General features: G+C 38.4%; 36 protein-coding genes. 23 read left to right on the top strand and 13 right to left on the bottom strand.

The genetic code is table 11. The features are described from left to right. Positions 1-204 precede the first annotated feature (204 nt). Both asd and AN395_RS02580 read left to right on the top strand, forming a co-directional pair. A complete protein-coding gene (asd, locus tag AN395_RS02575; protein ID WP_054981962.1) occupies positions 205-1,344 on the top strand; it encodes an aspartate-semialdehyde dehydrogenase in 1,140 nt (379 codons plus the stop codon). Between the two features lie 461 nt (positions 1,345-1,805). Beyond that, positions 1,806-2,921 carry a DUF748 domain-containing protein gene (locus AN395_RS02580; RefSeq protein ID WP_054981963.1) on the top strand — a complete coding sequence of 372 codons (1,116 nt, stop codon included), beginning with the start codon at positions 1,806-1,808 and terminating at the stop codon, positions 2,919-2,921. A gap of 66 nt (positions 2,922-2,987) precedes the next feature. Here the strand turns inward: AN395_RS02580 and AN395_RS02585 are convergent, their stop codons facing one another. Next, complete coding sequence (locus AN395_RS02585; protein ID WP_004586335.1) at positions 2,988-3,815, bottom strand: ion transporter; 828 nt, start codon at positions 3,813-3,815, stop codon at positions 2,988-2,990. 89 nt (positions 3,816-3,904) lie between these two features. Between AN395_RS02585 and AN395_RS02590 the strand changes: the two genes are divergently transcribed. The 6 genes from AN395_RS02590 (at position 3,905) to AN395_RS02615 (ending at position 12,271) form a co-directional block, all read left to right on the top strand. After that, positions 3,905-4,117, top strand: coding sequence for a hypothetical protein (locus AN395_RS02590; RefSeq protein ID WP_004586334.1), 213 nt, complete (start codon positions 3,905-3,907; stop codon positions 4,115-4,117). Positions 4,118-4,120: 3 nt separating this feature from the next. Beyond that, positions 4,121-4,402: a hypothetical protein gene (locus tag AN395_RS02595; RefSeq protein WP_054981964.1), complete on the top strand. Its 282-nt coding sequence runs from the start codon at positions 4,121-4,123 to the stop codon at positions 4,400-4,402. A gap of 59 nt (positions 4,403-4,461) precedes the next feature. After that, the gene (locus AN395_RS02600; protein ID WP_004586332.1) at positions 4,462-4,653 is read left to right on the top strand and encodes a YwbE family protein; all 192 of its coding nucleotides are present in this window, start codon (positions 4,462-4,464) and stop codon (positions 4,651-4,653) included. Then, positions 4,653-5,168, top strand: a complete 516-nt coding sequence (locus tag AN395_RS02605) for a DUF4240 domain-containing protein (protein WP_004586331.1) — start codon at positions 4,653-4,655, stop codon at positions 5,166-5,168. The genes AN395_RS02600 and AN395_RS02605 overlap by 1 nt, the downstream gene beginning before the upstream one ends. A gap of 190 nt (positions 5,169-5,358) precedes the next feature. After that, the gene (locus tag AN395_RS02610; RefSeq protein WP_054981965.1) at positions 5,359-11,658 is read left to right on the top strand and encodes a M4 family metallopeptidase; all 6,300 of its coding nucleotides are present in this window, start codon (positions 5,359-5,361) and stop codon (positions 11,656-11,658) included. Positions 11,659-11,803: 145 nt separating this feature from the next. Then, complete coding sequence (locus AN395_RS02615) at positions 11,804-12,271, top strand: hypothetical protein (RefSeq protein WP_054981966.1); 468 nt, start codon at positions 11,804-11,806, stop codon at positions 12,269-12,271. 1 nt (position 12,272) lies between these two features. On the opposite strand, the gene AN395_RS02620 is transcribed toward AN395_RS02615, so the two are convergent. From AN395_RS02620 to AN395_RS02630, 3 genes are all read right to left on the bottom strand, one after another. Next, on the bottom strand, positions 12,273-13,532 hold the full coding sequence (locus tag AN395_RS02620; RefSeq protein ID WP_054981967.1) for a Y-family DNA polymerase: 1,260 nt from the start codon (positions 13,530-13,532) through the stop codon (positions 12,273-12,275). Further along, a complete protein-coding gene (locus AN395_RS02625; protein WP_004586327.1) occupies positions 13,520-13,933 on the bottom strand; it encodes a S24 family peptidase in 414 nt (137 codons plus the stop codon). Before AN395_RS02625 ends, AN395_RS02620 begins: the two co-directional genes overlap by 13 nt. Before the next feature lie 81 nt (positions 13,934-14,014). Beyond that, positions 14,015-14,434, bottom strand: coding sequence for a MarR family winged helix-turn-helix transcriptional regulator (locus AN395_RS02630; RefSeq protein WP_004586326.1), 420 nt, complete (start codon positions 14,432-14,434; stop codon positions 14,015-14,017). A gap of 123 nt (positions 14,435-14,557) precedes the next feature. On the opposite strand from AN395_RS02630, the gene AN395_RS02635 reads away from it, so the two are divergent. From AN395_RS02635 to AN395_RS02645, 3 genes are all read left to right on the top strand, one after another. Next, positions 14,558-15,301: a siderophore-interacting protein gene (locus AN395_RS02635; RefSeq protein WP_054981968.1), complete on the top strand. Its 744-nt coding sequence runs from the start codon at positions 14,558-14,560 to the stop codon at positions 15,299-15,301. 140 nt (positions 15,302-15,441) lie between these two features. Then, on the top strand, positions 15,442-16,431 hold the full coding sequence (locus AN395_RS02640) for an LLM class flavin-dependent oxidoreductase (RefSeq protein WP_095206600.1): 990 nt from the start codon (positions 15,442-15,444) through the stop codon (positions 16,429-16,431). Between the two features lie 282 nt (positions 16,432-16,713). Then, positions 16,714-17,709, top strand: coding sequence for a patatin family protein (locus AN395_RS02645; protein WP_054981970.1), 996 nt, complete (start codon positions 16,714-16,716; stop codon positions 17,707-17,709). Positions 17,710-17,776: 67 nt separating this feature from the next. Here the strand turns inward: AN395_RS02645 and AN395_RS02650 are convergent, their stop codons facing one another. The 3 genes from AN395_RS02650 to AN395_RS02660 form a co-directional block, all read right to left on the bottom strand. Next, positions 17,777-18,640, bottom strand: a complete 864-nt coding sequence (locus AN395_RS02650) for a DMT family transporter (protein WP_054981971.1) — start codon at positions 18,638-18,640, stop codon at positions 17,777-17,779. A gap of 150 nt (positions 18,641-18,790) precedes the next feature. Further along, complete coding sequence (locus AN395_RS02655) at positions 18,791-19,501, bottom strand: AraC family transcriptional regulator (RefSeq protein WP_054981972.1); 711 nt, start codon at positions 19,499-19,501, stop codon at positions 18,791-18,793. A 75-nt stretch (positions 19,502-19,576) separates the two neighbouring features. Then, the gene (locus AN395_RS02660; protein ID WP_004586320.1) at positions 19,577-20,008 is read right to left on the bottom strand and encodes an Lrp/AsnC family transcriptional regulator; all 432 of its coding nucleotides are present in this window, start codon (positions 20,006-20,008) and stop codon (positions 19,577-19,579) included. Between the two features lie 167 nt (positions 20,009-20,175). Here AN395_RS02660 and AN395_RS02665 point away from each other — a divergent pair, with 167 nt between their 5' ends. The 5 genes from AN395_RS02665 to AN395_RS02685 all read left to right on the top strand — a co-directional run bounded on the left by AN395_RS02665 (position 20,176) and on the right by AN395_RS02685 (position 25,250). Further along, positions 20,176-21,258, top strand: coding sequence for an ornithine cyclodeaminase (locus tag AN395_RS02665; RefSeq protein WP_054981973.1), 1,083 nt, complete (start codon positions 20,176-20,178; stop codon positions 21,256-21,258). Next, on the top strand, positions 21,255-22,166 hold the full coding sequence (gene ctlX, locus AN395_RS02670) for a citrulline utilization hydrolase CtlX (protein ID WP_054981974.1): 912 nt from the start codon (positions 21,255-21,257) through the stop codon (positions 22,164-22,166). The genes AN395_RS02665 and ctlX overlap by 4 nt, the downstream gene beginning before the upstream one ends. A gap of 126 nt (positions 22,167-22,292) precedes the next feature. Then, complete coding sequence (locus AN395_RS02675) at positions 22,293-23,699, top strand: sodium:alanine symporter family protein (protein WP_054981975.1); 1,407 nt, start codon at positions 22,293-22,295, stop codon at positions 23,697-23,699. Between the two features lie 139 nt (positions 23,700-23,838). After that, positions 23,839-24,864 carry a patatin-like phospholipase family protein gene (locus AN395_RS02680; protein WP_054981976.1) on the top strand — a complete coding sequence of 342 codons (1,026 nt, stop codon included), beginning with the start codon at positions 23,839-23,841 and terminating at the stop codon, positions 24,862-24,864. A 182-nt stretch (positions 24,865-25,046) separates the two neighbouring features. Then, the gene (locus AN395_RS02685; RefSeq protein WP_054981977.1) at positions 25,047-25,250 is read left to right on the top strand and encodes a hypothetical protein; all 204 of its coding nucleotides are present in this window, start codon (positions 25,047-25,049) and stop codon (positions 25,248-25,250) included. Between the two features lie 25 nt (positions 25,251-25,275). Here the strand turns inward: AN395_RS02685 and AN395_RS02690 are convergent, their stop codons facing one another. Both AN395_RS02690 and AN395_RS02695 read right to left on the bottom strand, forming a co-directional pair. Continuing rightward, positions 25,276-25,989, bottom strand: coding sequence for a hypothetical protein (locus tag AN395_RS02690; protein WP_054981978.1), 714 nt, complete (start codon positions 25,987-25,989; stop codon positions 25,276-25,278). Between the two features lie 602 nt (positions 25,990-26,591). After that, positions 26,592-27,155: a YSC84-related protein gene (locus AN395_RS02695; protein ID WP_054981979.1), complete on the bottom strand. Its 564-nt coding sequence runs from the start codon at positions 27,153-27,155 to the stop codon at positions 26,592-26,594. Positions 27,156-27,292: 137 nt separating this feature from the next. Between AN395_RS02695 and AN395_RS02700 the strand changes: the two genes are divergently transcribed. Both AN395_RS02700 and AN395_RS02705 read left to right on the top strand, forming a co-directional pair. Next, positions 27,293-28,504 carry a tyrosine-type recombinase/integrase gene (locus AN395_RS02700; protein ID WP_054981980.1) on the top strand — a complete coding sequence of 404 codons (1,212 nt, stop codon included), beginning with the start codon at positions 27,293-27,295 and terminating at the stop codon, positions 28,502-28,504. After that, positions 28,504-29,703 (top strand): sodium:proton antiporter, encoded by a 1,200-nt coding sequence (locus tag AN395_RS02705; RefSeq protein ID WP_054981981.1) that lies wholly within the window; start codon positions 28,504-28,506, stop codon positions 29,701-29,703. Before AN395_RS02700 ends, AN395_RS02705 begins: the two co-directional genes overlap by 1 nt. Before the next feature lie 143 nt (positions 29,704-29,846). On the opposite strand, the gene AN395_RS02710 is transcribed toward AN395_RS02705, so the two are convergent. Continuing rightward, positions 29,847-32,894 (bottom strand): FAD-binding and (Fe-S)-binding domain-containing protein, encoded by a 3,048-nt coding sequence (locus tag AN395_RS02710; RefSeq protein ID WP_054981982.1) that lies wholly within the window; start codon positions 32,892-32,894, stop codon positions 29,847-29,849. A 650-nt stretch (positions 32,895-33,544) separates the two neighbouring features. Continuing rightward, entirely contained in the window at positions 33,545-35,920 is a 2,376-nt protein-coding gene (gene ppsA / locus AN395_RS02715; protein WP_054981983.1) for a phosphoenolpyruvate synthase, read from the bottom strand. A gap of 154 nt (positions 35,921-36,074) precedes the next feature. Between ppsA and AN395_RS02720 the strand changes: the two genes are divergently transcribed. Continuing rightward, on the top strand, positions 36,075-36,884 hold the full coding sequence (locus tag AN395_RS02720; RefSeq protein ID WP_004586305.1) for a pyruvate, water dikinase regulatory protein: 810 nt from the start codon (positions 36,075-36,077) through the stop codon (positions 36,882-36,884). Between the two features lie 59 nt (positions 36,885-36,943). On the opposite strand, the gene AN395_RS02725 is transcribed toward AN395_RS02720, so the two are convergent. Beyond that, the gene (locus AN395_RS02725) at positions 36,944-38,293 is read right to left on the bottom strand and encodes a class II 3-deoxy-7-phosphoheptulonate synthase (RefSeq protein WP_024032363.1); all 1,350 of its coding nucleotides are present in this window, start codon (positions 38,291-38,293) and stop codon (positions 36,944-36,946) included. 979 nt (positions 38,294-39,272) lie between these two features. Here AN395_RS02725 and AN395_RS02730 point away from each other — a divergent pair. Beyond that, positions 39,273-40,148, top strand: coding sequence for a DNA replication terminus site-binding protein (locus tag AN395_RS02730; RefSeq protein ID WP_054981984.1), 876 nt, complete (start codon positions 39,273-39,275; stop codon positions 40,146-40,148). Positions 40,149-40,210: 62 nt separating this feature from the next. Here AN395_RS02730 and AN395_RS02735 read toward each other — a convergent pair whose 3' ends face one another. Next, positions 40,211-41,425 (bottom strand): hypothetical protein, encoded by a 1,215-nt coding sequence (locus AN395_RS02735; RefSeq protein ID WP_004586302.1) that lies wholly within the window; start codon positions 41,423-41,425, stop codon positions 40,211-40,213. Between the two features lie 774 nt (positions 41,426-42,199). Between AN395_RS02735 and AN395_RS02740 the strand changes: the two genes are divergently transcribed. The 3 genes from AN395_RS02740 to AN395_RS02750 all read left to right on the top strand — a co-directional run bounded on the left by AN395_RS02740 (position 42,200) and on the right by AN395_RS02750 (position 47,996). Further along, positions 42,200-43,438, top strand: a complete 1,239-nt coding sequence (locus AN395_RS02740; RefSeq protein WP_054981985.1) for an AAA family ATPase — start codon at positions 42,200-42,202, stop codon at positions 43,436-43,438. Between the two features lie 15 nt (positions 43,439-43,453). Further along, positions 43,454-44,416 (top strand): hypothetical protein, encoded by a 963-nt coding sequence (locus tag AN395_RS02745; protein WP_029771890.1) that lies wholly within the window; start codon positions 43,454-43,456, stop codon positions 44,414-44,416. Positions 44,417-44,852: 436 nt separating this feature from the next. Further along, positions 44,853-47,996 carry a DEAD/DEAH box helicase gene (locus tag AN395_RS02750; RefSeq protein WP_054981986.1) on the top strand — a complete coding sequence of 1,048 codons (3,144 nt, stop codon included), beginning with the start codon at positions 44,853-44,855 and terminating at the stop codon, positions 47,994-47,996. Positions 47,997-48,284: the final 288 nt, after the last annotated feature.

Genomic DNA, 48,284 nt, shown 5'->3' on the forward strand with positions numbered 1-48,284 from the left:
TATCTAGTCATTCTAGTGTGCTAAATAAAGCGCTAAAGGCGTTATAAATTTTTGATGCAGAACAGCTACATATAAAAATTTATGGCTTGTTATCTCGCTATTAATTTGCCGCTATAAATGATTAATAACTTAATATGATTGGTTTTAATAAAAATTAATTCTCACGCAATGAATTTTAATTTTTAATGTATTAAGGCATCTTTTATGAATCAAACAGTGGAAAAAACAATGAAAAAAGTAGGATTAGTCGGTTGGCGTGGCATGGTTGGCTCTGTGTTATTAGAACGTATGCAGCAGCAAAGTGATTTTGCACATATCGACACCACCTTTTTCACCACCTCACAAGCTGGGCAAGTCGGCCCTGATATTGCTGGCGACGCAAAACCGTTATTAGATGCAAGTGATGTAAATGAACTTGCTAAAATGGATATTATTGTTACCTGTCAAGGTGGTGATTATACCAAAGCGGTTTACCCTAAATTACGCGAATCGGGTTGGGATGGTTACTGGATTGATGCAGCTTCTGCACTTCGTATGGTTGATGACAGCATTATTGTACTTGACCCTGTAAATAAAGATGTCATTGAACAAGGTTTAGAGCAAGGCGTAAAAACTTTTGTAGGCGGTAACTGTACCGTATCGTTAATGCTACTTGCTTTAGGTGGTTTGTTTGAGCAAGACCTAATTGAGTGGGTAAGCCCAATGACTTACCAAGCGGCCTCTGGTGCCGGCGCTCGTAATATGAAAGAGCTTATTGCACAAATGGGCGCTATTCATTCAAGTGTTGCCGAGCAACTAGATAATCCAAGTTCAGCTATTTTAGAAATTGATAAAATAGTGAGCGAAAAAATGGCTTCAAGCGATTTACCACAAGACCAATTTGGCGTGCCGCTAGCCGGTAGCTTAATTCCTTGGATTGACGTGCCAATGCCAAGTGGCCAGTCTAAAGAAGAGTGGAAAGCTCAGGTTGAAGCGAACAAAATTTTAGGCTCTTCTAAACAGCCTGTGCCAATTGATGGTTTATGTGTACGTATTGGTGCAATGCGTTGTCATAGCCAAGCAATGACCATTAAATTACGTGAAGACATTAGCGTAGAAAAAATTGAAGAAATTTTAGCTTCGCATAACGAGTGGGTTAAAGTTATCCCTAATGAGCGCGAAATTAGTGCAACTGACTTAACCCCAGTTAAAGTAACAGGTACTTTAAGTATTCCTGTTGGTCGTATTCGTAAATTAGCCATGGGTCCTAAATACATTAGCGCATTTACCGTGGGCGATCAGCTGTTATGGGGCGCTGCAGAGCCACTTCGTCGTATGCTTCGCATCATTGTAGACGGTGAATAATTTCTGCATTTAAAAGTATGTATTTAAAAGGGGTTAGCATATTGCTAACCCCTTTTTTAGTTAAGCGGCACTGCATACGCTACTTTATTTTTTCCTTCGTGCTTAGCTTTCGTTTTGCTATTTACAACGCTTGCTCAATGATGCTGTAACGCGCTGTATATAAATGCACTGTATATAAAGCGTATAAGTTTGTGCTTCATTAATACCTAGGAAAAACGTAATAAATATTAATATTGCCATCCCCTATGCTCTGTCGGAGCAGTTATAAAATTAATGAGTATATGAAAGGCTCAGTAAGCTTGCTTAACTCGGCTCATTGCATTTTTTGGTATAGCTTTTGCTCGTACTAATCTATTACACCTTTATTCGCTCGGTTTTCGCTGTTTTGTGAGTACTTAATTCACTTATGCAGGTATTTTTTACTTATGCCGAGATGCTAAGCCTTCACATAAGGATAGATAATGGCTTCTACTTTTAAAAATACACGCAAAAAATGGTTTTATGCTTTAGTGGTTACAGCCTTGGGGTTAATTTTACTCAGAGCTTTAGCCCCTTATGCGGTTCAATATTATGTAAATCAGCAGCTTGAACAAACTCAAGGCATAACAGGGCATGTGGGTGATGTTGATTTGTACTTATACCGAGGCGCTTACGCTGTTGATGAGGTAGAAATTTACGCGGTAGATGCCACGCAGATGCCTAAGCCGTTACTGTCTATTGATACACTTGATTTTTCGCTTGCGTGGTCTGCTTTATTAAACGGTAATTTTGTCACCAACATGGCTTTTACCCGCCCAGAAATTGTTATTTACGATAAAGACCCAACTACCGCTGAACAAAATCAACAGGTGAAAGATGAAACCACGTGGGTAGGCCTTGCTAATGATCTCGTGCCTTTTTCAATTGATACGCTACGTATAGACAATGGTAAAGTAACCTTAGTTAACGCCACCAGCGAAGGAGAGCAGCCTACTTACGTATCAAATATAAACGCTAACATTAACAATATTACCAATGCACAAAACCTCTCTAAAACTTTAGTTACGAGTTTAAAAGTAGAAGGGCAGCTAATGGGCGAAGCTAAGCTGTCTTTAAATGGTAAATTGGACCCCTTTAGTGATGAAGCTAATTTTGATTTTAATGTTGAAGTGCAGCGTTTTTCGGTTAAAAATCTCGAAACTGTTTTTAAAGTGTATACCCCATTTGACATTGAAGCCGGCGGAATAGATGGCGCAATGGAATTGGCCGCTAACAATAATAACTTAAATGGATATGTAAAAGCGGGTGTGCACGATTTAAGTGTTTTTTCGTGGCGCGAAGATATAGAAAAAGATGATGACGGTCTATTTACCGCTATTTTTGAAGGCAGTATTGATTTACTCAGCTCGCTATTAGAAAACGATGAGTCAAAGCTGGTGGCTGCTCGGGTGCCCATAGATGGGCAATTAGATAACGCTGATGTATCTACTTTTGAAGCCGTGGTTTCTGTATTAAAAAATGCGTTTTTTGAAGCTTTTAAAATGAAGGTTGATAATGTTATTTCGTTTGAAAGCACGCAAGAACAACAAGGTGAGTAACTAAAAGCCCTTTGTATTAACTCAATACAAAGGGCTTTTTAAGTTTTAGCAAGTAAAATAGATCAGCTATTTATTGGAGTTGGTAATATCTGAGGTTTTACTTAATAACGTTTTTAGCTCAGCTATTTGCGCTTGTAGTTCAACCACTTGTCCTTGCGTTGCAGGAAGTGAGTTATTATCCGCTTTTAGCTCACGGGCATTACGATGCTCCTCGCTCATTACTTCTAAAATGGCACCTACCATCATGTTTAAAAACACAAACGCAGTTAAAAAGATAAACGTGAGGTAGTAAATCCAGCTTAGCTCGTACACCGCCATGGTTTCGTACATAATGTCGGTCCAATCTTCAAAGGTAGCTATCCTAAATAGCGTTAACATTGAAATGGATACATCTTGCCAAAGTACCGGGTTAATATCGGCAAACATCATACTGCCCATGGCTGCGTAAATATAAAAAATAACAAACATAAGCAGTGCTATATAGCCCATTTGCGGAATGGCTTTAAGCAACGAATTTACAAGCAAACGCAGCTCTGGGATCATAGATACTAAACGCAGTACCCTAAATATACGCAGCAATCGGGCAAGTAACATAGTTGATCCTGCAGCTGGGTATAAGCTGCCAAGTACAATAATGGTATCGAATATATTCCAGCCCTTTGAAAAGAAGTCTTTTATTCCTTTACTTGCAATAAAGCGAATAATGAGTTCGATTAAAAAGAAAGCTGTGATCCCTACATCCATCCAATTTAGAATGAATTCTACAGTGGGGTGAAGAGAATATGTATGAGCACCTACGGTGAGGGCAGAAACAACAATGACAGCTATAACAAATGATTGAAATATCTTGCTTTTGTCTATACGCTGAAACAGCTTTTGTAACTGCGACATCATAATTATGGGTCCTATGCAAAGTCAGGTTTTTATGACGCTAATATACAATAATATTGTTGCTTTCGATAACGAAAGTGTAAGGAATTCTAATGTTAATCAGTCAAATAACTAAAAGCGCATTGCTGTTTGTGGGATTTTCGGTACTTGCTGGGTGCAGCTCCGACGCTCGCTTTCACGAAATTCAATCAGCACGTTTAGATGAATGTAATTATAAAGCCGATAAAGAATATTACGAGTGCCTTGAAAATCAAGATAAAAATTTTGAAGAGTATAAAAAACAGCAAAGTGAACAAACACAATAATTTATGACTAAAACACAAAAATTGCGTGATAAACAAATACGCCAAGCCCTCACCAACGCCTGTGAGCAAATAAAAACGACTCATTATGGTTTTGCTTATTTAACTCACACCATTGATTTAAAAAATGAAGCAAAGTCACTAAACATAAGCTGCTATTTTGAAGATGATATAGCCTATAACGACACCGAAGCGCATTTTTGTCGGTTAGTCGATATTATTCACGCTGAGCTTAGCAAAATAAGCTTACCGGTAGCGGCTAAGCAAATAGCGTTTTTAGTTGATTAACATTGGTTTGCCTAGCTATGGACGTTATAATTACCAAAATTATTTTTAGGATGTAAAGCATGGCTGTTCCATCGCGTTCGCAAATCACACCAGGTACAACCGTAAATATTGTATTAAAAGAAGATCAACGCAGCGGCACATTAACTCAAGGTGTAGTTGAGCGTTTATTAACTAAATCACCTAATCACCCGCATGGTATTAAAGTACGCCTAGAAGATGGTCAAGTCGGCCGAGTAAAAGAGATTTTATAATGACAGCGTTAACAGAGCAGGAATTTTGGGATTTAGTGACCACGCCTGAGTTAGGGCTCGACCCACAAAGCGTAAGCGACAACTTAAAAGCTAAATTGAGCGAGTTAACCGACGAGCAGCTCATTGCTTTTGATAAATTTTTTGGTATTCACATGCGCAAATGTTTTACCTGGGATTTATTTGGTGCCGCATTTGTTATGGCTGGCTGTAACGACGAATACGGTTTTAGCGAATTTAGGTGCTGGCTCATCTCCCGCGGGGAGACGGTATTTAATAACGCATTAAGCAATGCCGACTCACTAGCACAGTGCTCCCCTGTGTATTATTTAAATGAGCAACCTTACCCTTATATTGATGAATACGACTTAATAGCCGGTTTATTATTTGAAGAGCGTAACGACGACGAATTACCTTTTGTACCCTCAGGCGAGCAACCGGCAGGTAAACGCTTTAAAGACAAACCCAAGTTTTTAAAACAAAGCTATCCGCAATTATTTGCAAAATACTGGCAGTAATACTCAACGTTATTTACATTCAAGATGGTTGCATTTAACGCCACCATCTTGAATTTTCCTTTCACAGTTGTTCACAATCGTACCTATTTATTCACTTTTTTAAATGACTCTATGTTAATAGTTATGTTACATTAATGTGTTTTTAAATGAACAGACACTGAATAATAACAATATACGACATAGGAATGTTATGTATAAAACACTCTCATCAGGATTGATAGCGTTTTGCTTTTTAAATTCGCTAAGTGCACACGCGGCGGTTTCGCAACGAGTAAACAAATCATCTTTATCAGAAGTTAACTTACTTTTAAATCAAAGCGTAGGTTTAACTAATCAGGCATCCACCCATTCTTACTTTATTGAGTTAGATACGCCTCAAGCCTTAAATGCAAAACAAACTCGGTCATCAGCTAAAAAGATGCAGCAGTTTTTTGCAGGCGTGCCTATTTGGGGGCAGCAAATACGAGTGCAATCTAGCAATCAACACATAAGTGGTTTTTTTGCTAAAAATATCGATGCTGTATCTTTAAATAAAACGGCTAATAATCAGTTTGATGAATTTTCTGCGGTTAAATCTATTTTAGTAAACGCTAAACTTGATGAATCTACCGCTTATCAAGTATTAAACAGCCAACGTTATGTTTATATTGATAACGGAGTCGCACATTTTGTTCGCTTAATTGAATTAAATGTATTTGAAAATGGTGTTGAAAAAAAGCCAATAGGTTTAGTAAGCGAATCTGATTACAGTGTATTTAAACAGTGGAATAATATTAAAAGTGCCCAAGGTACAGGCCCTGGCGGTAATACAAAAATAGGGCAGTATGAATACGGCACTGACGTTGAAGCACTGGATGTGACACAGCGTGGTGAGATGTGTTTTTTAGAAAACGAGAAAGTTAAAACTGTCACCATGGAGTCGGGTTTTGAGCCAAGTGAAGCTTACTCTTTTGCCTGTGATAGGAATACCTACAAAGAAGTAAATGGCGCTTACTCCCCACTAAATGATGCCCATGCATTTGGTACTGCGGTATTTGATATGTATCAACAGTGGTACAACACGGCTCCGCTTACTTTTCAACTGTTGATGCGTGTTCACAGTGGTGATAACTGGGAAAATGCAACGTGGAATGGTCAGGCCATGACCTTTGGCGATGGCGCTGATAGGTTTTACCCGTTGGTTTCACTTGATATCGTATCTCATGAGGTAAGCCATGGTTTTACTAGTCAAAACTCTAATTTAATTTATGCAGAACAATCTGGTGGTATAAACGAATCTTTTTCTGATATGGCGGGTGAAACAGCCGAGTATTTTTTACGCGCAGAGACTGATTGGTTATCTGGCGCTGATATTTCAAAAACTAGCCCCGCACTTCGTTATTTTGAAACGCCATCACTAGATGGGCTTTCGATTGATCACGCAAGTGAATATTACTCAGGTATGGATGTTCACTTTAGTAGTGGTGTTTTTAATCGTGCTTTCTTCCTACTTTCGAACACTGATGGTTGGGACCCTAAAAAAGCGTTCGAGATAATGCTTTTTGCAAATCAAAACTATTGGGTTAACTCTAGTGATTTTATTGATGGAGGCTGTGGTGCTATAAATTCTGCTATTGATTTAAGGTATGAAGCTAACGATGTCATTGCAGCATTTAATGAAGTAGGCGTTACTTGCGATAACATTCAGTTTATAGATGCCGATGCCGATTTAATGGATGATAACTGGGAGCTGTTTTACGGATTAGATCCTAGTAATGCTGATGACGCTGGACTTGATTTAGACCAAGATGGTTTAACAAACCTTGAAGAATACTTAGCGAATACTTTCCCTAATGCAACGGATACCGACTCAGATGATCTATCAGATTATGATGAAGTTAATGTATACCTTACGGAACCTAACAATGCAGACTCTGACTTTGACCGCATGCCTGATGGCTGGGAAGTTTCGTTTTCATTAAACCCATTAAATGCAGATGATGCTCAACTTGATTTAGACTCAGACACATGGAGTAATGTAATCGAGTTTTTTGGTAACAGTGACCCTTCAGACGCAAGCTCTGAGCCGGTCGTTTTTCCTGAAACAACCTTTGACTTCGATGATGCAGCTGTTCCAGATTTGCTTATTTCGTCAAATTTACAAACGCCTTGGGTAACAACTCAAATTAATGAAGATTCTGGCTTTGTGTTGACTAATAACGACATTACAGACAACCAATCAACCAGTGTTGAGTTTAGCTTTTTAAATAGCGAGCAAGGCTATGTAAACTTTAACTACGCATTAGACACAGAAGTTGGTTATGACTATTTTACTGTTTATATTAATGGTTCAGTTGTTTTAGATGAGTCAGGCATAAGCCAGTGGAAAGCGGCGTCTTTCCAAGTTCCTGCTGGGCTAAATACTGTTAAGTTTACTTATTCTAAAGATATGTCCGTTTCTACTCCTGCAGATGCTGTATATATAGATAATTTATATATAGGGCCTAATTTTCCTGATGCTGATAATGACGGTATGTCTGATTCTTGGGAATTACAGCATGGTCTTGATATAAATAATAGTGAAGATGCATCACTTGATGCTGACGCGGATGGCTTATCTAACCTTTTAGAGTTTTTAAACGCGGGTTTACCAAATAACCCTGATACAGATGGCGATACTATCCCTGATGGCTGGGAGTACAATAATAGTTTAGATTTAACCAGCTCGTCTGATGCAGCAGAAGATGCAGATAATGATGGGTTTTCAAATCTAACCGAGTATTTAGCAAACACTGATCCGCAGTCAGATACTTCTTTCCCTGTTGCTTTAAACCTCACTACCTCCTTTGAAGGCTCTGCACTACCTAGTTGGATGGTTGAAGCCGAAGGTTCTAGTGCTCCTTGGTTTATTACGAATGATTTTGCGACCGACGGTATACAAAGTATTCGCTCAGGCGTTATTAGTCACTCACAGTTTAGTAGCTTCACTGTAACAGGTTTATTTGAAGAGAGTGTATTAGCATTCGATTATAAAATTGAATCAGAGTCTTGCTGCGATTTTTTAAGTATTACTATTGATGGACAACCCGTTTTTGAGCGTAATGACCGAGGTAATTCAAATACCACAGAAGCAACGTCTATTGTGCTTAACCTAAGCGAAGGGCTTCATAATATTGAATTTAAATATTATAAAGACGGTTCTGTTTCATTCGGTGCCGATACTGTATGGCTTGATAACTTTGCTTTATTTTCTCCAACTGATTTAACAGATACTGATAACGATCAACTGCCAGATTATTGGGAATTAGTTAATGGATTAAATCGCCTTGATGCAAGTGATGCTGCCTCTGATGCTGATACTGACGGTCTTTCAGCCCTAGAAGAATTTAACCTAGGAACAAATCCAACCTCAGCAGATACAGATGGTGATGAACTAAGTGATGGCTATGAGGTAAGTAATGATCTTTTACCTTTAGATGCTGCAGATGCTAATTTAGATTACGATGAAGATGGTTATACAAATATTCAGGAGTTTTACTCTCAGAGTCTAGCTAACGATGCTTCATCATTAGTGCAATCTTTTACGCAATTAAATGAAAGCTTTGAAGATGGCCTTCTTCCGACTAAGTTTACCGAACTTGCTGTTAACTCTTGGGGTTGGCAAGCTAATACAAGTTGGTCTACTTTGGGCGATGCAAGCCTTAGCTTAGCATTAACGCCTACTAGCAAGGTTGGGGGGTTTGCCATTGCGGGGTTATTTGAAGCCGGTTTTATTAACTTAGACTATTTGGTTTATGACTCTCCAGCGCTGCAAATAAGCTTAAATGGTATCCCTATAGATGTAAATCGTGGTAGCCAGTCTCGTTTATTGTTACCGGTAGATGATGGTTTTAACATTATTAAAGTTAAATATGAGGACTTATACCTTCAGCAGCAACCGTTATCAGTTGATAACATTACCTGGTCTGCAGATATAGACCTCACCAGCGACTATGATTCGGACGGTATTCCTGATTTTTGGGAAGTTGAATATGGGCTAAATGCTTTAGAACCCTACGACGCTAATTATGACGCCGACTATGATGGTTTGACTAATTTACAAGAGTATCAACTTTCGGGTAATCCGCTTAGCTCAGATTCAGATGGTGATGGTGTTCAAGACAGTGAAGATAGCCACCCAGATGATGCAAGCCGCGGTGAAAATAGTCCGCCTGAGTTTATATCGAGTCTTGAGCCGATTACGCTTGAAGCGACTTCACAAAATACTAATTTCACCCGTCTATATACTCCAGAGGCAAGGGATAACGGCCATTTAGAGCCTCAAGTATACACAAGCTCAGGGTCTTACTTACCCCTTGGTGAGCACCAGATTACATGGATTGCACGAGATAATGTTGGTAACGAAACATCGGCTATACAAACAGTCACACTTGTTGATACAACTGCCCCGATTATCCAACCGTATACTTTTAGTGTTTATGGCAGCACGATCACGGCTATAAAAAATGCACTTTTAGATAGTCGTGTTATTTACGATAGTGTTTCAGCTATAACGCTTCTGGAAATTGATGATAGCTTTGTATTTAGAACAGGCGATGTATCTATTCCTGTATCTGCTGTTGATGAAGCTGGAAATCATGTATCAGGCGACGTAAGGGCTATGATTTTCCCTGAAATCAGTATTCAGCCTACTACGTATGTGTATCAAAATGGTAATGTGCTTGTAGATGTTTTTATTAGCGGCGCTAACCCATATGGTTACTCTAGCTTTCATTTACAAGCTAATAATAGCACCCAGTATTTTACTACTAATCAGTATGGACCTATTAAGCTTGAGTTAGAGCGAGAATTTGTAGGTGGCGCAGCAAGTATTAGTGTCCTATCTAATGGTAATGCGTTTATAGACAAAAATGATAACAGCCAGCTAGTGTACTTAAGTGAAGCGGCACAGGCTCAGTTTATTACTGATTTTTATCAAAATGGTAAAGCAGTTAATAAAACTATTCAGCGTTCTTTACCTGACTTTAATGCCACCATTAAGTTAGTAAATTTACCTAGTACAGGTAATGATGTATCACTTGAGCTTATTGGCCCCGCAGGTGTTGATTTTTACATTTATAAAACAGCTGATTCACAGTGGGATGTTTCATTTAGCGCTAATCTTTCTGAGCAAACCAATAATATAGATTTAACTTTACGTGTAAAACAAGGTGATGAACTACTAGCAACTAAGCAAACTAGTTTACGTATTGTTGATAGCGTTATATTTGATGACCCTGAGCTAGATACTGATGGCGACGGTATACCTGATATTGAAGAGGGAGTAGGTGATAGTGATAAAGATGGTATTGCTGATTACCTAGATAGCACTTCTACTACTAATACAGCTATCTTAGCTTCAGGTGATAGTGCTCACAGTATTGATGAGTTTAATCACTTAGCTGTAGGTAGCATTAAAGAGGCTCTAGCAGCGGGTTATATTGCTGATATGTCTATTTCTGAACAAGCACTAAGCACTTATTTCTCAGATTTAGATATAATAGAACCTCACTTCCAAGCTAAAAGTGATGTAATTAACCTTCGTGTTACGTTATCTAATTCATCAAGCACCGCAGAAATTGCACTACCTGAGTATGTAAATGCAATTTTAAGCTCAGACATGCAAGTAAGAGTACTAACCGCTGCTGGTTGGCAGTCGGCCACTGTATTATCAGGTAATGTATATGAGCAAGTGTGTTCACGCTGCTTTAGCTTTGCAGTCGCAGATGGTAGCGCATTCGACCTTGATGGAGAGGTTAATGGGGTTGTTGAAGTTGTGGCAAAACTAGCGCAGGAGAGTCTAAATCAGGCGCCAGTATTAGATGTAGATATGCCGGCCACAATAGAAGAGCTTGCTACTATTGAGCTTGATGCTTCTGGCTCTACTGACCCTGATGGAGATGCGTTATCTTACGAATGGCGTGTTGAACACTCTCAGTTATCTATTACAGCTGAGGATACTCAAGGTAAAGCGGTACTTACCGTGGGTGAGCTTGAGCAAACGGTTGATGCGGATATTACGTTAGTGGTATCAGATGGCTATGAGCAATTTACGCAAGTATACACCGTTAGCTTTTTACATGTAAATCAGCTTCCAAGTGTAGAATTAAGTACATCTGCGGTTTCGGTTAAAGAAGGTCAGGAAGTTTCAGTGACAGCGTCTGCAACTGATAAAGAATCCTCAGAGCTTTCTTTTAAGTGGGTTCAAACAATGGGTGTAGAAGTGGCGCTAAGCGATGTTGACTCCAGCACACTTAAGTTTACAGCGCCGAGTGTGTCGCAAACTACAGAGCTGGGCTTTAAGCTTATTGTATCTGATGGTGAAGGTGAGACTGAGCAAAGTTTAGCTGTGACTGTCACTAATGCATCTGGCACAAGTAGTGAAAAGGGCAGTGGCGGTGGTTCATTAGCCTTCATTTTGCTGCTTTTAGCATTTTCTGTTGTGTACACAAGAGCGCAGTGCTTTAAGTAACACTTACTAATAAATATATTTTTATATTGATAAAAGCCCCTTGATGTATTCAAGGGGCTTTTTCTTTTATGAACCAAATGTATTTTAAGTAAGTATAGAGTTGAGTGTGTTATGCTATTTTTATTAGTAATGAGTTGGAATTTTAATGAGTTATCGTAAAATTTTATTATGTATGAGCTGTTTATTTCTAAGTAATGTACTTTTTGCTAAAACTGTTACGCCGAGTAATAAAAGCCGTTTTATACCGTTATTAAAAACAATGCTTGGCGATTACCAGGTGGTAACTGCTAACTCCCCACTGTGTGTGGATAGTCAGTTGAGTTTAATTAACCCAGTTTACCCAGACGCGGGTTTTAAATTAGGCGAGCATATTGCGTTTGAAAGTTTACACAACGGCACCCGTACAACTAAAAAGCCAAATTTTTGTTTTGTAACTAGCTCGTATAAATACAAAAGTGATGGTGTTGATAACAGCTTAAAAATGAGCCGCTGTATTGACCCCAATAACGAAAAAACTATCAGACAAAGCATTAAGTTTACCAGTGTTACAACGCTCAAATATACGCAGAATACCCCCGCAGTAGAGTGCACATTTACAAGGCAGGTTGATTAACTTACTTACAATGAATTTGCGGTATATCGTGCCAGCGCGTTGTGTATTGGGGCGATAAGTAATCTCTGTTCATATGCCAGCCTTGATTTAGTTTGCTGCTGGCTAGGGTGAGTATGCCTTTTCCGTAGCGGTTGTTTATTGTATCAAGACACTGCATTAATTTAGGGTTATCGGCACTTTGGCTAAATAAATCAGTTTGCTGATACTGCACCGAGGTAAGCTCTAAAGCGCCTACACCACATTTATAAAACCGTACACCTGGCTGGTAAATATGAGTAAATACTTCTGATACTGCATTGGCCATTACGCAGGTATCGTTAGTGGGGGTGGCAAATTTATATATAAACGACTTTTTACAATAGCGGTCTTCGTGTTTGCCAGTGGTGGCAAATATATAAAGCTGTTTTGCTAATGAGCGCTGCCCTCGTAGTTTACTGGCAACCGTGGTTACGTGGTTAATAAGGGCGGTTTTAAGTGCAGTAGGCTCACTGATCCGCTCACCAAAGCTGCGAGTAGAATATATTTCTCGCTTATCTTGGCGTACATCGTCCCATGTTAAGCACGCAATACCATTTAGCTCACTTACGGTACGCTCTACCACCACACTAAACGCGCGGCGCATGGTTTTAGGGTTTTGCTGTGCCAGATCCCACGCGGTATGTATGTTCATTATATTAAGCTTTTTAGCTAGGCGCTTACCTATGCCCCATACATCGGCGCAGCTCATTCTTTGTAAAATTGTTTGGCGGCTTTGCTCGTTATTTATAACGGCCACCCCATCAAACCCGCTTAGCTTTTTAGCTGCATGGTTAGCGGCTTTTGCCAAAGTAGGGGTTGGGCCAAAACCAACACCTACAGGGAGTTTAGTTTCGCGCCAAACGGTGCGCCTTATTGTATGCCCGTACTCGTGCCAGTTTTGTATAAGGGGTGTGTAGCCATTAAAGTGCAAAAACGACTCATCAATACTGTATATGTATTGTGTGTCGCAAAAGCGGCCAATTACGTTCATCATTTTGGCGCTTAAATCGGCGTACAACTCATAGTTACTCGAACGTACAACCACCTTGTGTTGCTCAAGCAGGTGCTTAACTTTAAAGTAAGGGCCAAACTTAGGAATGTTTAAGCGCCGAGCTATCGGGCATACTGCACATACGCAGCCATCGTTATTAGTTAAAACCACCACAGGTTTAGAGCGAATAGCGGGGTCGAACACTTTTTCGGCACTGGCATAAAATGCAACGGCATCGACTAAGGCGTACATTTTAATAGCTCAGGGCTTGGGCGGTGCATTCTAATCGATAGTGTAACCACTCCCTCTAACTGAAACTCATCAGCTGAGGTTAGTTGTACCGGCTTATGTAAAGGCGATGCCGAGAGTAACCGCGCATTGGTTTTATCTAATAGCTTACACACAAATAAGCCATTTAAGTTAGCAACAATAACATCGCCGTTATCGGCTTGCTCAGCACGGTCTACAAGCAGTAAGTCGCCTTCAAAAATCCCCACCTCTTGCATGGAATTACCCGAGGCAATACCAATAAAGGTGGCGTCGGGGTGCTTTATTAATAGCTCATCAAGAGAAACACCGAGCTCGGCGTATTGCGCCGCGGGCGATTCAAACCCACACACACCGGCTTCTATATAAACGGGAATAACAAACATAACACAACCTAAAACGCACATACTGTATAAGTGTACAGTATATGCGTTTTGTGTAAGTTATGCCAAGAAATGAAAGACAGATCACGCCATGTTTTTGATCATTTGTTGCGCGGTATCTAAAAAGTCTTTGATTTGCTGCGGGTTTAAGTTTTTACACATTTGATCATTTATTTGCTGCTCAGAGGCTAATAACTTATCAAATAATGTATTGCCTTGCTCGGTGAGCGACAAAATAAAGCAACGTTTGTCGTGCTCACTTGCTTGCTTATTAATAAGGTTTAAGGCAATAAGATCTTTAATTAAGCGGGCAATTTGGGCTTTGTCGCGCTGTGTTTTAGTCACAATGTCGTTAGCGGTACAGTTAGATGTACTGGCAATAATGTGTATACAACGCACGTGCATAGCATTAATACCCAGGTCGCCTGCGTTAATAGCCTCACGTATTGTTACGCGGTAATTTTGCATCAGCTCAAATAGGGTATTTGATAAAAGCGTGTTCATAAGCTCTCTAATGGTTGACAATATCAATTAGTTTGTTATAGTTGATTTTATCAACCAATGGGGCGTTGTGCAATGCTTGCTTTAAAAAGCAGTTAACTATTTTGTTAAACGAGGTGATTTTAAATGGGTAAACAAGTTCGCAAAGCTACGGTACTAAGTACTGAACAAATAACACCGCATTTACAGCGCATTGTTGTAGGCTCAAGTGAGTTTTCGGATTTAACGCAAGCGCATATTGGCAGCTATGTAAAAGTGCTTATTCCCCAAAATGGCAAAGTTGATTTTAATTTAAAAACCGCGTGCATGCGCTCTTACACAATAAGAGACGTTGATGATGCAACGGGCGCGTTAACGCTCGACTTTGTAATAAACATGCACCAAGGTCCGGCTACGCAATGGGCTATAACTGCAAAAGTAGGTGACGAGGTTGGCATAGCAGGCCCTGGCCCTAAAAAGCTTGATAATTACCAGCATCCGCATTATGTATTGCTAGGCGATTTAACCTCAGTTAATGCACTAAAAGGGTACATGCAGCAGTTACCCGCCAGCGCAAAAATTGACGCGTTTGTGCATGCCCCTACAGAGCAAGACATTATTGATTTACAAACGCAGCGCGATGTTAATTGGTTAATTACAGATACCCCAGATACCGATATGCTCAGCGCGCTTAACAATTTGCCACACACAAACGAGCCACCTATTGTATTTATGGCATTAGAGGCAGGGTTAGTACGCAAAGCAAAAACCTTACTTACCCAGGATTGTAATATACCGCGTAGTAATATAGTTTCCTCTGGTTATTGGAAAAAAGGCGTAGACTCAGAGGGTTATAAAAAAGAGCGTCAGCAAAGCCCTGAGCTTGCATAAATACCTTAGAGCAAAACAGCCTAACGCTATTTTGCTTTTATCCGTTACCTAACTTGAATTGAATAAATAGCAGACCCATTTAAGTGTTTTATGCTGATGATGAAGCCCATTGTTAGCATGCATTTTAAGGAGCTGCTATTTTGTTATCTTCCATTCCCTTTTCGTTATTAGAGCTTGCCCCCATGATCAAAGGGGACAGCGTTTCTCATACGCTCAATAAAACCACTAAATACGCCCAGCGTGCCGACCAATTAGGGTTTAATCGCTTTTGGCTGGCCGAGCATCACAATATGCCCGGTATAATTTGTGCTGCTACTTCAATATTAGTAGGTCACATTGCAGGTAAAACTCAGCGTATACGGGTTGGCTCTGGCGGAATAATGCTGCCGAATCATTCTCCCTTAGTTGTGGCTGAGCAATTTGGTACGTTAGAGAGTTTATACCCTGGACGAATAGATTTAGGCCTTGGCCGCGCCCCTGGTAGTGATCCAGTAACTAGCCGTGCACTAAATAATGATATGAGCCGCGCAGAAAACTTCCCGAGGGAGGTAACAGAGCTACAAACATTATTAGGCCCATACAATGGCACACACCCTATACGTGCTATTCCGGGGGAGGACACAAACGTACCGCTTTGGTTATTAGGCTCAAGTTTGTTTAGCGCCCAATTGGCCGCGCAAAAAGGGTTGCCTTATGTATTTGCAGGGCACTTTGCACCACGTTTTGTACACGATGCCATCGCACTATATAAGCGAGAATTTAAAGCCTCAAATGTACTCGATAAACCCTATGTAATGCTTGCCTTACCGCTGGTGGCAGCAGAAACCGATGAAGAAGCGCAGTACCTTTCTACCACCTCAAAGCAACGCGTGCTTGAATTAATACGCGGCAAAGAGCTGTGGCTAAAGCCACCGGTAGAGAGTATGGAAGGTTTATGGAGTGAGCAAGAGCGCGCCCACGTAGAAAACTTTTTAAGCTTAAGCGTTGTTGGCGGGCATGTGAGTATAAAACATAAATTACAAATGATAGCGAAAGAGCTAGAAGTGGATGAGTTTATATTTACCAACGATGTTTACGACAGCGAAAAACGCCACCGAGCCCTAGAAATTTTAATGGAAATAAAGCATTAATTAAAAAAGGAAGTGTTTAGTTAAGCAAGCGTACACACAAGCCTTGCTACTATGTAGACATCATTAAAAGTGAATACAAACTTATTAACTTTAAGTGATGTCTGAACAAACAATTTCGATAATTAAACATATTTAGGTTGCCAAGGATAAGGCCCATTTTGCATTATTTATCGTTCTGTTTTTTCAATCAAACTGATTTAAACAATCAATTTTAAGACATCACTTTTATTTTTTACAATGTAGTTATTAACCAAACATCATTAAATTAAAGGAAGGTACACCGTGAACGCTCTAACAACCGCATCGGCTAATTCAGTTACTCATACAGCGCAGCCAAAAGTTGCTCTGATAGCTGAAGGTGGCGGACAACGAGGGATATTCACAGCCGGTGTATTAGATGCATGGTTAGAGCAAAACTACGACCCATTTGATTTATTTATTGGCACCTCTGCCGGATCGCAAAATTTAACAAGCTATTTAGCGCGCCAAAAAGGTTACGCTAAACGCTTAATTAGAGGGCTTTCTCGTAACAAACGCTTTTTTCAACTAGGGCGTGGTTTAATGGGCAAGCACATTGTTGATTTAGACTGGTACTTTGAAAAAACCACCGAAGTAAACAGAGCCCTTGATTTTAAAACAGCAAAAACCAGCTTAGGCGAGCGAGAGCTGCTTATAACGGCAACCAATGCACGCGACAGAAAAGCCTATTACCTTTCACCTACAGGCGAGGGTAAGCAATGGCGAGATTTGTTAAAAGCATCGAGCGCGTTACCTTTTTTGTATAAACAAGGCGTTAAACTTACTCCTTGGTTAGGTACAAAAGCGGCAAACGAAGCACATTTAGCTGCAGAGCAATCGAGTGAAGATTTTTATTTAGATGGCGGCTTAGCTGCGCCACTGCCTGTACGCGAAGCTTATAAGCGTGGCGCACGAAAAATAGTAGTAATAAGAACCGTTGATGAGCATTTTCAGGCGCAAACTGCATGGGTTCAAAAGCTTAGAACATTTGCATGTGCATCAGGCTACTGCCCAAAAACACTTGATTACTTGATTCAACACGAGCAAGCATACCTAGACGAGCTAACGTTTATTGCCAACCCGCCTAGTGATGTAGAAATTATACAAATTTTTGCAGACGAAAAGCTGCACAGTAAATTATTAGGTAGCTCAAACGACGATTTACGCTTTGATCATAAGCTAGGTGTAAAAGCAGGCCGCGCTTATTTAAAAAACCAAAACGCACGTATAGTAGATTACGCACACAGCTACGCTATGTAGCTGTGTATTAACGCTTAAATTTAAATTACCCCTTAAGTTTAAGCGTTAGTAAAGTGCCGTGGCAAAATTAAAGCTCTGCTTTTTTTAAATTTATAGATGGCTTTTTATTGCTAATTACCGCGCCTAATAAAATAAGCGCTAAAGCAATAAATACTGACCAACTAAAAGGAGCCTGCGAGGCGAGTATTAAAATAAAAGTAGAAAGCACTGGCGTTAAAAAACTTAACGAAGCTAATAGCGATCGGTTACCAAATTTTAAACCATGATCCCATAAATAAAATGCACCACCCACTGGGCCTAATCCTAATAAAATAGCGCCTAGCCATTGTGAAACAGACAAACTAATAATGGTTGTTTCAAAATAAAAATGTGCACAAAGGGCTAGCACAGCCACAATAAGCGAAAGCCAGCCTATGTCATCTACTTGGCTATTAAATTGCGACATTAAATAAGAATAACTAGACCACAGTACTGCGCAGCATCCTGCAAAAAAATACCCTAAGTAATACTCACTATTGATAGATAACCCACTGCCATCGGTAATTAAACTAAGCGTGCCTAAAAACCCCAATAATCCGCCTAATATTGCTTTAAATTTAGACCCAGGGGTAGCCACAAATACACCCAGTAATAATGGCCAAAGGTACACAATTAAGCTTACCTCTATTAAAGGGCCGTATTTTAAAGCCATAAAATAACAAAAGTGAAAACCAAATAAGCCGGTAACACCTATTACAATTTGTTTTTTAGAAAGCTTTGGAGGGGTTAATAATGACTGTTTTGTAGCAAAACGTTTTACTAATAAAATAATAAAAGAAAGTGCAAAGCACATAAAAAGTAACTGAAAAGCCGGGAGTGCTTTGGTTAAATTACCCAGTAATGCTAAAAGCCCCCACGAAAATATTGCTAAAAACCCTATGTGTGTTGCCATTAATTACCCTCCGTAAATACTAGGTACTGAGTGTATCAATATAGGTTTTTAAAAATATGCTAAAAAGACGGTGTTATTGTTTGCTCTGACGCTATTTAACCTACGCTCTGCCTGAGCTTGCTTTATTATCTCGTGTTTAGGTTATCTGTATTACTGCTTTGCAAACGCCTTCGGTGGCTGTCCAAAATATAAATTAAACCGGCGGCTAAACGCAGAGGCATCGTTATAACCAATGCGCTCGCCTACTAAAGCAATCGGTAAGTCTGAATGGGTTAAAAGGGCGCGCGCGTGCTGCATTCGCAACATAGTTAAATATTGCAGCGCACTCATAGTGGTACTTTTTTTAAACACAGTTTTAAATTGTGTAACGCTTAAACAGGCTATATCGGCCAGCTCTTTTAACGTGTAGGGGTAGGCTAAATTTTGCTTAACAGTGGTTATTACATTATCTATTCGCTTATCAATATTACTGTGGCTGCTTTGCTCACAAAGTAATAAGTAAAATAAATCAAAAGTTGAATTAGTAAGCTTTTCACCGCTAACAACGAGCAGTTGCTGCTCTATAAACTGTAAGTAACTTAATAAACGGCTATCTATTGAGATTTTAGGGCATAAAAGGTTAATAAGGTTTTCAGGGAGCGCGTCTAAATCTGCCACAATAAAACGCGCGGCTTCATCGGCCGTAAAGGCATGCACTACGTTTTTCTCTATAACGATACAACTGCCCGTACTCACCGTTGTTTTAAAGTCATTATTTAACGTTATAAAAATTTCCCCGTGTAGGGGTAAAACGAGTTGATGGTAATTGTGCTGGTGGCGCTTTATATCTTGCGAATAATACCGAATAGAAAGCTTATTCATTGCCTACTCCAATACCTAATACAGAACCCGAGTATTGCCTAACATACTTTAAGTAAAACATGGCGTTAATTAAACCTAAGTAGAAGACAATAATATACTGGTTTCGCTATTTAAAATGCCTTCTATTTCGCGTACTTGCCTGAGTACGCCATCAAACTCACCTAAATTTGCCGCCTGTATTTCGGCCACTAAATCCCAAGCGCCATTGGTTGTATGTAACTTTGTTAGCTCTGGTATGCCGCGCATGGTTTTAATTACCTGCGATGTAGATTTACCCACCACTTCCACCATCATTATTGCTCTTACAGCTTCGGTTTCTATGTGTTCGTGTACACGCACCGTAAAGCCTAATATAGCGCCCGATGAGACTAAACGGTCTAAGCGGTTTTGCACTGTCCCGCGCGACACCTTTAAAACATCGGCTAGGGCTGAAATAGAAGCGCGGCCATCTTTTCGTAATTCGGCTATTAATGCGTTATCTAATGAGTCGTAAATGTAAGGGGTCATAAAACGCCTTGGGTTATGTGTTTATTACAAATTACTAAATTTGTACTTTATTGCATAGCAATTTGATAAAAAATACTATTATTTGTATAAACTTTTGGCATTTTAAGTAACACCTCTGGCCTATAAACTTATTTCAATTAATTTATTTAGTCATTAAAGAGGTATTTATGAGTCATTTTATCGCACAACCTAAACAAGGTGTTCCATTTGTTAGCGTACAGGCAATGGCCAAACTTATAAATAAAGTCGGAATAGAAAACGTATTGCTTGAGCTTACCCAAAGATTAGAACACGACTTTGCTCGCTGGGACGAATTTGATAAATCGCCACGTTATGCAGCGCACTCTCCTGATGGCGTAATAGAGCTTATGCCCGTAAGCGACGGTAAAATGTTTAGCTGTAAATATGTAAATGGTCATCCAAAAAACACCTTTAAGGAACTTCAAACCGTGGCCGCGTTTGGTATTTTGTCGGATGTTGATAGCGGCTATCCGGTTATGATCAGCGAAATGTGCTTACTAACAGCCTTACGCACAGCGGCTACATCGGCGCTTGTAGCAAAATATTTAGCGCCTAAGCACTCAACAACACTTACATTAATTGGTAATGGTGCACAGTCTGAGTTTCAGGCATTAGCTTTTAAAGCTGTATTAGGCATTACTCACATTCGTTTATACGATATTGATAAAAACGCCTCACAAAAAGCCTACAACAACTTAAGTGGCTACGGCTTAAATGTAACTCTATGCAATAGCGCAGAAGATGCCGTACAAGGCGCGCACATTATTACCACCTGCACAGCCGATAAAAAAAATGCCACTATTTTAACCAGCGATATGATCCCCCAGGGCGTGCATTTAAATGCCATTGGTGGGGATTGCCCTGGTAAAACAGAGCTTGATTCACAATTATTAACGCGCGCAAATGTGTTTGTAGAGTACGAACCGCAAACCAGAATAGAGGGCGAAATACAGCAAATGAGCGAAACCTTTGCCGTAACAGAGTTTCATAAAGTAATTAATAAACAAACACCTGGGCGTACAAGTAACGACGAGCTTACTATTTTTGATGGGGTAGGCTTTGCAAGCGAAGACTTTACCGCGCTGGTGTATATTAAAGACGCGCTGGTGGCTGCGGGTGAGTTTGAACTACTTGATTTAATTACACAACAAGCTGATCCGCGTAATTTATTTTCGGTACTTAATAGTACACAACCATCAAAAACACCTAAGCAAGAGCAAGTCGCATGAGCCACATAAAGCAAGCACCGACAGCGGTGGTGATGGTGCGCCCGCATCACTTTACATCTAACCCACAAACCATGTTAGACAACACGTTTCAAAGTACCTGCAACTCACAAAACCAGAGTCAGCTTGCCTTTGACGAAGTCACTAATGCGGTTAAATTATTACAAAACGAGGGTGTAACGGTTCATCTTTTTGAAGACGAACATACACACACGCCCGATTCTGTGTTTCCAAATAATTGGTTTTCTACTCATCAAAGTGGCGAGCTAGTTATGTACCCAATGTACGCAGAAAACAGAAGGTTAGAATATCGAAAAGATATTATTGATTTTTTGACTAATCACTATAAAGTGTTGTCTGTGACTGATTATTCATTTTTATCGAAAGAAAATGCATTTTTAGAAGGCACAGGATCGCTTGTTATTGACCACCCCCATAAGCTTGCTTATGCAGTAGAATCTAAGCGCACTACTAAAACCGTGGTTAATACAGTGTGCGAGCAATTAAAGCTAAAACCTGTTGTATTTAACGCCTACGATGAGCAGGGCACTGCGGTTTATCATACTAATGTATTAATGTGTGTAGCCACAGAGTTTGCCATGATCAGCTTAAATATGGTGCCAAATAGTCAGCACAAACAATTAACTAGCCATTTTATACAAAGCCATTTAGAAGTAATAAACTTATCTAATGAGCAAATAAGTAGCTTTTGCGGCAACGCAATAGAGTTACAAGGTACAAATGGTCGTATTTTAGCACTCTCACAAACGGCGTTTAATGCACTTACAACCGAGCAAAAAGCAGCAATACAAAAAACAGCTAAACTTGTTCCGTTACCTATACCAACCATAGAGTCGGCGGGAGGTTCGGTTAGATGCATGATTGCTGGCATACACCTGCAAAGTAAATAACCTACCACTAAGTCAACATCCTAAGGCAGCTTAGCTGCCTTAATCTATGGCTAACATGCATTATTAAATGCCAATTACTCAACTACGCGCTGAGTAAAAACATAATAAATACAAAAGGATTAGCCCATGTTCGATACCGTAGTAAAAAGTGTAAATGGCCTATTATGGGGAGAAGGCCAAATACTAATCTACATACTACTGTTTGCAGGTATTTGGTTTTCGGTACGTTTAAAAGCAATTCAAATAGTAAAATTTAAACACATGTTTAGCCTGTTAAAAGGCAGTAGCAAGTGTAAAAAAGACGACATTTCATCATTTCAAGCATTGTGTACTGGCTTGTGTGCCCGTGTAGGTACAGGTAACTTAGCTGGGGTCGCTGTTGCAATTTCACTAGGCGGAAGCGGCGCCATATTTTGGATGTGGGTTATAGCCATACTCGGCATGGCAACCGGCTTTGCCGAAAGTGTATTAGGGCAAGTGTATAAAGTACGCGATAGTAGTGGCGAATTTAGAGGCGGCCCCGCCTATTATATTCAACAAGGTTTGGGCAGCCGTGCCTTTGCTATTGTGTTTGCCGCGTGTTTATTTTTAGGTTATGGCTTTACCTTTAGTGCCATGCAAACCAATACCATAACCGACGCCCTTAACTATGCTTTTCAAGTACCTACCTTTTATTCTGGGTTAGTTATTACCGTATTAGCAGGCTCAATTATATTAGGTGGCTTTAAAGCTATTGCCCGCTTTGCTGAGCGAGTAGTGCCATTAATGGGCATATTATTTGTAGCCGCGGCGGTTATTATTACGATTATGAATTTTCCGCAAGTGCCTGCCATGCTTAAAGATGTGTTTCTATCTGCTTTTGGTTTACAAGAAGCCGGCGCAGGAGCAATGGGCGCAGCCATTAAAAACGGTATACAACGCGGATTATATTCTAACGAAGCCGGCGCAGGTAGTGTGCCGCATGCTGCAGCAAGCGCTAGCCCAATGCCTAATCATCCAGTTACACAAGGGTATATACAAATGCTTGGCGTGTTTTTCGATACAATTGTGCTTTGTAGCTGTACCGCGGTAGTTATTTTATTAGCCGATGTAGATATAAGCGGCGAAATGGAAGGCATACGTTTAACCCAAAGCGCCATGACCGCGCATTTAGCACAAGGCGGTGTGTATTTTGTTGCAGCAGCAATTACCTTATTTGCATTTACCTCGGTAGTAGCAAACTATGCTTACGCCGAAAGTAACCTGCATTTATTTAAGCTCGATAACAAAGTAGGGCGCACAATTTATACATTACTTTATTTATCAATGATGCTGTGGGGCGCGTCGGCATCTCTAAAAGAAGTGTGGGATTTAGCCGATATAGCATTAGGGTTAATGACAGTGGTTAACGTAATCGCTATTATATTGCTCACGCCGACTATTTTGTCTGTTAATCGCGACTACAACACACAACGAGAAAAAGGCATAGAGCCCGAATTTAAAGTAAAAGATGTAAAAGTACAGGGTAAATGCGAAAGCGGCATTTGGGATTGATTCCCGTATTTTAAGCAATTTTAACGATAAAAAGCGGTTTTATGACAACATAAAACCGCTTTTTGATTTTGCATAATTATTCAAATTTAGATTGTGTGAACAGCACTAAAATATAAGAATAACAAGGTAAACTGATTTAATGATCGACATTCACGCAGGTAAAACAGCAGCAAAAATTATTAACGAGCAGGGCTTTAAACCGGAGTTATTTACCTCTTTTTTAGGGGCAAGTGGCGGGCCTAAATGGTTTACATTATTTGGCTTAGACAAATATATTTTTGGTGAGTTTTTTAAAAACCGAACTCAACCACTTAACTTAATTGGTTCATCAGCTGGCGCATTTCGATCAGCCTGTTTTGCACAAAACGACCCCGTTGCTGCCATTGAGCGTTTAGCAAAATCGTATTCGCAAACGCGCTATTCTAGTAATAAACCAACACCTGCTGAAATTACACTAAAAGCCCGCGCATTATTAGATGATGTATTTGGGGAGCATGGCGTAACCGAAATTTTAAATAATCCTATTTTTAAAGCGCATTTTATAGTGGCAAGATCGAATGGCTTTATTGCGAGTGAAAATAAATTAATACAGCTTTTAGGTTTATCAAAAAGCTATATGCTTAATCGGGTTAACCGAAAATTATTAGGCTCGCAGTACGAGCGATTTATTTTTGGGGCGCCAAACAGCAATTTATCAATAACCGACAGTTATAATTTTAAAACGCAAAACATACCACTTAGCCAAACAAATTTAAAAGATGCCTTACTTGCATCAGGCTCTATACCCCTTGTTATGCAAGGCATAAAAAATATTGCAGGCTCGCCACCCGGTATTTATCGCGATGGGGGAATAATTGACTACCACTTTGATTTAAAAATTAATAACCCAGGCTTAATTTTATATCCGCATTTTAATAGCGAGCCAAAAGCAGGGTGGTTTGATAAAAATTTAAAACGTAAAGTGGCCCCACAAAATTACGATAACGTTGTGATGATCACCCCATCAAAAGAATTTATAGCCGGCTTACCTTACGGAAAAATTCCAGACAGAAACGACTTTACCGATCTTGATGCAGACACTCGTATTAAATATTGGAATACCGTTTTTAGTGAAACTGAAAAGTTGGCTGAGGCATTTGATAAGAGATTAAATACTAAACTTTAATTTATTATAAAATTAGTAATATGATAACTGAAATTGGCAACTCATAAATTACAGTATGTACTCAATAAATATTTTATATTAAATTCAGAGGGTTAAATAAACTGTCAAAAAAGACAGATTGTTTTTTGTATAATACCTTAAACCAACTAAAATTAACTCTCACATGATTAAAGGATTAGATAATGTTACATAAAGAAATAGAAGCAGCAGAAAAGTGGCATCTAGTAGAAGATAAAATAGATAAATTAGTTAGAAAATTTACAGAGTTTAACCTTGAAAAAGAAGGGAATATTCATACGCCAGAAGCAGACAAATATCGAAAAGACTTATTAAAGCTACATGAAAAATCGTCTGAACTTTTCAAGGTTTTCGTTTATACAAAGTGAAAAAGGGCGAAAGCCCTTAACTTAATTATTTAAATATATAATTATATTCTCTGTAATCACTTAGGGTTTTACAGTTTTCATAATGATAATGGAAAAATCTAGTTGTTGGTTCCAAGTTAGAAAAAGAGTTCGATGTAAGTGTATCAGAAACTACCAATTGGTCGATTAATCTAAATAAAGCTGAGTCATCAAGCTCTATTAATAATTTAGCAAGCTCACTATCAAGATAAGGAAGTAGGTTAAGTAATTTATTTATATCCTTTTGAACATTTAGTGAATAAAATTTTAGGTACTCAAGCCAAGTTATGCCTTCACCAACGGATTCAAATTTCAAATCAGTTATTATAGAGTTAGTATCTACTTTAGATAAGATAACTTTCATTTCGTTATAAGATATATTACCTGCAACCTTTATATCAGGTGGGTCAATAATATTATCAAAAATATTATCAATCAGAATGTTATTTCTAGAAGTTATACGAAATAATACAGTATAAACATAAGTAGAAATATTCTCCTTATCTTTTAATTCCTTTCTATATACAACCACATAGTAAAATATATAACTAGTTATAAAGGATAAAGATATTGTATATATAAGCTTCTCAAAATCACTCCCCCAATAAAATATGCTTGGAATGTAGTTTGAAAAAAACACGATAATTAAAAGTAAGGTTATGGCTAAGGCTAGTAAAAAACTTAAGTGTTTACTGGGTAGAACTCTTTTAGTTATGTACACTATTTTAACTTCCTGTTCTTTCGAAAAATTTCCAAATAATATTTAATAACTGATCCTGTAAATCAGATAAATAAAAATTATGAGTTTTACGATATGCTTTCCATGTTCTATACAACGCTTCGGATTTCCTTACAGACCACTTTAACGCTGGACTAGCTGAACATCCGAGGGTTTAACTTTCTCTAAGAAGTAAGTATTGTATAATTTTCCATCTAAATTTTACAGTCTGCCCACGCACCTTTTTCGGGTAAATATGCTCGATATAATATAGCTACTAGTTTTTCTTTAGGTAGGCTAGCTTTACATATTATTGTATAGCGACTGATTTACCTTTCACTAAAACTTAGCTCTCTAGTTGCTTTAGTATATGGTTAGTCAAATAGTGTAAGTAATTATAAACATGCTAACTTTTATATAAATTATGATTGATTAGGTAGTATAAATACTGAAAAATTAGTAGGGACTTATATAACGTGAATACATAATACTAGAGTGCTTTCTTTAATAACAACCCATAAATTACGTTATGTTAAATTGGGTAATTAATAAGAAAGCGAGCGTGATTATACAAACCAGCCCGCTTTTAGGAGAGTAATTAGGTGTTAATTTAGCTCAGAATCTACCCAAAATTTAGTGCCTTTTAGTACTGCTTGAAGTGCAAGCCCATTTTCGGTTAAAGAATATACGGTAACTTGGTCGGCAATGGCTTCTGCAACCAGTGCTCCACCTTTATCTTCGTATTTTGCTGCTGCATCTGCGTTTCCGCCAAAGGCCCAACCGTGTTCAATAAATCTATTTACTGCCGCTTGGTTATGAAAAACCATAACAACGTTAAAATCTTTAACGCCTAAACCAAGCCCTAAACCGGCTTCACCCATATTCATGTAGGTTGATTTACCCGTTAAGTTATTTTTTACTACACCGTACCCGCCACCAAAACTAGCTAAAACGACATTTACGTTTGCGTTATCAAATACGGCGTAACCGGCAGAATTGGCAATTTGTTTTTTAACATCGGGTTTTTGTGCGTATAATTTGTCGAGGGTATTGTTTTTCATGCTTTGAACTAAAGCACGTTTTTCGCTAGGTGAAGCACTGCCTGTAGTAGCACAACCTGTTAGTAATACATTTATTGTAAGTAGGCCTAACACTATAAATTTTTTCATAAAACTTTCCTTAATAAGATTTATACCAATACACAACTATGTATAAATAAATACACTTTCACTATGTCCAATACTAGACAGTATCGGACTTTAACGTTAAGCTGTAAGTCTATTATTTTATTGAATATTTATACATTATGCTTGTCGCTTTAGTTGATACGTTAAAACAATTAAGATACCAAATTGCTCATCTTGATGACGGTACTCTAAACTCAGAATACCCAGAACTTGCATCCTTTATACAGCAAGTTGGCTTGACTGTAACTGAATCAAAGGACGATCTTAAATTTTTATACCAATTTTTATATGTGTACGGCCGAAAATCTGAGGCAACATTTAATCGTTTTCGTAATGAACTTGAACGATTTTATTTGTGGTCTTGGCTAATTGCCGAAAAATCTGTATTTAGTTTAAAGCGCGAAGACATTGAAGCGTATGTTGATTTTATGGCTGAGCCAGATAAAAAATGGGCATCAACTTCGGTGCAATGGCGTTACAAAGATGAACAAGGTATTCGTCGATTAAATCAAAATTGGCGCCCTTTTATATTAAAAGAGTCAATTGCGAGCCAGCAAACATTAGCGGCTATGTTTACTGCGCTAAATGTATTTTATAAGTTTTCTATTTTAGAAGAAAAAACGTTTGCTAACTTTGTGCCTGTAGTGAAAAAAAATAGCCCCTATTTGGTAGTTCAATCTCAAATTCAGATCCCAGACACTTTAAGTGACATACAATGGGAATATGTATTTGGCGTAACACGCGATTTATGTGAAAAAAAACCAGAGCTTGAACGTAACCTATTTACGCTCGCGTGTTTAAAAGGGCTATATTTACGTATATCAGAATTATCAGAGCGCCCGCAATGGTCGCCAGTTATGTCACACTTTTGGCAAGATAATGACGGTTTTTGGTTTTTACGAATTATGGGCAAAGGTAATAAGCTGCGAGATGTTACGCTAAGTGATGATTTTGTTGAGTATTTAAAACGTTACCGATTATACAGAGGGTTACCCGCCCTACCACGTGTTGATGAATCTGAGCCATTGGTGCATAAAATTCGTGGCCAAGGTGGGATGACCGTTAGGCAAATTAGACGTTTAGTGCAGCAGAGTTTTGATTTAGCTCAGCAATCGTTACTTGATGACGGGTTTAAAGACGATGCAGAACAACTTGAAGCGGCCACTGCCCATTGGCTTCGTCACACGGGTGCAACACATGATGCGCAAACTCGACCGCTAAAACATTTATCGGAAGATTTAGGCCATTCTAAAATTGCGACAACTGATCAAATTTACATTCAAACAAATATTAAAGAGCGAGCAAAATCAGGCGTTAAAAGGAAAATTTAATGGAATACTTAGTAATAGCATTTATTGGTTTTTTATTTTTAGTTTATTCAATTTCAATAAGGCAGCTAGAGCGCACAGAAATAACAGGCCCTATGTTTTTTGTTATTGGCGGCATGTTTTTGGCGTTTTTACTTCCTAATGAAGGCGAAAAACTAAAAACAGGAATAGATTATTTATTACCACTGATAGAGCTAACGCTAAGTATATTTTTATTTTCTGATGCGGCTAAATCTAAGTTAGGTGTATTGAGGCATAGTTTTCAATACCCTAGCCTATTACTATTTGTTGCCCTACCCTTAACTTTATTGTGCGGAATTGGTGTTAGCTTATTTTTATTTGCTGAGTTGTCGTTAATTCAATCGGCACTGTTGGCAATTATACTTACACCAACCGATGCGGCTTTAAGTAAAGGGTTATTGCAAAGTACACAAGTGCCCGAAAAAATCAGGGAAGGTATAAATACCGAAAGCGGATTAAACGATGGCTTATGTGTACCCGTATTTTTAATATTTATTTTATTAGCTAAAAACCCTGACTCTGCTATTACTGCTTCACATACATTAGGTGTGTTTTCAAGAGAGCTTGGCTTAGCATTATTGATTGCTGGTTTTTCTATAGCGATATTTATTCCGGCATTAAATTTTGCAATGCAGCGCCATTACTTTGCAAAAAGCACCAGCCCATTTTTACTTTTAGGTTTTGCGATGGCGGTGTTTTCTATCACACAATATTTTCATGGCAGCGGGTTTATAGCGGTGTTTATAGCGGGTTTGTTATTTGATAAATTTTCTAAAACTGACATTCGCGCTGAGCTAATAGAGGATTCAGAGCACATAGCTGATTTTACATCGTTAATGATTTGGTGTTTATTTGGATTTGTTTGTGCGTATTTAGTAACTCCGAAATTAAATACAAATATAATTGTGTATGCTTTATTAAGCACAACATTAATTAGAATAATTCCGGTTATGTTATCGCTACAATTTACAGCACTTAATTGGAAGGAACGTTTTACTTTTGCATGGTTTGGGCCACGTGGTTTGGCGTCTATTGTTTTTACTTTAATGGTAATAGACACGCAAATAGAAAATAAATACGATATTGCCACTATTGCAATGACCACTATTTTATTTAGCGTGTTTATACATGGTATAAGTACAAAGCCAATTGCAGATAGCTTTGTTAAAAAATCTAAATAGCGTTTATAAAAATTAGCGAATTTATTGTTTTGCTATAAACACGATTTTTAGCTTTAAAATAAATCACTTAACTAAGCTAATTGGTATTAATAAAAAAGGCGTAACTTATTTTTAAGTTACGCCTTTTTTATTTTTAACTTTTACTAGCTAAGTACCTGAGCGAGCAACTCTATTGGGTGCTTTGGTTTAAATTGCTCAAAACGTTTTACTTGGCTGCGACACGAAAAACCGGTAGATAAAAGTTGCTCTGGATTATTTTTATCTACTATTGGTTTCCAACTCATTTCGTACAGTGCACGGGAATTTTCTTGGTTTTGTGCTTCATGGCCATAAGTACCGGCCATGCCACAACACCCAGTATTGGTTGTATTTAGGGTTAAACCAATATCAGTAAAAATTGTTTTCCATACACTTGCCGCTTTTGGTAAAGCGGTTGTTTCTGTACAGTGGCTCAGTAATGTAAATTCAGTGTCAGTTTTTTGTTTAGCCGATAATGATTTAAACGATTGAGTTTGTAACCATTCATGGGCAAGTTGTACATGAAACTCGCCGCGATTATTTTCTAAAATGGTTTTGTATTCATCGCGATAACACATAACTAACGATGCATCTAAACCAACCAAAGGCGAATTAATATCAGCGAGTTTATTTAAAAAATCTGCGCCATTTTTTGCGGTTACTTTAAACTCATGCAAAAACCCTTTTACGTGTTGGGCTTTACCATTAGGTTTAAACGGTAATAGCATCGGCTTTTTACCCAGCGCGGTGATAAGTGTTATAAAACTTTGCACTAACTCGGCTTCGTAAAAGCTGGTAAACGGGTCTTGCACTATTAGCACATAGTCATTTTGTTCATCGCTTGAAAGTGAATTTAATAATTCAAAATCAAATTTATGTGCTTTTGCTACGCGCTTTTCAAGTGAAGGCACACTTAATTGGGGTGTATCTATATACCCTACTGTTTTTTTAATTAAACTACTTACTAAGTTTGTTTTAACAATTGGGTTGATCACGCGTGCAAATTTAGACATTACAGGCGCCGAACTTTCAATGTTAGCGACTAAATAATCTTTAAGTGGGCGCGCGTAATAACTGTGATAATAATTTAAAAAGCGTGCTCTAAAAGTAGGTACATCCACTTTTATAGGGCAAGATGTTGTACACGCTTTACACGCTAAACATTCATCCATTGACTCTTTTACTTCGTGAGAAAAATCGTAAACACCTTTGTTTTTTTCACGGCTATGAACAAAACGCTCCCACCAGGTAATAACTTCGCCTTTGTTAAGCTCTTTTTCTACTTCGAGTAAATCTACATTTTTAGACTCTTGAAGTCGTAACCATTCTCGCATTAATGTTGCGCGGCCTTTTGGCGAATGCCTGCGATCGCCGGTTACTTTATATGAAGGACACATGGGAGAATTTTCGTCGTAGTTAAAACAAATCCCGTTACCATTACAGGTCATCGCATTGTTAAAACTTGTTTTTACATCGATAGAAATTTGCTTATCGAAGTACGAACGTTTTTGCCCATCTACACTAACTAGTGAGTCCTCACTTTCTATGGGGGTACATATTTTACCAGGGTTTATTCTATTATTAGGGTCGAACGCTGTTTTTATTTTACGTAGTTGTTTAAATAAATGCTCGCCAAAAAACTCAGGGCCGTATTCACTTCGGTAACCTTTACCATGTTCGCCCCACATTAAGCCGCCGTATTTAGCGGTGAGTTTTACAACTTCGTCTGAAATTTTTCGAAGCAGTTTTTCTTGTTCTGGGTCGCACATATCTAGCGCCGGGCGTACATGTAAAACACCCGCATCAACATGGCCGAACATACCGTATTGTAAATTATGGCTATCGAGTAATGCTCTAAATTCTACAATGTAGTCGGCTAAGTTTTCTGGAGGTACGGCGGTATCTTCAGCAAAGGCCAATGGCTTTTGGCTGCCTTTAACATTACCGAGTAATCCGACAGATTTTTTACGCATTGCATAAATTTTTAAAATGTCACTTTTACTGCTGGTTAATTGATAGCCAATAACACCATTGGTTTGATTTGCTACGCACTCATCTAATAATGTGCAAAGTGTGTTTACTTTGTCTTTTATATCTTCAGGTGATACTGCATTAAACTCAACCATATTGAGTCCTTGCATATCTTTATTTGGTACATCGGTTATTAAGTCCGATACTGAATGCCAAATAATATCTTCGCGAGCCAGGTTTAATACTTTGCTATCGACTGTTTCTACCGATGTTGCACGCGCATCAACTAAAAAGGGAGAGTGGCGAAGTGCCGAATCAAAACTGTCGTATTTAATATTTATCAGTGTTTTAAATTCGGCTATGGGAGTTAAGTTTAATTTAGCTTCAGTAACTATACCAAGCGAGCCTTCTGATCCGGTAATTAGCCTACTCATATCAAAAGTTTGTAAGTCATCACTTAGCACATGCTCTAGGTCGTAGCCTGTTAAAAAGCGATTTAAGCGTGGAAATTTTTCTAAAATAGCTTGGCGCTCATTTAAAGAAATTTCCAATACTGTTTTGTAAAGGCTACCGATTAATGATTCTTGCTCGGCTATTACTTTGGCTTTTTCTATGTCTATTGGTGATGTCACCATTGGGCTGCCATCGACTAAATAGGTAGTAAGTCCTAAAACATGGTCGCTGGTTTTACCGTACACTAATGAACCTTGACCTGATGCATCTGTACTGATCATTCCGCCAATGGTTGCTCGGTTACTGGTCGATAAGTCGGGTGAGAAGAAAAAGCCGTACGGTTTTAAAAAGTCGTTTAATTGATCTTTAATTACACCTGTTTGTACTCTAACCCAACCTTCTTCAACGTTAATTTCGAGTATTTCACGCATGTAGCGAGACAAATCAACCACTATTCCTGGTGTGAGTGATTGCCCATTAGTACCTGTACCACCACCACGAGGGCCAAAAGTAAGTGACAAAAATGGGTCGCGAGATGCTGTTTGCAATGCCAGTTGAATGTCTTTTTCGGTTTTAGGAAAAATAACACCTTGTGGGATTTGCTGATAAATACTGTTATCAGTAGAGGCGGTTAAACGCGTTGCATAGCTTGCATCGGTGTCTCCACTAAACCCCTGATTTTTAAGTGTACTTAAGTAGTTCGCGACAAGCTCTGTCGCTGCATCTTGCTGTGTAATTGTTGCTATCATGACGGCGATAATTTAAGGCATTTGTGTAATTATATCATGGTGATGGCTAATAGAAATTGAAGATTTTACAGTTTGTAACACTCTTTTTATCGTAATTTGAGCTGCTGTATTTATAATCAAGTTAAACCACAGTGTAGAGCTTTATATGAAAAAATTACTATTACAGATCATAGGTGTGTTGTTTATTTTGCTGGGGCTATTTTTTGCTGTAGTAGCTAGGGCGTGTTGACCTTTGGTTGTTGAATTTGCAGCAGTATGTTTGGTTTTTAGGCAAGGCAGAGCCTATGTGTGGTTACTCCCCATAAATAGGCGATAACGCAGCATAAATACCAAACATGCGCTGCCCTATGGGTTCTTTCTAGGGACGATTAACTCTTTGTTACTCGATTTTTACTTAGCCCACTAGGTTACAAACCTCGCGCCGCGATTTAATCGCCCCTAGATTGAACAAATTTCAATCCATTTTTTATGGCGGGGTTACTGTGTTTTTCGTTTTATTACCCAAAAGCGAGGCATTATTTAAAGCTTTGCCAAAAAGCCTTAACTAAATCGTGTAATTATTTAGATAAAAAATTAGCACGCTAAATTATACCACATACAAAAATGCCAGCTTAATAACTGGCATTTTTATCAGTTACTAATAAACGCGATTATTTAGCAAGTTTGTCTGCTAGGTATAACCAAGTTTCTAGTACTGTATCTGGGTTTAGTGAAACAGAATCAATGCCCTGCTCTACTAACCATGCTGCAAAGTCTTCATGATCTGAAGGACCTTGACCACAAATACCTACATACTTGCCCTTTTCTTTAGCGGTTTTAATTGCCATAGAAAGTAGCTTTTTAATCGCAGGATTACGCTCATCAAATAAATGTGCGATTAGGCCTGAGTCACGGTCAAGGCCAAGTGTTAGCTGAGTTAAATCGTTAGAGCCGATAGAAAAACCATCGAACATCTCTAAAAATTCATCGGCAAGTAATGCATTTGAAGGAAGCTCGCACATCATGATTACTTTTAGACCATTTTCACCACGTTTAAGGCCATGCTCTTCTAGTAATTCGATAACACGTTTACCCTCTTCAAGGGTACGTACGAATGGGATCATGATTTCGATGTTGGTCATACCCATGGTGTTTCTTACGCGTTTAATTGCTTCACACTCAAGGGCAAAACAATCACGGAAGTCTTCAGAGATATAACGTGCAGCACCACGAAAACCAATCATTGGGTTTTCTTCTTCAGGTTCGTACTGCTCACCACCTACTAAGTTTGCATATTCGTTTGATTTAAAATCAGACATACGCACAATTACACGCTCTGGTGCAAAGGCACAGCCTAGCGTTGAAATACCTTCTACTAATTTAGAGATATAAAACTCTACCGGTGATTCGTATCCGGCAATAATGTCGGTAATTTCAGCTTGTAACGCAGGAGATTGTGCATCAAAATTTAATAGCGCTTTAGGGTGAACACCAATCATGCGGTTTATTACAAATTCAACACGGGCAAGGCCAACACCTGCATGTGGTAAACGTGCAAAGTCAAACGCGCGGTCTGGATTACCTACGTTCATCATCACTTTCATTGGCAGTTCTGGCATTTTATCAACGCGCGACGTTAGTATTTCAAAATCTAAAATACCTTCGTAGATGTAACCTGTATCGCCTTCAGCACATGATACCGTTACTTCTTGGCCTGCTTTAATTAAATCGGTTGCGTTACCACAGCCAACTACCGCAGGAATACCAAGTTCACGGGCAATAATTGCTGCGTGACACGTACGCCCACCACGGTTTGTAACAATAGCCGCGGCGCGCTTCATGATAGGTTCCCAATCTGGGTCGGTCATGTCGGTAACTAAAATGTCGCCTTCTTGTACTTGGTCCATTTCTTTAATTGAATCAAGTACACGAACAACACCACTACCAATTTTATGACCAATTGCGCGGCCTTCAGCAATGACATTGCTTGTGCCATTTAATTGAAAACGCTCCATAATATTGGCATCTTCGTTTGAGCGAACGGTTTCTGGGCGCGCTTGTACTATGTACAATTTGCCATCGTTTCCGTCTTTTGCCCATTCAATGTCCATAGGACGACCGTAGTGCTTTTCGATTATTACAGCTTGTTTTGCAAGTTCTTGCACTTCTTCATCTGTAATTGAAAATTTGTTTGAAAGGCTTGGCTCTACGTCAACAATTTCTACTTGTTTGCCGTGTGCCTCATCTGTTGAGTAAATCATTTGAATGGCTTTTGAGCCAATATTACGACGTACTACTGATGGCAACCCTTTTTGTAATGTTGGTTTATGAACATAAAATTCATCAGGGTTTACTGCGCCCTGTACAACCATTTCACCTAAACCGTAGCTTGAAGTAACAAATACAACGTCTTCAAAACCAGACTCTGTATCAATACTAAACATAACGCCTGATGCTGATTTATCTGAACGTACCATACGCTGAATACCAGCAGATAGTGCAACACCACGGTGATCGTAACCTTGGTGAACACGGTACGATATGGCGCGGTCGTTAAATAAAGAAGCAAATACGTGTTTAATAGCGACCATTACTGAGTCGATACCACGTACATTTAGGAAGGTTTCTTGTTGGCCTGCGAATGATGCATCTGGCATATCTTCAGCGGTGGCTGATGAGCGTACTGCAAATGATACATCGGCTGATGTATCGCCATGAAGTTGGCTGTATGCGTCGCGAATGGCTTGGTCTAGGTTAGGTTGGAATGGGGTATCGATAATCCATTGGCGGATATCGGCACCGACTTTAGCGAGTGTATTTACATCATCAACATCAAGTGTATCTAAAATGTCGTGAATTTTTGCATTGAGTCCAGATTGCTCTAAAAACTCATTGAAAGCGTCGGCTGTAGTGGCAAAACCACCCGGAACCTGTACACCTGCGTTAGCGAGGTTTGAAATCATTTCACCCAGTGAGGCATTTTTGCCGCCAACACGAGGAACATCTTGCATACCAAGCTCTTGATACCAGAGAACGTATTCTTGCACGGGTCTTTCTCCAAAAAACAAATTGTAGTTGTAACTGTGAGAGTTAAGAAAGAAAACCTTTTATAAAGGTCACCTTCATTCTACACTGGCATTAGACCTCACGTAAACCGTGAGTAAGCCATTTTAGGTATTAAACGTAATAAAAAGGTTAACTATGAGAACTGCTTTTTATATATCAGACGGCACTGCTATTACCTCCGAAGTGTTTGGTCACGCGACTTTGTCGTTGTTTCCGGTTGAATTTAATCATAAAACTATTCCTTTTGTAGAAACAGAAGAAAAAGCAAATGAAATTAAAGCGTTAATAAACGCAACTGCTGCAAAAGAAGGTGAGAAGCCATTTGTATTCTTTACCTTCGTAAATCACAACTTAAGTGAAATTATTAAATCGGCCGATGCAATCGCGTATGATTTTTTGTCTACTTACAGTGAAAAAATAGAAAAAGAGCTTAATGTTGCGCCAGTGCCAAAAATGCATCGTACCCACTCTATTCATGAAAAAAGTTATGACTTTAGAATAGATGCGGTTAACTATGCCCTTATGAATGATGATGGCGGAAATATTAAAAACTTTTCTGAAGCCGATATTATTTTAGTAGGTGTTAGCAGAAGCGGTAAAACACCAACAAGCTTGTACTTAGCCTTACAGTACGGCATTAAGGCTGCAAATTACCCGATAACTGAAGACGACTTAGAGAGTGAGGGACTACCTAAATGTTTACTCCCTTACAAACATAAGTTATTTGGGTTAACTATTGACCCTGAGCGTTTGGCTGCAATTAGGCATCGTCGTATGGCAAATTCTAAATACGCATCAATAAGACAATGCCGAATTGAAGTGCGTGAAGTTGAAATGCTTTATAAGCGACATAAAATTGCATACTTTAATTCTACCCATCATTCTGTAGAGGAAATATCTGCAAAAATCTTAATTGACAGCAACCTTGAGCGACGTAAGTACTAACCAACTAATTTACTGTTTTGCTAAAAAAAGCCGCTATATGCGGCTTTAGTTTATATTTATTACTTACGAGCGTCTTTTAATAAATCAGCTACTAAAAAGCCTACTTCTAATACTTGGTCTGCATTTAGACGCGGGTCACATTGTGTTTTGTAACGTTGCGCTAGGTCATCATCAGATAAACCGTATGCACCACCGGTACACTCTGTAACGTGCTGGCCAGTCATTTCTAAGTGGATACCACCTGCGTATGAACCTTCAGCTTTATGTACAGCAAAAAACTGGCTAATTTCGCGCATGATATTATCGAAGCTACGCGTTTTATAGCCTGATGTCGCTTTTTCAGTGTTACCGTGCATTGGATCCGAGCTCCAAATAACTTTACGGCCTTCTTGCTGAACGCGTCTTACAAGTGCTGGAAGTTTTTCTGGCAGTACGTCGGCACCCATACGTGTAATTAGCGTTAAACGACCCGGAATGTTATCTGGGTTTACTGCATCAATTAAACGAATTAGGTCATCTGGGTCCATTCCTGGACCAACTTTAACACCAATAGGGTTTTTAATACCTTTGAAAAACTCAATGTGTGCATGGTCTAATTGACGCGTACGCTCACCAATCCACACAAAGTGCGCAGAACAGTCGTACCAGTCACCTGATAGGTGATCGCGACGAGTTAGTGCTTCTTCATAGCCTAGCAATAACGCTTCGTGAGACGTGTATAAGTCGGTTTCTTTAAGGCTTGGCGCAATAGTAGAATTAATGCCACATACTTCCATAAATTCAAGTGCGTCTTGAATTTTGTCAGCAAGCTGTTGGAATCGTTCTTTTTGCGGATTAGCGGCTACAAAGCCCATGTTCCAGCGATTCACTTGGTGTAAATCTGCTAAGCCACCTTGTGCAAATGCACGAAGTAAGTTTAATGTAGCTGCACTGTTGTGGTATGCCTTCATTAAACGTTGTGGATCGGGAATACGCGCTTCTTCTGTAAACTCAAAGCTATTTACAATATCACCACGGTAAGATGGTAAAGATACACCGTCAATAGTTTCTAAATCTGCAGAGCGTGGTTTAGCGTATTGACCTGCCATACGTGCAATTTTAACAACTGGGCATTTACCGCCGTATGTTAAAACAACAGCCATTTGTAAAATGGTTTTAAATGTATCGCGAATATTAGCGGCATTAAAGTCGCTAAATGATTCGGCACAGTCGCCACCTTGAAGTAAAAATGCACGACCTTCACATACATCTTCTAATTGTTTAAAGAGGCTTCTTGTTTCTTCTGCAAAAACAAGTGGCGGAGCACTCTTTAACTGGCTTTCTACTGTTTTCAGTTCTTCTTGATCTGGGTACTGTGGCTGCTGCAGTATTGGCAGTTCTCTCCAGCTATTTGGGTTCCACGATTGCATGTTCTTTCCTCATTCCTACTTTACCTGATATAAAGAAATTAACGTATGCATGGCCCTAAGTTCAAGGACTATATTCACTATTTACCAACTAATTTGTTATGAGTTAAATATATATAAGGTTATTTATGATTTTAAGGCTGCCCAGGCTTAGTTTTAAGCGTGTTTTAATTTTGCTATTTTTATTTAAATACAATAAGTTAAATATATGAAGGCGTTTTTTTAACCATCCCAAACCAAATTGATTTCAAAGCCTTAAAGTTAACAGTTTCACTAGGAACACATCATACTTAAAGAGGGTTAAATGTAATCTTAGCTTTACAGTGGTAATTTGATTAAATCAACCAAGTGACTAGAATTTATTTTTAGTGTGTGATATGTGGTTCAGGGTTATGTAAAGCTATAATAATAAGTCCACTTTATTCTGTACAACTGTGATCAGGTTGTTAGACGATGCCAGTACGCTAATTAGGGCTACTAAAAACAGTCAGTATGAACGACTACTTTAAATATTAAGTTGTAGTAGAGTTCATCCTCACAGAGCAGCCTTCCCCGTTACAGGAGCCTTGCGCTGCATTACAAGTATCACTTATAAGCAATTATACAATGAGTGCCCAACACTATCTAAAGTGTCGAACCAAAAAATTGATTGCTGGCCTTAAACTAAAGGCTCAATAACTATTTTACACAGAGCGATAATATATAAAAGTATAAATCGCCCTAGCATTTACCTGCGTTACAACAAATTTTTAAATAAACATAAGTGTATTGATCACGCCTGGGTTCGTTAGTTCTTTCTGTTATATGCAAATATTCAAGCAACGAATCTCACTTAGCATAAGCAAACAACGTAAAAGAACACATCATACATAATCTAATTTAAAAGTAGTCTTGGCTTTTGTAGAATAAATTAACTTTATAAAACCAGAGCAAAAGGTTAAACTTAATAATTAAATAAGTAAGATGTGTTCTTAAGGTGGTTATGGTTTCTAAAGTGCAAATAAGAAGTCAGTTTGATTTAATGAATGAATTAACATCGTTATTGATTGATGAATTACGTGTCTGTGAATATTCAAAGGCTGAGTATTATCAGCTACCAGATATAAATAGTGTTGATGAAAATATTATTCCCGAGTCAATTCCTGTAAAAAAATTAACCGGCGAAATTGCTCATAGGGCAATTTTAAATTCGTTTACTGATATTTATAAAAAAGAAAGTTTAAGTAGTAGAGTGCTAAAGCGTCATCCTGGGCTTTTGGTTCTAAAAAATGCAGATGTCGCAGCATTAACTAGCCGAATACAACAAGTTAATAAAGCTAAGGCTGCTTTTAAGGAGTGTGTTTTGGCTATCGATAATAACGATGCTCGATTTGAAGCTGTTCATAACGCGGTTCCAAATTTAATCACTCTTGCAGCCTATCGAAAAATTCATTTTCAAAGTGAGTCCCCTTTTTCGGTGAGATTTACTTGGATGCATAAGCATGCCACTAAAACTCTAACTAAAAAAATGGCACTTGAAATGCTCGATAAGTCCGCAGGTTATAGAAATCCAAGAATGATCGACCAACAAAAATGGCAGTCTCTTGTTGCACAAGAGCAAATGCGAGTAGCTAGTTTAGGTGAAAAAGAAAAGTTAAGAATTCGCCGCCCTACCCGAGTAAGTCCCCAAGTTAATGTTAGGTACACCGCAGAAAATAGGTATCACGTAAGTGCAGCGTTACCGTTTATTTTAATTAACCCGCAGCCCGATGTTAAGTTAGGTACTTTGCCAGATTATCAAAAACCAGAGTCTCACCCGAGAAAAAAAGAGTATGACTTTTTAGTGGATAGACTTTATTTAGAACAAGTAGATAATTAATTATGTTAAAAAGGCCACATAGTGTGGCCTTTTTGGTAAGTAGTCTATTATTTTAACCGTTGTTATTTTTCGACTATTTCTTCTATTTTATCTTCATCAATTAAAACTGCGTTTTCGACAATTCGTTTACCACCTTGAATCTCAATGCGCTTATTGTGCTTGTTGAGCGTGAGTATCTCATCACAAAACTGATCAGAAGGATGCATTTCATAGGTGTAATCAATAATATTACCGGTTTTATCATCTTTTACATTAGTAATGCTGTATTCCGAAATAGCTCCTTTCTCAATCAAGTCTTTCATTGTTGTGGTCATATCACGGCGTAATGCTTTTAATTTGTTTTCTGTGATATCGTCGGTTGAATAAATAGAGCCGTATTTTTCCATAATAGATAGCAATCTAAAATGATAAGTTTTACCAGGCGCGGCATAACGCCAAAGGTGATATAAACGCAGCATCATCCAACGCGATAAACCACGTTTTAGCTCTTGCGCACTGTTAAAGTAATACCCTTTGTATTCAAGGTTATCAATCATGTTATGAACAAATGCATTTAAACATGCAACACATTTAACGTTGCCGCCTTGGCCTTTTTTACCACTAAAATGAAGAGATGATAAAAAGTTCATGTTTGACTCATAAAAAGAGTCATCAATATCTGTATTTTTAGTATCAGTAGCCGAGTATTTAAATGAAAGTTTAGAACCTTGAAGTGCTTCCAATGATTCTTTAATTTGTGGGTATGGCATTGATTGGCCAACCGCTTTAAGTTCTTGGGCTAATTCGTTCATCGAAAAAACCACGGCATATTGAATACCGGACTTAAAATTGATTTTTACGATTTTACCTTTCGATGCAAGGCGAATTAACGCGCGCTCAACTTTTTCTTCTCTATCCGATGGCCACACTAAATATTCTACGTCTTCGCCATCTTTACGCGTGCTTACAACGGCCGGTGTAATTTTTATTTCGCCGTCATATAAAATACCATCTACTTTTTCGGATATTTTACGCGTAATAATTGTTTTTTTAGGTGCTTCTTCCAATGGCAATTTTTTATGCCCAGAACGTACAAAACGCCCCCATAAATCATAGTGGTTAAACGTGTTTGAATAAGCACGTAACCCATGAGCGGCATTTTCGATAGAAATTCGCACATCTTTGTTATCTGTAAATAGTGCTAAACTTTCGTTATCTATTGCACTTTCCACCCCGTGTATTTGGCCCCTAAGTGTATCGGGCAAGTTATCTACCGAGATGTTGACCTTTCGGCTCATTGTTCTGATTTCCATTTTTTATTGCGACAGCTAATAACAACACATTAAGCAACAAAAGTTAAATGTTTAAGTTAGTATAAAACTGATCCGAGTATAAATAAACGTAACGGATCATTATTATACTAAGTAGGGAGTGATAAGCTTAATTTCAGATCACTATTTTACTAAGATAAGCTTCTCAAGCTAAATTTTTACTAACTCAATTTATTTTTTGTCCATTAAAAGCGCTATTTTTAAACTTTTTACACGACAAACGTTAGTAAAATAAATACCTGCTGTGGATAACAACACTTCTAGTTAGCATAGATCTGATCTGTACTTACTACAGATCAGATCTATACCAATTAAACGCCCTGTTCTTCGTAAGCTTAAGTGTATAACTTTCTAATTTACTTGGTAAAAAACTGATCTCACACAGTCATTTTGTACATAACTTATTGAGTAAGTTGTGCATAACTTTAATATTTAAATAAGGCTTAGTAAAAAGCTGATCTGCATGTAGATAAAGATCTGATCTTAACCAAGTATAAAGGTGATCTGCTTTTTTTAACATTATTTATAAATATCATATAGTTATATAGCCATTATACACCCTTAACCTTTATTACCTTATATATTTAACCACCTTTAAACTTCTTTATTTATACTAAGCAATCTTAAAGGTGTAAAAATATTTTTAAATGTCTTGTTATTAAAATGCATGTCGCCTTAAATAGTTGTTTACAGCTATTTGAATGGACATTATACTAACTGCCTAACTTTGAGGAAGAAAGTATGTCTATCAATAATAACGCGCTAAGTACTTACCGGCTTTTAAAAGCAACAGCCGAAGTTGCTGAAAAATCTTTAAAAGGACGCATACAACACTATCGCGCTCATCTTAAATCAGAAGAAAAAGAATTAAGAACTTACACCCAAAAAGCGGCAGCAGATTTATTAGGGTGTAATAATCGTACCTTAAAACGTCGTCATGACAATGGTGACTTTGATGATTTAAATATTAAGCGTGGTGCAAATGGGCACTATGCGTATACGTTAGTTAATATTTTTGCGATGGCCGATATCATGGATATTCAGCCAGATCACCGCACTACTAACGATAAACTCCAAGTTATTGTTATTAATTCGCTTAAAGGTGGCTGTGGTAAAACAACCAGTATGGTTAATATTGCTGCTGCATTGGCGACGACTAATATCAAACGTTATCGTATTGGTATTATTGATTTAGATCCTCAAGGTTCGTCTTCTAGCTTTTTCCCTTCTAACGATCACGACCCTGTTACGGTAGGCGACTTAATGCGTGATTGTATTGATTTAGACGAAGGCGAAACCTGGCCAGAGTTTGTATCTAGTGCTTTTGTTACTACGCATATTCCAAATATTCGTGTTTTACCCTCAGGTATGGATGACTTTTACTTTGAACACGAGACTGCAACACTTTTAAAAGACACCTCTAATTACGAACAAACACGTCATTATCATAAGCTTTTAGAAAAGGTTATTGAGCCGGTTAAAGACGAATTTGATATTATTTTAATCGATACCGCTCCTACACTTAACTTTATGTTTTATAATGCTTTAATGGCCTCTACGGCAATGCTTATCCCGGTTCATCCAGAAGCTGTAGATTTTGATGCTAACAATAAATATTTAAAGCGTTTAGGTGAGATTTACCACACAGTAGCGGCACTTGGTCATGAAGGTTGGGACTTTATGCAGTTTTTAGTGACCAATTACGTTAAGGGTAATCATTCACAGCGCGATATTGTTAAAGATGTACGTAGTGCGTTTGGCCGCCAAGTAATGAGCTACCCAATTAATCACAGCTCGGCAATTACGGCTAGTTCATCGTCTTTTAATACCATATTTGATCAAAAAGCATCGGATAGTTTAGCAAGTCGCGAGTCTTTATTGCGCGCGCAAGAAAATATTAAAGATGTTGTGGACGAATTAGAAATGCTTATTCGTTCTAATTGGGAGTCAACCCAATCATCACTTAACAACACTAAGTAAGGATGTTACATAAAAATGGCTACAAAACGTAAAAACGACACCCGCTTAGATCCATTTGCAACTGCCGTAGGCAATAGCAGCCTTGATGCATTACTTGAGCAAGCAAGCGCTGGTGATGTAATAAGAATGCCTGCGCCAAGCGACCCTACACGCGAAATAACCTTAGTGTGTAAAGTTATTGCTCATGCAGATATTGAATCTAGCACCACGGTTTACGGTAAAAATCGCCGTGTACAAGCGCTATTAAACGAAAAGTCGGTTTCTGATATTTTACCTGCAATCAGTGAAGATGGACGTAATCAACACCCTGCTTTACTTTGGGATCAGGGAAATACTAACTTAGTACTTGCCGGTTCACGTCGTCGAAAGGCATGTATTTTAGGTAATGCCGATTATTTAGTTTTAAGCTCTCCTGATTTTACCGATCAAGACGCTAAAATTTTAGCTGTATCTTCAGATCAGTACATAGCCCCAAGCCTTTGGGAGCTAGGGCAAGCTTATCAACAAACTAAAAACGATCTTATTGAGCAAGGTAAAAAAGGCTCTTATCGCGAAATTGCCGCTATTGAAGGTGTATCGCACACCGCAATTGCAGATGCCATTAAAGCGTACGAGCAAATACCCGCTGATGTAATTTCACTTTACCCCACGGCTAATCACGTAGGCAGAGAAGTCGCTAAAAAGCTTGTTAGTGCAAAGGAGCGCGACGAGCAGGCGTTTAATGCCCTAGTTAGCGAATTACATACAGACGATGAGATTAACGCCATTACAAGCGACGACAAGCGCGCAATGGCAATTACTAAACGTTTAACTACCGAGCCTAGCGCGGTTGCTAAACGTGAAGCTGTATTTGAAAACAACTTTATAAACGTACAACGCAATTTAAAAAGTGGTGACGTATCTATTAAAATAGATAATAAAGTGTTGACTGACAAACGCTTAGAACAACTTACTAAGCTGTTAAGCGCGTTTAATTAGCCCCTTATTACTTAGTAAAATAGTGATCTTAAAAGCCTGTTAGGTTAGTTAAATTCTGATCTGATGGGCTTTTTACTTAGTAAAATCCTGATCTTTTTTGCTATTTATAACCCATAAATCCCTCATTTTTGCTCTAAAGATCACATTTTTACTAACTGAATTTAGTTTTTACGACTATTTGATGCTGGATCTTAATTTGTTAGTAAAAAACTGATCTGTAAAGCCCCTGCGTTGTTAATAAATTGTTTGTAACATGTATGTTTGCTGTTTACCTATTCTCATATTGGCAGATAAAGTGCCATAAAGTACGTACAAACCGATTTTTTACTAACCTAGCAGCTCCAACCAGTTTATATAACGTTAATATTGCTTTTGCTGTGCGCAGTTAAAGAATATACTGGCAGAATTATTTTAAAAATTTAATACTTAGAGTGACATGTCTGCTAACTTATCAAAAAATGATTTACTGGCTATTTTTGAAGAAATAAAAAATGAGCAGGCAACCTTGTTCCCTCTTTCTGAGCGCTTTATAAAAAAGTTGTTTAGGCCCAACGTGCTCGATAAAGGCAAAGAGTATTATAAAAACGGCCAAATTAGTTGGTTAGAGCACAGCAGTGATTTTGCTGTTATTGATTCAACCGTACAAGGCGACACCGGATCAACATTTAACCAACGCATTGAGATCAGTAAAGTACCTACTGGTTACTCTGTTGATACGCATTGTACCTGTAATGCTAAAACCAAATGTAGGCACTTAGCCGCTGTATTATTTAAACTTAAAATAGAGCACTCAGGTGAATACGGAGAAGACTACTTTATTAACGATTGGTTTAGTGAGCTGACAGCACTTAAAAGTGTTGATGCTAAAGCTCCTTCGCAAGTTCTTTTATTTGTATTAGACATTGAAAACAATAAAGTATTTTTAACGCCAAAAATTGCCAATTACGACAAAAATAATAATTACACGCTAGGGCGCAATTTAACTGAGCAACAATTAAATAGCTTTGTAACGCCAAACGATTTGCTCGAAAGTGACTTTAGACTCTTTAGTTGGATTCGCTCGCAAAATGCAGTAGGTAATTTAGAGCTAAAAGGTCAATGGGGCTTTAGCGCTTTACAACAATTAATTGCCACCGACCGTTTATTTTTACAACGCTCTCGTGTTGCTATTAAAGCGCAAACTGGGCAATCGCTTAACTTTAATTGGCAGCAACAAAACGAGTTATCGCAGTTAATTATTGAGCTTGAACACAGTAAAAATTGGGCATTGATAAAAACCACGCCGCCCGCTTATTTAGACCTCGATCACTTTAAAGTCGGCCGGATCAGAACACAGCTTAGCGCCGACGAAATAGCACATTTACAATCAATTCCCGCACTTCACGATGCTAATTTTGATCGCATTTATAAACAACTTGCCGACAATTTTGGCGCCGGTGTTATTCCGCATCCGAATAACGAACAAGTCAATGTTAAGCAACTTGGTAATGCTGTTTTAAAAGCCACTATGGATGAGCAAGGGCTTAAAGTTTCGCTATTATTTAAATATAAAAATAAAAATTATTTAGCGGGAACAGCACCAGCGAGTTTAATAAATAGTGCATTTGAAAACACAGTAACAAATGAGTTAGTAAATTTAGGTTTTGAGTTTTGTAAAGGGGGTTTACAAAGTGAGTTTATATTTAATAAACAATCACCTATACATTTACATTGGCTTGTTTACGAAGTATTCCCTGGCTTTAAAAAGCGTGGCTGGCAGGTAACTCAAACTAAAGTAAATGTAGCCGACCCCCAAGGGCACGTTACACTCGATGTAAACCGTGCTGCAGGTCACCAAATGCATTGTAAAGTGCAATTAAGCGATGCCAAAGCCGCTGTACTTTTTAATACCGATGATGCCACGTATCAATCGTTAAATCGTCAAAGTGAGCTGTTTTATTACTACCCTGTTGGGCGTCAATTTGGTGTTATTAGTAAAGCCGCCATTAATTTACTGACCGAATTTAAACAACGCTTTGAATTTGTAAAAACACGCGATGAATTTAATATCCCGCTTTCTTATTTACCTGAGCTGGTAAAGCATACCGCAGTTACTATAGACCTTCATGATGACTCTCTTGAGCGTTATCTTGATGAGTTAAACAACACCGAGCAGGCAATGCCAGTGGTGCCCTTACACGGTTTAAATGACTCGGTAACACTACGTGAATACCAGCAACAAGGCGTTGATTGGCTTGGCTTTTTAAAGCGCCACCAATTAGGCGGCATACTTGCTGATGACATGGGGCTTGGCAAAACGCTACAAGTTATTGCCTTTTTGGCCAGCAGTTTTAATCGCCCGCAAGCGGGCCCTACCCTTATAGTGTGCCCTACAAGTTTGGTAAGTAATTGGCAAAACGAAATCACCAAATTTGCTAAAAGTCTTAAAGTAACCACTATTTTTGGCTCACAACGTAATGAGCCTTTACAACATTTAGCGCAAGCGCAGTGTATTTTAACTACTTACCCATTATTAAAGCGTGATATTGCTTATTACTCGCCACTTTATTTTGAAAATATTATTTTAGATGAAGCGCAATATATTAAAAACGATACTGCACAAGTCTCGCGCTTAGTTAAGCGTTTAAATGCCGACTTTAAGTTATGTTTAAGCGGTACGCCTATCGAAAATAATTTGTTTGAGCTTAAATCGTTACTCGACTTTGCAATGCCTTCATTACTTGGCTCGCAAGCGCACTTTAAACAGCACTTTCAAACCCCTATTGAGCGCGAAGCCGATTCAGAGCGAGCTGAGCAACTAAAAGCGCTTATTATGCCGTTTATATTACGCCGCACAAAAGCGCAGGTAGCTCAAGAGCTGCCACAAAAAACAGAGCTGTTAAAAGAGTTTGAGTTTGAACCTAAGCAAAAAGATATGTACCAAGGTATTACGCGCGCCTTAGAAGAAAAGCTCATCGACTTATTTGCTGAGCAAGGCGCACAAAAAAGTAAGCTCGCATTTTTAGAAGCGCTACTAAAGCTAAGGCAAATTTGTTGTCATCCAAAATTAATTGAGCCAGAAACACAAGCCGGTTCAGCAAAATTAGAATGGCTAACTACGCATTTGCCATTAATGCTAAGCCTTGGTCGTAAAGTGATTATTTTTAGTCAATTTACTTCTGCGCTCGATTTAATTGCAGAGCGTTTAAACGATATAAATATCAAATTTAGTATGCTAACTGGGCAAACGCGCCATCGCGACAAAGTTATTGACGAATTTACCAGTGGCAAAACCTCGGTGTTTTTAATCAGTTTAAAAGCAGGCGGTACTGGGCTTAACTTAACTCAAGCCGATACCGTTATTCACTTTGACCCATGGTGGAACCCGGCTGTTGAAAAACAAGCCACCGATCGTGCTTATCGTATTGGCCAAACAAATCCAGTGTTTGTTTATAAATTAATTATGAGTAACTCAATTGAGCAAAAGGTATTTAAAATGCAGCAAGATAAGCAAGCGCTTGTTGATGCATTATTTACCGATAAATCAATGAGCTTTACTTCGTTTGATGAGCAGCAAATGTTAGCACTTATAAAAAGCTAATTTTTTTACTTAGCATGTGAACTAATTTAACCAAATGGCGTCTATTATATTGCTTGTTGAATAATTGCAGTTATCACAAGCTTCATGTTGATTTTAAAATACATTTTTTATAAATTGCTTGAACTAAATTTAAAAACACGCGTCTACTATTATGCTTGTTGAATAATTGCAGTTATCACAAGCTTCATGTTGATTTCCCTGTTTGGTTACTAAATTTAGTAATGATTGAGCCAGCCCTTTTAGCTGGCTTTTTTTATGCCTGTATTTAACACCTTAAAATACATTTTT

Source organism: Pseudoalteromonas sp. P1-30, from assembly GCF_001400005.1.
In the GTDB taxonomy this organism is placed as follows: domain Bacteria; phylum Pseudomonadota; class Gammaproteobacteria; order Enterobacterales; family Alteromonadaceae; genus Pseudoalteromonas; species Pseudoalteromonas atlantica.

What these genes read in the sequence shown, in the direction of transcription:
- AN395_RS02710 (WP_054981982.1), bottom strand. Translation starts at nt 32,894, where the DNA reads ATGATAGCAACAATTACACAGCAAGATGCAGCGACAGAGCTTGTCGCG.
- AN395_RS02730 (WP_054981984.1), top strand. Translation starts at nt 39,273, where the DNA reads ATGGTTTCTAAAGTGCAAATAAGAAGTCAGTTTGATTTAATGAATGAA.
- AN395_RS02580 (WP_054981963.1), top strand. Translation starts at nt 1,806, where the DNA reads ATGGCTTCTACTTTTAAAAATACACGCAAAAAATGGTTTTATGCTTTA.
- AN395_RS02630 (WP_004586326.1), bottom strand. Translation starts at nt 14,434, where the DNA reads ATGAACACGCTTTTATCAAATACCCTATTTGAGCTGATGCAAAATTAC.
- AN395_RS02605 (WP_004586331.1), top strand. Translation starts at nt 4,653, where the DNA reads ATGACAGCGTTAACAGAGCAGGAATTTTGGGATTTAGTGACCACGCCT.
- AN395_RS02590 (WP_004586334.1), top strand. Translation starts at nt 3,905, where the DNA reads ATGTTAATCAGTCAAATAACTAAAAGCGCATTGCTGTTTGTGGGATTT.
- AN395_RS02600 (WP_004586332.1), top strand. Translation starts at nt 4,462, where the DNA reads ATGGCTGTTCCATCGCGTTCGCAAATCACACCAGGTACAACCGTAAAT.
- AN395_RS02655 (WP_054981972.1), bottom strand. Translation starts at nt 19,501, where the DNA reads ATGAATAAGCTTTCTATTCGGTATTATTCGCAAGATATAAAGCGCCAC.
- AN395_RS02740 (WP_054981985.1), top strand. Translation starts at nt 42,200, where the DNA reads ATGTCTATCAATAATAACGCGCTAAGTACTTACCGGCTTTTAAAAGCA.
- AN395_RS02705 (WP_054981981.1), top strand. Translation starts at nt 28,504, where the DNA reads ATGGAATACTTAGTAATAGCATTTATTGGTTTTTTATTTTTAGTTTAT.
- AN395_RS02610 (WP_054981965.1), top strand. Translation starts at nt 5,359, where the DNA reads ATGTATAAAACACTCTCATCAGGATTGATAGCGTTTTGCTTTTTAAAT.
- asd (WP_054981962.1), top strand. Translation starts at nt 205, where the DNA reads ATGAATCAAACAGTGGAAAAAACAATGAAAAAAGTAGGATTAGTCGGT.
- AN395_RS02745 (WP_029771890.1), top strand. Translation starts at nt 43,454, where the DNA reads ATGGCTACAAAACGTAAAAACGACACCCGCTTAGATCCATTTGCAACT.
- AN395_RS02635 (WP_054981968.1), top strand. Translation starts at nt 14,558, where the DNA reads ATGGGTAAACAAGTTCGCAAAGCTACGGTACTAAGTACTGAACAAATA.
- AN395_RS02735 (WP_004586302.1), bottom strand. Translation starts at nt 41,425, where the DNA reads ATGAGCCGAAAGGTCAACATCTCGGTAGATAACTTGCCCGATACACTT.
- AN395_RS02700 (WP_054981980.1), top strand. Translation starts at nt 27,293, where the DNA reads ATGCTTGTCGCTTTAGTTGATACGTTAAAACAATTAAGATACCAAATT.
- ctlX (WP_054981974.1), top strand. Translation starts at nt 21,255, where the DNA reads ATGAGCCACATAAAGCAAGCACCGACAGCGGTGGTGATGGTGCGCCCG.
- AN395_RS02675 (WP_054981975.1), top strand. Translation starts at nt 22,293, where the DNA reads ATGTTCGATACCGTAGTAAAAAGTGTAAATGGCCTATTATGGGGAGAA.
- AN395_RS02685 (WP_054981977.1), top strand. Translation starts at nt 25,047, where the DNA reads ATGTTACATAAAGAAATAGAAGCAGCAGAAAAGTGGCATCTAGTAGAA.
- AN395_RS02725 (WP_024032363.1), bottom strand. Translation starts at nt 38,293, where the DNA reads ATGCAATCGTGGAACCCAAATAGCTGGAGAGAACTGCCAATACTGCAG.
- AN395_RS02695 (WP_054981979.1), bottom strand. Translation starts at nt 27,155, where the DNA reads ATGAAAAAATTTATAGTGTTAGGCCTACTTACAATAAATGTATTACTA.
- AN395_RS02660 (WP_004586320.1), bottom strand. Translation starts at nt 20,008, where the DNA reads ATGACCCCTTACATTTACGACTCATTAGATAACGCATTAATAGCCGAA.
- AN395_RS02665 (WP_054981973.1), top strand. Translation starts at nt 20,176, where the DNA reads ATGAGTCATTTTATCGCACAACCTAAACAAGGTGTTCCATTTGTTAGC.
- AN395_RS02625 (WP_004586327.1), bottom strand. Translation starts at nt 13,933, where the DNA reads ATGTTTGTTATTCCCGTTTATATAGAAGCCGGTGTGTGTGGGTTTGAA.
- AN395_RS02720 (WP_004586305.1), top strand. Translation starts at nt 36,075, where the DNA reads ATGAGAACTGCTTTTTATATATCAGACGGCACTGCTATTACCTCCGAA.
- AN395_RS02650 (WP_054981971.1), bottom strand. Translation starts at nt 18,640, where the DNA reads ATGGCAACACACATAGGGTTTTTAGCAATATTTTCGTGGGGGCTTTTA.
- AN395_RS02680 (WP_054981976.1), top strand. Translation starts at nt 23,839, where the DNA reads ATGATCGACATTCACGCAGGTAAAACAGCAGCAAAAATTATTAACGAG.
- AN395_RS02620 (WP_054981967.1), bottom strand. Translation starts at nt 13,532, where the DNA reads ATGTACGCCTTAGTCGATGCCGTTGCATTTTATGCCAGTGCCGAAAAA.
- AN395_RS02750 (WP_054981986.1), top strand. Translation starts at nt 44,853, where the DNA reads ATGTCTGCTAACTTATCAAAAAATGATTTACTGGCTATTTTTGAAGAA.
- AN395_RS02595 (WP_054981964.1), top strand. Translation starts at nt 4,121, where the DNA reads ATGACTAAAACACAAAAATTGCGTGATAAACAAATACGCCAAGCCCTC.
- AN395_RS02615 (WP_054981966.1), top strand. Translation starts at nt 11,804, where the DNA reads ATGAGTTATCGTAAAATTTTATTATGTATGAGCTGTTTATTTCTAAGT.
- AN395_RS02585 (WP_004586335.1), bottom strand. Translation starts at nt 3,815, where the DNA reads ATGATGTCGCAGTTACAAAAGCTGTTTCAGCGTATAGACAAAAGCAAG.